Below are 57,671 nucleotides of genomic sequence, written 5' to 3' on the forward strand. Positions count from 1 at the left end.
TCAGGGTTGGCTTTGTCTGCTTTCGGGCTTTTTTAAAAAACGGTTTTATGGCTTATAACAGAAAAATGACATTAGACTGCGAATCCAATCCAAATGCGGATTGTGCATTGGAAGCGGCATTGTCAATAATAGGCGGGAAATGGAAGCTGAAGATCTATAAAGCGCTAAGGAACGGTGGCAATGTAAGGTTTTCCGCCATACACAAATCATTACACGATATATCGGAAAAAACACTGGCCGCACAGCTGCGCGAACTGGAGAACGATGGGATCGTTACCAGGACCAGCTATCCGGAGATACCACCCCGTGTGGAATATACATTGACCGCACTGGGTGCACAGCTCGAACCGGTATTCGAATCATTGAATAACTGGGGGAAAGCATATGTGGACGGCCGCTCGGCCATGGTTACAAATGAAGGATTTGAATAAGGCGTATCCGCACATCACTCATGGTAACGCTGATGTAACTGCCTGAATATCTCCTCCATCTTTTCATTATTCTTAACAGCGGCAGGATGGGCCTTAATATCCTCCTGTACATAGCGCATACGCTTATCGGTCAGCGGGTGCGTACTGATAAATTCAGGGATCTTTAGCTGATGGTCCAGCTTCTTTAATTCCTGCATCAGCTGCACCATACCTTGCTGGTCTACCTGGTTGCGACGCAGGGTTTCCAGACCGGTAATGTCGGCCTGCTCCTCATATCGACGGGAATAGGTAAGGCTGTAAATAGAGGTAGCATTAGCATATAAAGTTCCTACTATACCGCCTGCATCACTGAATACCGCCGACAAAAGGAGGCTGGTGCTCAGATCACGGCATAATTTACGAACAGAATGACGACGGGTTACATGCGCCACTTCATGGGATAACAATGCAGCCAGTTCCTCTTTCGTACGCAATTTCTTCAGTAACCCTGTATATACCATCACATACCCGCCAGGAAGCGCATAGGCATTCTCAATACTACTGGGCACTACCGTGAATACAAGAGAATCGGACGTATCCCACTTCATTTGGGCAGCAAACTTTGTCAGCAGTTCACTACCGGCTGTATCGATCTTCTCCTGCATACCATTACGGGCCGCAATGCCAATCTCTTTATCGAAGGACCTGGGCAGCTGATCAACCACCTTATCGGCACACCAGGGCAGTATAAAGAAATGGCCCGCCAGCAGAATACCGATGAGTATCAACAGCGAGATCAGGCCTACTTTATAACCGCCACGCAGTGCCAGCTCATGTAAGCCGACACCGCGTGAGAGTTTGTAATTTTTAAGGAACTCTTGTACAAAAACCGGATCATTCACTTCCAGGCTACCGGCTTCTTCTCCCGTATAAGTAATGCGGATAAAATTCCGGTCGCTTACCTGTATGGAGATCTCACTAAAGAACCATCGCAGTTGCTGGGAAGGCTCGCCTTCCGTGGTATAATCTACCAACAGACTTCCCTCGAAGACCTCCACAGTGACAGGAATGGCCTTTGCTACCTGGTGATTGTAATATTGTCCCTTGTACATATTTTTATTAGATGATGCTCAGATCAAACATATCCACGAGATCCTCGCCTGTTGCATTTCTGTATTCTTCTTCGGTCTGTGCAAGTTCTGACAGCTCAATATCTCCCACTATCTCAACATTTGACATCAGGAATTCTATTGTACGTGTCTGCACCCAGGCGAAGGCGATACCGAATGTAAAAATAAGGAGAATGAAATTTACGATCAGCAGGCCGGCAAAATTGCTGCCGGACGCTGTGGAGCGGAACGTGAAAGACTTATCGCCATGAACGAGGCGCAGGTTATCAACGTAATAACGGAAGATGTCAGCCTGCCACCAGAAGCTGTAGATACCCAAGGTGATAAGCGTCAGGAAATACCCTTTCAGGTTCATAACAAAAAAGTCACCACCATTGCCGTTATAACGGAACTCACCGCTGCCGAAACGGATATTGCTCAGCAGGTAGTTACGGATGTTGATAGCTGCCCAGGCACCATAGAAACCCAGGGTAACGATGGTCAGCAACATCTCTTTCAGGAACAGTTTCATAAATGTCTTCCTGTCGCCACGGTAACCAAAGCGGATCCCTCTCCAGGATGTTTTGGCCCAGTGGTAACGGTTTGCACCGTGGATCGCTGCTGGTACGACAAAGATCAGGAAAAGGATGTAGAACACCATTCCTACGAAAGGCAGCTTAAAGTAAGCACAGACATTCACGAGAATGAGCACTGCCACAAAAAGTCCCATAGCTTTCAGAAATCCTTTGAACATCTCTTTACCCGTGCCATTCCAGGCAAGTCGGGATCCATCCAGCTCAGTGGACGAATAGAGATATTGTAATTTCTTCGCTTTTGCCCAGGGATAATACAGGCCGAGTGTTACAGCTGTCAGTAGCCAGTTTAAAAATAGAATGCCGAAATAAGTACCTCCGTCACCGTGAAACGTCAATGCGGGGTTTTTAATTACAGTGCCCGATGGGCTGTACTGTTGCTCCATGTGTAGGGATTAAGATATAGGTGAATAATTAATAAGAACAAATATATTAAATACTTTTATATTTTTCTTAACATATGGATTACAGCAACAAAACATCTTTTCCTTTGTTTTTGAAGCAGTTATACCAAAATCTCCTAACTTCAGTGTATGAAACCATCCTTGTTAATACTCCACGGCGCCATCGGTGCATCCCGCCAGTTAAGGGCAATAGCTGCGCAGCTGTCAACACAGTATGAAGTACATCTTTTTGATTTTCCCGGTCATGGAGGGAAGGACCTGCCGGAAGGCCCCTTTTCCATTAAACTCTTCGCAGAAGCCGCACTGGAATATATAGAAGCGCATCACCTGCAGCAGCCAACCATTTTTGGTTATAGCATGGGAGGTTATGTGGCCATGTACCTGGCGAAACATCATCCGCAACTGATAGCAAGGGTCATTACCCTGGGTACCAAATTTCACTGGGACGAAGCTACCGCGGCTAAAGAGATCAAAATGCTGGACACTGAGACCATTACTACCAAAGTGCCCGATTTTGCCGCTGCTTTGGCCGATATGCATGCCCCGAACGACTGGAAGGTAGTGCTGCAACGTACAGCGGACATGCTGACTGCAATGGGAAAGGACAATCCACTGAAGCCGGACGATTATAAAGACATAAGAACCGACTCCCTTATTATGCTGGGCGACAGGGATAAAATGGTGACGCTGGAAGAAACGATCGCTACCTACAAAGCACTGCCCGAGGCAAAGATGGCTGTATTACCCGGCACGCCGCACCCGGTGGAAAAGGTAACGCCTTCGCTACTGGCGTTTTTCCTTAGTTAGAAGACTAAACTGACACTATCTCACTTTTTATAAAAAGTAAGGGCCGTCCATTAATCGTGGACGACCCTTACTTTTATAAAACTATCTTACTTTCCTATTTCAATTGTAAAAGTATCTTCCGGTGAAGCAACAACATCATTACCGGGTGTATTATCGTGAGGTACCGGATAATATTGACCGGTCAGGGTCAATCCCTTATCCGTTCTCTCCAGCATGATCTTCAGAAAACCGTGTTTATCATCGCAGTAAGCCTCCAATTCCACGTCATCAAACAATGCATTTTCATTGGTGAACCGTTTATCTTCAAGCGCAGCTACTGCATGCAATTCATCATATCCTCCGCCACCGGCAACGATAAAACATACAGGCCTGCCTTCAGGATAACTCCTTTTAAAGCGCTGATAGTTGTGTACATGCCCACTGAAAACGATATCCGGCCTGATACCTGTTTCTGCAAAAACTGACTCCAGCAGTGTGATCATGGGGATACTGGATCCATGGTTTACATCCGACGAATAAGGCGCATGATGGATACATAGTATCAATGCCTTCCCTGGCCTTTCCTGATCAGCAGCTTTCAGCTCTTCCTTCAGCCAGTTCCTTTGTTCTTCAGTGACGATGCCGAACTTGGGCACATTGCTGTGCATCCCGATAATATTGGCAAGCGGCGTATTCAGTGTCCAGTAAACATTGGGCTGCACCATACTTTTCCTTTCCGATCCACCACCGAATGCCACCGTATGAGGCGTTGTATCACAAAACACCGTCATGAAGGCATCCAGGCTGTTATAAGGTGCTACATCCGGATTCACATCGCTGTCATGATTGCCTGCTATGGCAAAGATAGGTCCGGGATAAAGTTTATATGGATCAAAGAATTGCCGCTGATACTGCGACGCCTCTCCATGATTATATACTACATCTCCAAGATGATAAAGGAACTGTGGTTGCTCATCTTTGGGCACATTGTACTGCCTGACCATCTGCCTCACTACTTTTTCCTGAAAATCGGGACTACGCAGGCTACCTGTATCGCCTACCATATGAAATGTCATTTTCCCGTTACCGATATCAGGAATGACGTGCTGAATAGGTAAACGGTAAGGATAAGCGCCACTTGGTTTCGGTAATGCCCTGAATTTATAGGAATCGTCCGGTTGGTCTTTCTTTAGCACAGGTGTTTTATATCTCATGACAATATCAATAGTACAGGGTAAAGATACGCGCAAAAACGACTACTAGGTAGTGGAATGATTGAATGCCCGCCTGGTAACAAATAGGTGCAATAATTCCCGGGATAGTTCATTAAGCTGTCTATTATCCGCTACAAATGCTTTGCCAGACACACATTGCCTTTCCTTCTGTGCATGGTACGCAAGTTGTTATTTCAGGTATTAACCCCGGACAATTCATGCAGGGATCTGATTTTTAAAACAAATATGAGCAGCATGACTGGCGTATCACCATGGGCAGCAACGTCCATCAAAGAGCTTGCAGGGAATAATGGTTCCTTATTTTCCAAAGAGATCGGACAATATAAGTTTTACGGTCATTCAGGAGAAGATTCTCTCTGGATTATCGCTGCACTTAACGGGCAGGTTAAAATCGCCTTCCGGACCGCATATGGTCCTGATGGCCCTGTCATAAATGAGGTTATCAGCGAAAACAATCGTATTATTTGCTCGTTGACCTGCCGGATCGGCCACTTTGAGGTAGAAATACAATTTCCGGAAAATGAAAAGCCTGTGTTGCACTATACGGTTCGCTTCCAGGCAACTATACCGATGGCTATCCCTTTCTGGCCGAGGGACATCATTATCATCGGGGAAGACGGCAACCGGCTGGAGCATGAAGGAGAAATTTACATCCAGCAGTCAGGACTGCGTAGTGGCTTAATATACGCCGGCATAACGAAGCCCCGGAGTGGCTCCTTTCTGTATCTGCAGAACTTTTCTGCACTTGATGATTACTTTAGCACCACCATGACCTCCCCGGGCGATACCGTTGGAGGTACCTGGCCGGAATTGGGCTTTTCGCTGCCTGCTACAAAAGATAAACTATTACCTGCCAACAGGAAGTTTACGATTGCCGATGCCTTTGTTACATTTGATGCTCTCCTCCCCGATAACCAGTTTATAATCGCCAGACAGTTCCTTGACCGGCTGACAGATCTGTATATTCACCTGCCGCGGCCGTCCTGCATTTATCACGATTATCAGGATGTACTCAATAAATCACTGAAGGATATTGAAACCACCCATGGTTGCTGGAGCTATCATGGCGGCAAATCTTATCTCAACGCTTATGTCAGTGATTACAAAAATCCACCGGAGGTAATGGTACAATTGGCTGTCTTATTACCACTGCTGGATTATTCGCTCTGGCTTGGAAAAAATCTGGACTTAATGGGGCAATTAAAGGAAGGACTTGGGGAATTTTATGATAAAGAGAAAGGATTGCTGCGCCGCTGGCTACCAGCCGCCGCCTCCATGCTGGATGGCTCAGAGCCTCATAAGCAACCTGATGTTATGGACTCCTGGTATCTTTACCATCCACTGCTCAATCTATCGAGGATGGCATTGGAAGGCGACGATGCGGCAAAAGATTTGTTCCTCAAATCACTCGAATTCTCCATAAAAGTAGCTCATCACTTCAATTACCGCTGGCCGGTCTTCTATGACGTGAAGACTTTTGAGGTGATCAAAGAAGAAACCGCTCCCGGCGAAGGTGGAGAAAAAGACGTGGCCGGTATTTATGCGCATGTTATGCTGCAAGCCTGGGAACTGACCGGTGATAAGCGCTATATGGAAGAGGCTGAAAAAGCTGCCCAAAGTCTTACAGCTTATGGATTTCAGGTAATGTATCAGGCTAACAACACTGCCTTTTCCACCGGCGCGATGCTACGCTTATATAACGTAACAAAAAATGAGCTGTATCTTGACTTGTGTTATCTCTTCCTGGCCAATCTGTTCGCGAACATCACGCTATGGCAATGCGAGTATGGCTACCTGAAACATTTCCCCCTGTTCTTTGCACTGTTCCCTTTAACTAACGCGCCTTACATAGCAGTTTATGAGGAACAGGAATGTTTTGCCGCGTTTCATAATTTTCTCAGCCATGCCCACGATACGCCATTATTACGTTCAGCGGCATTGTTGACAGCTGAGTTCATCAGGCATTTCGTTTCCCGTGCCATACACTATTGTCCGCCGGTATTGCCGAAAGAAATGCTTTCTGAAGAAGTAAGAACGGGGGAAACTGTCCCTCATCTATGGATTGCGCTGGAAGATATTCACGATGGATGGGAAAAATCAGGTGAGGTAGGACAGGAAGTCTATGGCGCCGGACTTGCCTTTGGTATAGTGCCAAGGCATTATTTTAAATCAGCGGAGGAAGACTTTATGGTGTTCGTTGACTATCCGACGGCAGACCGTAGGCTGGAAAGTCCGATGAGACTTAAGATCCTTGGTGATAAAACACTACAGTGCCGTCTTCGAATAATAAGCTTAAACGGACAAGCGCTTACAGGATTTACCGTTAGCGCAGGAGAAGATAAACGGACGGTAAAAGGCGAACTAACACGTGAAGGACATCTTGAATACACTATTCACGGAGATCAGATCATTGAAATAAACAAACAGCAATGACGACAATCACACAACGCATATATGCAGACTACCTGTCACAAAATATCAGCAATAAGTCTATACTGGTTACAGGTGGTACTACCGGTATAGGACGTGCTACCAGCCTGATGCTGGCCGCTGCAGGAGCTAATGTCCTGCTTACCGGACAGGATGAGACGCACCTCGGTGATACTCTTAGAGACGCCGGGAAAATGGGTGTAGGAGATAAGATAAAAGGAATTATTACCGACATGTCCAGCGCCGAAGGCATCGCCAGGATATTCACGGAAGTAGATAAGCATTTTGAAAAACTCGATGTATTGATCAATAATGCAGCCCTGGCGTATCAGAGTGTAACAGAGGGAAATTATGAAGAATGGGAACATATCATTAAGACCAACCTGCTGGGCTATCTGGCCTGTAGCCACCATGCTATAGAAAGAATGAAAGCGCGTAAAGCGGGGCATATAATTAATATCGGGTCTATGAGTGCCGATGTAAGGGAAAAAGGCAGTTCTGTATATGTTGCAACCAAATCAGGTATCCAGGGGTTTTCGGAAAGCCTTCGGAAGGAGGTGAATGAAGCAGGTATCAAGGTGAGCCTGATAGAACCCGGAGCTGTTGGAACTGACATGCAGCCGGTCCCGCTGGAAGAGCAAAGGGAAAAAGAAAAAAAACTAGAGATGCTACAGGCGGAAGACATCGCCTATGCAGTATTGTACTGCCTGGCTCAGCCAGCACGCTGTGACATTGTAGAATTGAAAATACGCCCCCATCTGCAGATGATCTGAGCATGAGCAAAAAGAACAGGAAACCACCCGCATAAAAATGTCCGGGTGGTTTCCTGCGCTATTTATTAATAATGCCCTCTTATCTTGCTATGGATCTGGTCATCATATAACTGTCTCAGTTGCGCATGAACAGCGGACGATAATGGCTGTAAGCTGGAAGCCGCCACATCACTGTTCACCTGGCTGATCTTCGATGCACCGGGAATAACGGTTGTTACTTCCGGATGATCTAATATCCAACGGATCGCCCATTCGGCCATACGCTCATCAGGCAGGAGCGTCCTGATGTTGTTTGCGAACTTCACTCCTTCCCGGAACTCAACACCCGAAAAAGTTTCCCCTGCATTAAAGGCCTCACCATTTGCGTTGTAATTACGGTGGTCCTTATCTCCAAAGACAGTATCTTCTTTAAACTTCCCGCTCAGCAGGCCACTGGCCAGCGGTACGCGTATGATCAGGGCCACTCCCTTTTCTTTCGCCTTCGCAAAAACCTCTTCTGCCACATGTTGTCGGAAGAGGTTAAAAATGATCTGCAATGATGCTAATCCTTCCTGTTCCAGGCAGATCAGCGCTTCTTCAGAGGTCTCCACACTGGCGCCGAAATAACGGATCAGACCTTCCTGCTGTAATTTCCGTAAATGATCAAATACCTTTCCTGAACGCATCTCTTCCGTCGGTATGCAATGCAGCTGTTCCAGGAACAACTGGGAAAGTCCCAGGTGTTGCAGTGACTCCTCTGCATGACGCTTCATTGCATCATACGTAAAATTCTGCGGCCAGCCATTACCTGCGTCTCCCCTGCGTCCCAGCTTAGTGGCAACAAAGATCTCTTTGCCGGCCGATTGCAGGAATTTACCAATAATGGTTTCACTCACGCCCATTCCGTATACATCCGCAGTATCTATAAAATTGCCGCCGGCAGCTGTATATGCCTGCAGTATTTTTATTGCTTCCTCCTCATTAACATTGCCCCAGTCAGCACTTCCCAGTTGCCAGGTGCCCAGCCCTACTTCCGCTACCTGCACGTCTTTAAATGGTCTGTAATTCATAATTTATAATGATTTGTAATTGTTGCTCCGTAAGTTAATCTATAAAGCCCTCCTGCTGTAGTTTGTTCAGAATGGCGATCACGCCGGGCGCCTGCGCTTCCTGCATGGAATAATCAGCTACCGAAAAGAAACGCACCTCTCCTATTTCAGCTGCAGGTTCAGGTATGATATCGCGGTGTAGCCAGTAACAGTCCTGTTCCATGATAACACCTTCTTTTTCACCAAAAGCAGGTGCAGTAATATGGGTGTAATATACGAGCTCCTGTTCCGTCATGTTCACATTCAGCTCTTCCGCTATTTCCCTGCATAAGGCTTGCGTCTCAGATTCTCCCGCGTCCACCTTACCTCCGGGTAAATAAAAGCATTGTTTGTTCCTGCTATAAGCCAGTAAAAGTTTCCGTTGCTGAACCGATAAAAGCCCAACTGTTTTAAGCGCCGTCATTTGCATGAATAATATTCAGGTTCCCTGCCCGTTCAGCAATTGCTTCACCACATGTTTGTAGTTCTTTCCCAGTGGCAGCTGTTTGCCATTCTTCAGGCTAATGATATTTCCCTCAATATAGCGCACAAATTTCTTATTGAGGATATAAGATTTATGAATGCGTATGAAAGTATCTGCAGGCAGCTGACTTTCAAAGCTGCTCAATGTTCTCGGGGTCAGCAGGAAACGCTGTTCGTCCCATATCTTAACATAGTTACCCAGGCTTTCCAGATAGTATATATCTTCCAGGTTCAGTAGTATCTGTTTCTTATCCGACCTAACATAGATCCGTTCAGGGGCGGCCGTTGTAACTGGTGATGGTGGTGCCGCTGCCGGCGTCGTTGCCGTAGCCTGTTGCCTTAACGTATAATCTGACAAGGCCCGGTTGGCAGCTTTCAGGAAGCGATCGAAGCGGAAAGGCTTCAGAAGATAATCGCATACATCCAGGTCAAAGCTCTCCAGCGCATGTTCTTCAAAGGCAGACGTGATGATAACAAGTGGACGTTGCTGCAATGTTCTCAGGAAGTCCAGTCCGTTCAGTTTAGGCATGCGCACATCCAGGAAGATCAGATCTATCGCCTGCCTGTTCAGGAAATCAGGTACTTCCGTAGCTCTGTAGCACTGGCCGCAGTTCTCCAGGAAGGGAACATCCTCCATATATCGCAGAATGATATCGTGCGCCAGTGGCTCGTCATCCACTATTAAACATCGCAAACTCATGAGAGGTCCAGTTGCATTTCAGCCTTAAATGTATGATTTTTTACAGCGGTTTTCAGCACATGCCGGCCAGGGTACAACAGCGCCAGCCGCTTTTGCAGGTTATCCAGCCCTATGCCTGCATGCCCGATGGCGCCGGGCTCGAAGGAGTTCTCACAGCTGAAATACAGCTGCCGCTCAGTACACTCGAGATGCAGGTGCAGGAATGCCGGACCATCTGCCGGTTCTATACCGTGCTTAAAGGCATTCTCAATAAAGACGATCAGCAACATAGGCGTCACCGCCTGGTTATCATTGCTGATATGCCGGGTGAACTGCAGGTCTAACTGCATCTTCAAACGGATCTGCTGCAACTGCATATAGTCGGTGATATACTTTATTTCCTCGCTGACAGGAACTGTCGCCTCATTTCCCTTGTAGATCACATAGCGCATCAGTTCTGACAACTGCAGAATGCTCTCCGGTGTCTGCTTCGACTGCTGCAGGCTCAATGCATACAGGTTATTCAACGTGTTAAAAAAGAAATGAGGATCCAGTTGCTGCTTTAAAAGATCAAGCTCCGCACGGGTCTTTTCCTTTTCCAGCGATACGATACGGTTGTTCTGCTTCGCCCATTGCAGGGCCAGTACAACAGGCAGGGTTAAAAATATAACCGCCAATCCGCCAAAGGCATTCTCCAGTAAAAACGGATTGCCCGAAAAGATCCCTCCCAGCAGGCCGTTAATGGGCAATAAGGCTAATAATTGCCCCAGTACCGGGTAAAGAAAAGCCATCGCTGCAAATACACTCATTACATACAATACAATGCCTCTTTGCTTCAACACCTTCGTCACCAGGAAACGGCTATTGATATAATACAACAGATAACCGCACAGATACATGAACATGAACTGGGCAACAAAACTCAGAAAGACACCCGGCCTGGTAATGATCTTATATAGATCAAACTCATAACCGATCAATAGTTGCTTCTCTGTATGATAACGAGGATCGTCCAGACTGGATACCGCCATAGCCGAAAGCATAACAGCGATCAGCAGCAGACTGACCAGCACGGCTTTGTCAAGACTGATCTTATTTACCCATCTCACATGACGGCCCCTTTGCTGATAGTAAACCAGCGCTGACAATAACAATTCCAGTGAGATGCAGCAAAGAGCGACTGTCACAACAGAAGCCACCGGACGGCCGCCCGGTTTAACAACGATACACAAAGCAGTGATCAGCGGCAAACAGACGCCATAACAAAGCAACCAGTACAAAAAATACTGCCTGCGTGTCAGCTCCTCTAACCATTTCGTTCTGTTCCAGGAGAACACAAAAGCAGGTATCGCTATCACTGCTGATATACCCATGTGAAGTAAGAACGCTTCCCAGCTTTCCGGCCGGATCTCCAGGATGCTGACCCATATCAGCATGCCTCCAAACAGCCATATATCCAGGCGCCTGACCAGTAAATCCTGTCTCTTAGTTAATTCATTCATATTACTACAACAAATAAAAGAACACTTATTCAATCACACATACAAATATTAATGACGAAAGCAATGTTTTTCATGATGTACGTCGCCTTTAACCGATATAATCAGATAACTGTCGTTTATCATCCCTTGCAGCGCTTTCCTCATCTATAGTTGATCAGGCTACAGCTGAAACTTAGTTTGCGGTCATATTCAATATATATGCACAGACTACAGATAAAACACCTGACTAAAAGTTACGGTAATAATATTAAAGCACTGGACGATATCTCATTGGATATCTCCAATGGCATGTTCGGACTACTTGGCCCCAATGGCGCCGGCAAATCTTCTTTAATGCGTACACTGGCCACCTTACAGCTCCCCGACAGCGGACAGGTATTGTTCGACGGCAAGGATATCCACCAGCATCCACAGGAACTACGCAGCCGGCTGGGATATCTTCCCCAGGATTTTGGCGTCTATCCTAAAATATCTGCGCTGGCATTACTCGACCATTTTGCTGTGCTGAAAGGGCTGATGAATAACGCGGAAAGGAAAGAACAGGTACTGGCCCTTTTACATCAAACCAACCTCTATGCGGCCAGGAAACAGGCCGTCAGCACATTCTCCGGAGGCATGCGGCAAAGATTCGGCATTGCACAGGCCTTGCTGGGCGGGCCTCAGTTGGTCATTGTAGACGAACCTACCGCCGGTCTGGACCCTCAGGAGCGGAACCGCTTCCATGACCTGCTCAGCGAGATCGGAGAGCAGGTGGTCGTATTACTCTCCACACACATTGTGGAGGATGTACATGACCTGTGTCCTGAAATGGCCGTATTGGCCCATGGGAAGGTCATTTTAAAGGGAAAGCCTTCATCTCTGACTGATGATCTGCAAGGACGGATATGGCGAAAAACAGTCGCTAAAGACGATCTTTCTCATTACCGGGCAGATTACAATATTATTTCCACCCGCAGAATAGCAGGCAGCATACAATTGCACGTGCTTGCCGATGATTGTCCCGCTCAGGGGTTCGAGCCGTTTCATCCCGGCCTGGAAGATGTTTATTTCTCTGCATTATTTGGAGCGCAATGCCGCGGAAAGGAGGGTGTTATATGTTAAGTGCCCTGTTTCGATTTGAAGTACGATACCATTTCCGGCAACTTACCTTCCAGATAGCTGCCCTGCTATTTCTGGGACTGGGAGTACTGGGCATTCACGGCAACTTTGGCAGCAATGATGTACACGCCAACGCACCTTATGTCATCACCTATATTGTCAGCATCCTTTCCCTCTTCTCTATTTTTGTAAGCACATTATTCTGTGCGAATGTCGTCTTGCGGGATACCACTCATGGCATGGATGCCCTGTTATTCACAACAGCCGTAAGGCGTTTACCATATTTTACCGTCCGGTTCGTGGGATTGGTGCTGGCGGTATTGCTTGTACTCTGCTCTTCTACCGTGGGCATGCTGTCAGGCACCTTATTGGCAGACAAATCCCATCTGGGCGCCTTCAATCCAGCTTACTTCATTCAGCCGCTGCTGGTTTTCGGAATACCCAATATCCTGTTCGTCTGTAGTATCATTTTCTGTACAGCAGTGCTCACCAGGGACGTCCGCGCTACTTACGCGGCAGGCGTGCTGTTATACATCTTTTACACCGTCAGCGCCATCCTTGGCAACTCCCCCTTCTTTGCCAGTTCAGCGCTGAAAACAACCACGCCCGGCTTATTTCCCTTATTAAGCGATCCCTTCGGATTGGCTATCTTTTTCGGAGACACCCGTTCCTGGTCGGTAACACAGCGCAATCAGCAACTCTTTTCCCTGAGTGGTATTTTATTGATGAACCGCCTAATATGGACCGCATGTTCCTGCTTACTGCTGCTGATCACCTACAGGTACTTTGTGTTCCGTTTACAAGTTCCGGTAAAGACCACCCCGCCCCGGACCAATGAGCAGACAACGCCGGCAATACCTTACAACCAACGGCAGGTATATCCCGTAGGTTTCACCTACGGCTGGAACAGCTTTCTTTCGCAATTCAGGCTGGAAGTGATCTCTGTATTCAAACACATTCCTTTCCTGCTGATGGTGGCAATGTGGATCGTTATCTTCTCCATCGAATTGAAAGACTCACTTGTAAACGGCGCCTATGGCATACACCTTTACCCGGCTACCAACATCATAGTAGAGTCACTGCTACCGGTTCGTCCTGCCATGTTACTGATCATCTTTTACACTGCCGAACTATCAGCCCGTGAACGCAGTACCAATACACAGGCATTACTGTATAGTACACCTGTTGCGAATAGCATCATCTGGGCCGCGAAATGCGGAACACTGGGACTACTAATTACAACGCTGATCACTGCCAATATTGCGATAGGACTGGTGATGCAGATCAGTAATGGTTATTGGCACATTGGCTTGCCATTGTATGCATCACTATACTATTACAGTGGATTCCCGCTATTCCTGTTTGCTATCCTTGCTCTATTCATTCAGACATTAATACCCAACAAATACCTGGGAATGCTCGTGAACTTATTGGCAGCTGCCATCATTATATTCGGCCGCCAGTTTGGAATGGAGCACTACCTGCTACGTTATGGCCAGACACCACACATGAGCAGTTCCGCTATGAATGGTTTCGGGCACTATGCCCATGCTTTCAACTGGTACATGCTGTACTGGTCGGCTTTAGCAGCCTTGTTGTCATTGCTGACCATCCATTACTGGCAAAGAAGCCGGCATATTCGCCAGAAATGGTTGCTAATAAGAATGAAGCTGGTATGGCTGGCGCCACTGGTCATTTTTCTTTCTATAGGCGCCTTTATCTATTATAAAACCAATATTGAAGGCGGATGTAAAAACAGTAAGGCGCAACTAAACTGGCAGGCACGTTATGAACACGCGTACAGGCCACTGGCGAATCTTCCTCAACCAGTCATTACTGCTGTAAAAACAAACGTAGATCTATATCCGGCAGAAGGGAAGTATACTGTAAAAGGTAGCTTCAAACTCAGGAATGTTTCTCCCGGTCCCATTTCAAAGATCTGGATAAGCATAGATCCTGAAGTCACATCCTGCAACATTTATTTACCCGGCACGGCTCAGGAAACACATGATGACGTATTTAATCAACACTTGTATGAACTTAAGAAACCCCTGCTGCCGGGCGCTGAAACTACACTACAATTTTCAATGAAAGTGATCCGTTCAGGCTTCACCCCCTTCAACAGCGAGCATACAGTAACCGGTAACGGCTCTTACATTGAACTGGAAAAATATCTGCCTTCCCTCGGTTATAACGACAGGTTTGAAATCAGTGACAAATCCACCCGGAAAGCAAATGGACTACGGGAACAAACACAGACTTTGCCTGCAGACAGCACTTATCATCTTATTGACTTTGAAACGACCGTTTCCACCACCCGGGAGCAATATATAGTAACAACAGGGGTCCTCCAAAGGTCCTGGTTATCCGATAACCGCCATTATTTTCACTATAAAACAACTGCACCTGTCAACTACATGTTTGCCATCAGCAGCGCCAGGTACGAGATCAAAAAAGAGCGCTATAAAGGCGTGGACTTCAGCATTTTCTTTCACCCCGGACAAACTGCCAATGTCCCTGTTATGATGCGGGCTATGAGAGACGCCATAGACTACTGCACACAACATTTCGGGCCTTATCCGCATAAACAACTGATACTCGCCGAAATACCACAATACAGAGGAGCTGCAACAGCTTATCCGGGCGTGGTATTCGGTGCTGAAAACATCAGCTTCCAGGGAGATTTCAGCGGCAGTAATAAGATCAATCACGCTTATGGCATCATTGCGCATGAAGTGGCTCATCAATGGTGGGCAAACAAACTCTCACCAGTGGCTCAGCCGGGAGCCGCATTGCTTACAGAAACGCTCGCACAATACACGGAAGCCATGGTATTAGAGCATGCTTTTGGCAAGCCCCTTATGCGGGAGTACCTGCGCGCCGACAATAAACTATACTTCGCCCTCAGCGACAGGGATGAACAGGAACAACCTTTATCCAAAACAAACGGGCAGGCATTTGTGCATTATCAGAAAGGCAGCCTGGCCATGTATGCGCTGAAAGAAACACTGGGAGAAGAACGGCTGAATAAAGCCCTTCACCGTCTGCTGGACAGACACACTTACCCGGGACTAAAAGCCACTGCTGATGATTTGCTGCACGAGTTATACCAGGAGGCGTCCGAACGTAAAATAAAGCACATTAAGGATTGGCTGGAACGGGTGATCGTCTACTCACTAAAAGTAGAAACAGTCTCGTGTAAACAACTGCCAAACGGGCAATACAAACTGCAGCTAAATGTAAGCATAGATAAAACAGACCGGAACAATCATCAGTCACTGCCTCCGGATGAAGAAATAGACATTGCTGTATTTGATGTACCCTCCGCGGAACTTAATGGCCAGAGTACGCCCATATACCTGGCAAAACATCATTTCTCCCAATCCACGAACAGTTTGGTATTGGTAGTAAACAACCCACCTGAAACGGTCGCTATTGATCCCTACTGTTACTTACCGGATGCGGATCAATCTGATAATCTGACAGCGATAGAATAAAACACAAAACCGGCCATTCCTATGTTTGAATATAAGAATGGCCGGTTCATATTGGTATATTATCTTATCAGGGTAAATGCTCCTTTCTGCATCAGTTCTTTATTCTCCTGCCCATAGAAGCTATAGGTAACAATGTAGACATATGCCCCGCCAGGTTGTAGCTGATCTTTGAACTTACCGTTCCAATGATCAGATACATTATTTGAAGAAAACACCTCTTGTCCCCAACGATTGAAGATCCGGATGTTGTACGCCGCAACGCCTCTTGCTTTCACAACAAACCTGTCATTCACACCGTCTCCGTTCGGTGTAAAAGCAGTAGGAATATACAGTGAATTGTTAAAAGTAACGATCACGGTTACAACATCTGTTTTACCGCAATTTTTTCCGGTAGGTGTTGTTACGGTATAAGTAGTTGTTTGCCGCGGGGTGGCTACAGGATCAGCACAATCAATACAACTTAGACCAGTAGCCGGTGTCCAGGCATAATCAATTGCATTGATAGCATGCAGCTGTACAGACTCGCCGATATTGATGGTCGTATTGCTGTTGGTAATATCTACCGGTGGAAGTATAATATTATCAAGTATAATCGTCGACTGCTGTGTGCAATTCCGCTGGTCAGTCACCGACAACTGATAGGCGCCTGCCTGCAAACCGGTAATATTAGCGCCAGATCCAACATTATCCCAGTAGTAACTATAAGGAGGAGTCCCTCCTACCACAGCAGCATTCACTTCACCATTTCTTTCCCCGCAATATTCATCCGTTTTATTGTACGTCAGTTTTAGTTCATCCGGTCCTGTCAGATCAACTGGCACATCGACGTTACAAGAGGCATTACGCACATTCACCACATAGCTGCCAGCAGACAAACCGCTGAAATCAGGGCTGGCCTGATAACTTTCTCCCTGCAATGCATATTCAAAGGGGCCTATGCCAGTATTCACCTGTATACTAATGCGCCCATCTGTATTGCCATAACAGGTAGGCGGCGTTGTAACAGCGCTTGCATCCAATGTCTTTGTGGGATCATTCTTCACCTCTGCAATACGCGACAAACGGCAACCGGCATTGTCTACCACCTGGATAGTGTACAATCCGATATCCAGGTTATCAAATACATTGTTATTTCCATTACTGGTACTGCCGATATAGTATGTATAAGGAGCAGATCCACCAGTTACAGTTATTTCAATTTTACCCTTCTCATTTAAACAGGTAATGTCAGTCACTGTGGCCGTTATGTCCAATACCTGGTTGACACTGATCGTTATATCGTCAGTTGCCGTACAAGCCCGGTTGCTCACTTCCACCTGGTAAGTACCGGCAGCAGTTACATTGATCTGTTGAGTGGCCGCACCTGTATTCCATTTGTAGCTGCTGAAACCAGTACCCGCGTCTAATACGGTTGTGCCGCCTTCGCAAATGCTCAGGTCTGGTCCCAGATTTACCGCCGGTGGATCAAGTACCACTATGCTTCGGCAGTAAGTGGTCTGTGTAGGTAATGACTCATCCATCAGTAGATTGATGGTATATGTCCCTGGCGCATTATAAGTAACATCCGGCGGGTCCTTTAAAGTGGATGAGGCGATACTGGAAGTATTACAACTGTTAAACGCAATCCTCGACAACGTATTGCTATTCGCACTGGTAACAAAAGCATACAAGTCATTTCCTTCGCGGAAGATCGGTGAAATACAGTGTGGGAAACTGAAATTACCACCTGTGCTTAATGATGTGGCAGTGAAACTACTTGTGATATCTGATGCGAAGTCCATGCGCGTCAGGTCTGAAGCATTTGTACTGACGATCAGCCCAAAGATCTTTCCACAATCACGAATGATGGCTATATCTCTGGGTTGTACAATAGTACCACCTCCATTTCCCAGGTTTACACCTATTGGAGTATTTGCTATGGAATTGCCAAAATCAAGGCGGGTGATCGTGTTCGAAGCCTCATTCGTTACAAATACGTACCAGTTCCCATTTTCCTGTATAGCAAAAATACCTGTGGGGTGATCGAGGTTGCCAGGGCTGCCCAGGTTCACTGCGGTCGGCATGTTACCTACAGAATTGCCAAAATCAAACCTTGTAATAGTGTTATTCAGGTAATTCACTGTAAGGCCATACCAGTTACTGCCCTCCTGTGTGATGTACAGATCAATCGGATGGTCCATGCCACCCATATCACCCCAGTTGGTAGCCACAGGTGCGTTGGCCAGTGAGGAGCCAAAATCTATCTTTACAATGGATGGCGATATTTCATCTGTTCCTCCTACCACTATCACATGCCAGCCATTTATATCCTGAATCACCTGTACTCCCTCTGTATGATTAGGGATAGCGCCACCCAGATTGCCCAGATTGTCTGAAACGGGCGTGTTCAGGAAGCTGTTGCCAAAGTCATATCGCACCAGCTGCCCTACGTTATTGGTTACAAAAGCGAAGTAATTATTTCCATCCTTTGCCGTTGACATAAAGGTAGGTACGTTCAGATTGCCACCGATATTCCCAAGATTGGATACCGACGGTGTATTGAAAAGACTGCCTGAACAAAAATTCCAGAAATAAGTGCTTCCCCCGGTAGATGTGTTCGTAATCCTTACGGGAGTATTCACACAAACAGTGTCTGGGATATTAAAACTTGCCACCGGAGGGGTAACAGTCATTTTTACTTCTGCAAGGCGCGATATCCGGCAGCCGGCGTTGTCTTCTACCAATATAGTATACGGTCCAACATCCAGGTTATCAAATACATTGTTACTTCCATTGCTGTTGCCATTAATGTAGTATGTATAAGGAGCAGTTCCGCCTGTCACAGTTATTTCAATTTTGCCCTTTGGACTCATACTGGTGGCATCAGTCACTATAGGCGTCATATTCAGTGCCGGGTTAATGCTGATCGTTACATCGTCAGTGGCAGTACAACCTCCATTGCTCACTTCCACCTGGTAGGTGCTGGCAGCGCTTACGTTGATCTGTCGGGTAGCCTCACCTGTGCTCCACTTGTAGCTGCTGAAACCACTACCTGCATCTAATGCGATCGTTCCGCCTACGCAAATGCGCTGGTCTGGCCCCAGATTTACCACCGGTGGATCAAGTACTACTATGCTTCGGCAGTAAGTGTTCTGTGTAGTTAATGACTCATCCATCAGCAGATTAATGGTATATGTCCCTGGCGCGTTATAAGTAACATCCGGCGGGTCTTTTAGCAGTGAAGAGGCTGTACTGGAAGTATTACAGCTGTTAAAGACAAACCTTGACAAAGTATTACTGTAAGCGTTTGTAATGAATGCATACAAATCATTGCCCTCCCGGAAGATGGGAGAGATAGAATGTGGAAAGCTAAAGTTACTTCCTGCATTCAATGCAGTAGCCGTAAAATTGCTGGTAATACCCGATGCAAAATCTATACGGGTCAGGTCTGAAGAGCCTGCGCATACCACCAGGCCGAAGATCTTTCCGCAGTCACGGATGATGGAAATATCCCTCGGCCCGTTAATAATACCGCCTCCACCGCCCAGATTCACGCCGGTAGGTGTATTAGCCAGAGAATTACCAAAGTCGAGACGCGTGATAGAATTGCTGCCCTCATTTGTTACAAACACATACCAGTTACCGTTATCCTGCGTGGCAAAAATGCCAGTCGGATTACGCAGGTTCCCCAGATTACCAAGATTCACTGCTGTAGGCTTATTACCTACCGAATTACCAAAATCAAATCGTGTAACGGTATGATTTATAATATTTACCGTAAATCCGTACCAGTTACTTCCCTCCTGTGTAATATACAGGTCATGCGGATAATCCATGCCGCCCATATTACCCCAGTTGGTAGCTGCAGGCACATTCGCCAGGGATGAACCAAAATCCACCTTTACAATAGACGGCAATATCTCATCCGTTCCTCCCACCACAATTACATGCCAGCCATTGATATCCCGGATCACCTGTACCCCTTCCGTATGGTTGGGAATAGCACCTCCCAGGTTGCCGAAGTTATCCGAGCTCGGGGCATTCAGGAAACTGTTGCCAAAATTATAGCGCACCAACTGGCCTATATTATTTGTTATAAAGGCATAATAGTTATTTCCATCCTTCGCCATAGACAGAAAAGTAGGTACCCGCAGGTCACCATCGACATTACCCAGATTGGATACAACGGGAGTGCTGAACAGGTTACCTGAACAGAAGTTCCAGAAATAAGTACTTCCACCGGTAGATGTGTTCTGAATTTTTACAGGAGTATTCACACATACGGTATCGGGAATATTAAAGCTTGCTACCTGAGCGGTCACAGGCAGACAAACAATGGTAAACAATACCATCATAGGTAAAAAACGGGATGCCATGGGTATACAGGGTTATATTTACTGATTATCTTTGAAAACCAGCCGCAAAATACTGAAAAATACTCATTTGATACTCGCAAATACCACCGGTACTGATCTTATGGCCCTGATAAACGTCACTTCGACCCTCTCTGCAGTCATCGTGAAAGACGCAGTCTGAAAAAAGCAATACTTTTACAGCGTATAAAGTATGTTATTATGCCAAAGGATTATTTTCTGGAGATGATCGAAGAATTAGGCAGGGTTTTACGAGCTGTTATAAGCGCAAAGAAAAGTGAGCCGGCAAGGGCCTTGCAGGAAATTAATACCGTATTCACCGCCACCAAATTCAGAACGAAAGACTTCTTCGACAGTCTTAGCATCAGTGAACTGGAAGCATTTATCAAAGAGAAAGATGTCCATTATTCTACACTTGATGCACTGACTGATCTCTTATTTGAAGAAGCAGATATCCGGCTGAATATAGGCGATTATACGACCGTAGAACGGCTGTTAAATAAACTTGACTTCCTCATCTCTTATATTTCAAAGAAGGAAACGGAAGCAAAAGTACTTTCGTTAAAACGTGGTCCTCAAAGAGAACGACTGCAATTCCTGCTCACAGCCCTCCATAAGTAAAGTGATTACGGCACGAATACAACAGTGCCTGCTCAAAAACCTCCATTAACTAACGTAATTCACCAATGGAACAACTGCAATTCCTGTTCACAAGCCTTCGTAAATAACGCGGTCCTCAAACACAACAACTGCAATTCCGCTCACAACCCTCCATATCAAGAGGCCGCATAATCAGCAATAGGGAGAGCGAAAGTAGCACCCGGTTTCAGATGGGAATGTCGGGCCTTCGGCTCTCCGGCCACACGACAGGTGGTGTTCAATGGATATTCATCATCCCATTCGCTTGACAACGCCCAATCGCCTTCCAGAGAGGCGCCGACCGACATCCCATACTGAAACCGGAGCTACTTAGCGTGAATAATTGACAATAACCGAAGCTAGTTAGCGTAATTAATCCAACGACGGCACCAGCTTGGCCGAAAGATCCGGATCCTTCATGTCTTTATCCAGCGGAAACATCGGCCGCTCAATCCGCTTATAAGGCAGCCGCTCAAGGTTCTGATCGACCCCACCCGGCGTCAGCGCCAGTATCCAGTCAGCCCTCATGGCATACAACTCAGGCTCCAGATAACCGATCTTCACGACTACAATATCTGACTTCCTGGGATTGAGTCCCAGTCTTGTAAAATCCCTTTCCTTATGATAAGGCTTACGCTTCTGCGTAACGATCACATGCACACTCCCTACCTTCACCACCACTTCCACTTCAGCATCCCTGTCGCCTTTTTCGATGGATGTCACAGTACCTGACAGCCGTACAGGCGGTGCATAGCGTGCATCCACAGCAGCACCGGCATAGCCATCCACATGACCACCTACACCCACTGCCATCGCTTTTTTCACCAGCTCAGGACCGGGAATGGAAGCATAGATCAGTGAAGGACCATTCTCTGACTGGAATTCCTTCCGTTTCAGGATCTCCGTCAAAGTCCAGGTCACATCGCCGGCGCCACCCGCAGTCGGGTTGTCGCCGGAATCGCTGATAAAGAATGGACGTTTGATACTGGCAATGGCCTTGTCCAGGCTACCCTGCAGATTGTCGGTAGGCGCCACGAAAGAATATCCAAAACGCGCGTCCCAGAAGCTTTTTGCCAGCTGTTCGGCAGTACGCGTTACTTTTTCTTTGTCATCGCCGGTCACCATTACGACAGCGTGGTTACGTGGTTCATCTGCCCAGGCATAACCCACCCATATAGCGGCGTCAATGATGCCTGGTTGTGCTGCAGCCGGCGCTACGGCTTTATATACTGTTTTCGCAGGTTCTATACGCGTGCTTGTCTTTTCGCCAGGGAGAAGTACAGGGATGGGGATCCAGGCTTTAAATGCAGGCTTCCCCTTACCGCTTTCTATGCGCTCCAGCAGGTTCACCACCGCCCGTTGTTTGGTTTCCATCGCATCTTCATGTGGCGCCATCCTGTAACAGGTGATCAGGTCAGTATTTTCCGCCAGCCGCCAGGAGACATTGCCATGCAGGTCCATGGAAGTGGAGATAATGGTTTTATTACCAATTACCTTACGGATACGGGTAATGAAATCCCCTTCCGGATCGTCCAGCCCGACCACACTCATAGCGCCGTGGATGTCGAAGAACAAACCATCGTAGGGCGCATTCTTCTTCAATGAATCCAGTGTCTGTTTCACCAGTGACTCATACGCTTCACGGGTCACCGCTCCTCCCGGCAAAGATTTGCCCACCAATGCAGGTACCCATACCGCCCGGTGACGCAAAGGGGAATCTACCCCAAAGAAGGGATACGCATTGAATACGTTCGCGCCATATCTTGCATGAAACGCCTCTTCTTTTGTTAATGCAGGAGAGAACGTACTCGACTCTATCCCCAGGCCGGCAATAGCAATACGGGGAAGAGGTTTTGTTTGTGCATACAGGGTAACATCCGCCAGTGAATAACACAACGCCAATAGCAAAAAGAAACGCTTCATATATAAGATTTTAGCTGATAAATCCGGAAAATAAGAACGGTCAAATTAGTCAAAAACTCCCTCATTTTGTAATGAAGGTTTGGCCTGCCCTGATGCTATTTAAGCATCCACCGGATTCATTTATCAGCCTTTACTTATAGATCTTGCCTTCCTTGTTAAACTCTCTCACAAGCCCTTCTTCCAGGTCAACGGCAGACACCGGTGAAATACTTCCATCCGGCTGCATATTCTTCAGGAAACAATACTGTGCAACGTTGATAATAGACGCACCGGAGATCTCATGCACGGCAGATACCTTTTCCAGTATCCCCTCCTTCTCCATCATATTATCCGGCAGGATCATTTTCCACAGTTGCAGACGCTCTGCCTGGTTTGGCATCGGGAATTGTATAATGGACTGGAAACGCCTTGAGAAGGCGGGGTCAATATTGTTCTTGAAGTTGGACGCCAGTATCACCAGGCCATTATAATTCTCTATACGTTGTAACAAATAGGCAATCTCCTGGTTGGCATATTTATCATGCGCATCCCTGATATTCGTACGCTTTCCAAATAAAGCATCTGCCTCATCAAAGAAGAGTATCCAGTTCTTGTGCTCTGCCTTATCAAATAAGTGGGACAGGTTTTTCTCTGTTTCCCCGATAAACTTGGATACCACCAGCGACAGGTCGATACGGAACACATCAAAGTCCTCCTGCATATTGTCAGGGTCTTCTGCAGGATCGCGTTTGCCCAACAGACAGGCAGATAAGGTCTTACCTGTTCCCGGCGGACCATAGAACAATGCCCTATACCCAGGTTTCAGACGTTTATTCGTAGCTCTTAGTTTATCTTTCAGACGTAGCCATTTCTTCAGCTCATGCAGCTGTTCCATGGTCTGTGCATTCAGCACCAGGTCCGGCCAATCCAGCGGCGTCGTGATGCTCTCTGCCGGGAAGTCATTCCCGAAACGGGGTTTCGCGTAGGAGCCTGTCAGGAACAGGTCAATGTACTCCTGCGACATCACCAGCTTTCCACTCATAGCCGGTTCTCCTTCTTCCGGCTTCTCAACCCACAATACCTGTCGTTTGGCGAAGATGTGGGTTTCACTGAGCAACTGCATCTTGGTGATACGTGCAGAAAGGTCGGTACCCGCCAGCAGGAACAGCAAAGTATCGCCGGTGGGCAGTAATCCACGGAACTGTGTTCCTTTCACACAACCTATCAGGGGAAAGTCACCCTTGTCTACCAGGTGTTCATGAATGAGATTTTCAAAGAACACCGCATTGATATGGGGGGCTAAAGCCATGATGAGCAGTAATTGTGCGTCTTTATCCAGCTCATTGTCAAGGATGAATTTTGTCAATGGTGCATCAGGCCAGGAACTGCCTGGTTGGATACTCTCGTCGGGAATCATAGGTGTGGTGCCGGTTTCAGCGCCAAAATACTGGGTTAAGCGCTTCCGCATTTCGGTCTGCAGCCATGAAAGGTATTCCTGTAAGGCTGCTGCATTCTTGGTGTTATCAATCATAATTTGATACTATTTCTACTACTTATTTTCGTCGGCTAATGCTTACTTATTTATATTCAACTCATGGCTTTTCACTGGATTTATGAATATCTCCTATCCTGCCTTCGACATGATTCCAGTTAATTGAAATGTCGATAACTTCTCCATCAGTATTCCAAACCGTACCGTAGTAACGTGTCTGATCCTTCCACGGCCCCAGATGACTATCATGATGGACAGGTGTAGCTGGTGTAGGCTTATCTCTGAATGAAAAACGCACCACAGTCCCGAACCTTTCTGTAAAAGCCCGCGACCCTTCTATTCGCGACAATACCTGCTCTACTGTCGGGACCAGCTTATTGATATTCTGGAATCCAACTGCCTGTTCTACTTCCGCAGCCTGGTCTACATGCTGGCGTCTTCCGGCGTTGCGCTTCTTCTTATCAGACCGTTCGTCGTCATCATACCCATCATCTTCTCCTCTGTCTTTTCTATGCCCACCCTTTTTACTGGTCTGTATATAGTTGTAATCCCACGTTTCACCACCATCAATGACTGTGATAGATTTGAAAACATCATCATGACCCGCTTTTACCGTCGCGGCTACCTTCTGGGCCTCTTCATATGTGATCTTATCATTCGTCAGGTAATCATTTTCCACGTTTTCAAATGCCTGCAATCCGGCCTCCAGTTTCTTCTGTTTATCTTTATCTGTCTCTTTCTTCTCATTCTCCTCTCCCGGCGCCATATCGGCCTTCACCTTCACAGATTGATTATTAGGTTTACCCTGAATAGCACCACTGACAATCCACATATCATTGCCCTGCGGCGCAAAACTGATTCCGGGTGTATTGAATTGTTTCTTAATGTTCTCTACTGCTAATGTTATTTCTGCCTTCTTCATAGGCTTATGCCCTTCCAGTTCCTTCAGCTTCTTCATCGCACCGGCGAAGTTTTTCATCTCATCAGGATTTTCCTTACCTGCGTCTTTCTCATTACTGCCGCCACCTTTTCCCGCCGCACCTGCTCCGGCTGCAACAGGTGGAGCTCCTGCGGCCGACTTATCACCAGCAGCTGCAGCTGGCGGGGCTCCCGCAGCTGGTGCCACATCTCCTGCGCCGCCATCCACAAAGGTACCCGGCTTCTCTTTCTCACCTGCGCCGCTCTTAGGGGGTACATGATCATTCACCAGGTCGGTCATGAATTTCTCACCGTCAAACTTCGCCTCGCTAAAAGTAATATCTGGTACTTTACCCGATCCCAGCACATATTCCATATCCGCTCCTATACCAAATTCTCCGGGCAGTGGATATTCAAGCGCACCAATAGGCCAGGTCCATTTTTTATCCGGTGCCGGAGACCACCACGGACTATCCAGTTCCACAAACAGATCTCCACTCAATCCCAGGAACGGCTGTGCCGCTATCTCCATATGTCCCTTGAAGAAGAACTCTCCCGGATCACGGTAACCGATCGTAGGCCTTGCATGCACATAACCTTTCACACCTGCATCAGCATTAAGACCTACTCCAATCTTCAAATCATGATCTGCTATTTCCACGCCTGCACCACCTTCTGCACGTAAACGCAAGCCGGCATAAGCAGACATGTTCAGGGAACCGGCCAATGTTATCTCCCTCGCTATATCAGGATTATTCGAATAAGTTCCTTTCACTTCTATCTGGTGGATCTTCGCGGGGCCTATTTTCGCCAGCGCACTTAATCCCATATTCGCGAATACAAACACGTTACCTAGTACCGGTACACCATAAGCCGCACGCGCCTCCATCTTGAACAATTCCTTCGTATAATCTTTCTGTTCAAACAGGATGATCTCTTTCGGCGGAGCAATCTTACCCACTACTGTTACAAACCCTTTTCCATCTACAATTACATCTACCGTGCCCGCAAACCAGTCCGTCATCTGGAAAGTAAGATTACCCATACCAGCTATACCCCTTGCGCCTTTACCCGTTGCTGCGGGTACTTCGGGAGGTAAGCTGGCTTCTTCCGGCTTCATGCCTCCCAGGGCCGTCACAGCGAAATTATCGGCCGTTTCCTTGTCTGTCATCACCAGTGTTACCGAACCACTTAACTTATCGCCCTGGTAACCTACGGTGCCTTTCACGTCCAATATACCATCTATAAACTTCGCTTCTATATTACCAGAGAATGCGCCGGCTCCCATATTCACACCAAAACTGCCCTCTCCTGACATCTTCCCCTCCAGTAACGTAATGTCCAGGTTACCCTGGGCCATTCCTTTAATATCCATATCCGCCACCACATGCGCTGTGGGCTGCATATTTGCAAATCCCAGGTCCATCGTGGCGTTCGCAAAACCACCCACTTTCACCTTGATACCATTGAGCGTAAAAGTGAAGGCGCCATTTTCAAATGTATTGGTGGACTTTGATAGCACATTCTCTACATCTATACCCGTCAGCCAACCAAGCGCTTTTCCATTCTTACGCAGCCATTGCGGAATAGCTTCCGGTGTATTGCTTTTTCCGATAGTCGCAAAACCACTCACCTGATCATTGGCTATGCGTACGGCCAGCACCGGATCAGCTGCGCTGAACATTGGCATATTCAGCGGCAGATAGGCATTCTTCAGGCTTTCCAGTACACCATCCTTCTCCCTCACTCTTATAACACCTGCCCCGGCTGTCTTACCAGCCGTGATGTTCACGTCCAAACCTTTACCTTTTGCCGCTACAATGGCTTCCCTAAGGGCGGCCGAAGGATTAAATGTTCCTGATGACACATCCACTACTTCACCCGCTGCCTGTACACCTTCGGGCGCAACGGCAGCTGGTGCTGCGGGTGCAGGTGCGCGTTGCACAACATCTGTAGCGGTACTTTCGGTTTCCGGCATCGCCTTTTTCTGCACAGCAGCACCCTGCTGCACAGTATGGGTCAGTTCATGTGCCAGCAGATGCCTGCCCGTACTGCTGGTCGTATCAAACTTACCTTCATTGAAATATATATCATTGCCATGTGTGAAAGCCTGTGCTTCCAGATCATTACTCAATGATGCAGCTTCTTTGCCCGTATGTACACGCACACCGCTAAAGTCGGCTCCCATGGAAGACTCCATAGCCTGTCGCGTTTCGGCAGGCAATGGTGATCCGGAACCTTTTGAATGCTGCAGCCGCTGCTCCAACCCCGCATTACTGCTACTCTTTGTGTCAGCAGTATTATTCTCTTTCCGTTGTACCTGGTCCTCGCCCTGATCAGCCATACTATCAAATACCGGTTTTCGCTGCAACTGCTTCTCTTCTCCCAACTCTTCCTTCCCTTCCTGTCCTTTCATCTGCAGATTCTCCGACTGGCTTAATGCAGGCGCATGAGCAGCGGTTACAGTACTTCCCGCAGTAGCTGCTGCCTTTGTCCGGTCAGCAGCTGGCTGACTCATACGCTGCACAACTTTATCCGCAACCTGGTCTGCCTGCTTTTCATACGGGTCGTCAGGCTGACCAACAGTAAGCTTCCGCTGCACGAAAAACGGCTCCTTTGCCGTTTCCTTCTCTCCGAAAAACGCACTGTTTCCCTCCTCTTTCCCAAAGAAAGATCTATCTGAGGATTGCTGCTGTTTAGCCTTACTGGCCGTACTTTTTGTATCGGTGGCTTTTATCATTGCATTGGGGTCGGACAGTTTATATCAACTATATCATTTACGGGTACCTATTGTATCATCATATATGGGTAACAGCTTATAAACATACTATCAGGGTGCTGCCGGAGCAGGGGGATCCGTCACCTTATCAGTCTTCGTCTCACTGGTCGCCAGCATATCAGCAACATATGCCCGGCGCTTTATCTCCCACTCAGCTTTTAGCGTTTCAAACGCGGCCTCAGTGATCGGCGTCCTGATGACTATTTCCGGGAATGGATGTGTCTTTATATAATCCATGAAATCAATACCATGATTCCCTTCATGGAAACCCAGCGACGTATTTCCCTTCTCTTTATCAGACTTGATAAACCCACGGCCATAGCCGGATTCACCTTTAGACGTCGCGTTAGCGCCGTAAATAGTCTCAATGATCAGGGTCTTTGAAATGGTCGCTCTTGTTACTTTATTCTGTCTGTTAAGTTCATAGGAAATCTGAGCGTCAATACTACCACTGGTAAAAGCACGATCGGCTGGAATATTTTCATCCTCCCTCGCTTTCCGGTCCGGTCTTATCTCCACTTTAAAACTGCCAATGGGGAAATAAGCTATTTTCGATTGCTCATCAGGCTTCACGCCCTCCGGCAAGGGTGTAGAGATCTCACGTTGTACCCCCGGCGTTGCATGTGCTGCCGGGACGGAAGATGCCTTTCCTTCTATTGCAGGCGCAGCTCCCTGTTGCACCACATGTGTCAGTTCATGTGCCAGCAGGTGTTTACCAGCGGAAGAATCTGTATCGTACTTACCGCTGTTGAAATACACATCATTACCATGTGTGAAGGCCTGTGCACCTATTTCATCGCTCAGCGCTGCCGCCTTCTCTCCTGTATGGATGCGTACATTGCTAAAATCGGCACCTATTGACTCGCTCATCTCGTTACGCACGTCGCGGGGAAGCAATGCGCCATCTCCCCGCTGATCCTTCAGCTGTTGCGCCAGCTGATCACTTCCTTCACGTGCGCCGCTGGAGTTGTTTTCTTTTGCCATCAAGGAAGGTGTTCCACCCTTCTTCTCTTCTTCTTTTTCTTCTTTAAGCACTTCATCTGCGGCGGGCTTTTTCTCAGGCTCTTCTTTCTTCTGCACAAGTTTCTCTTCTTCTTTTTTATCGGGTGCCGCCTTTTTCTGCAGTTGCTCCTCTTCCTTAGCCTTATCGCCTTTCTTTTGTACTATTTTTTCTTCTTCCTTTTTTTCTGGTGATGCTTTCTTTTGCAATAGCTCTTCCTCCTTACCCTTATCACCTTTTTTCTGCACAGGCGTCTCTTCTTCTTTTTTATCAGGCGCTGACTTTTTCTGCACAGGCTTTTCCTCCTCTTTCTTATCATTCATGCCTTTCTTCTGCACCTGCTTCTCTTCTTCTTTCTTTTCCGGCATGGCCTGTACAGCAGATATCTCCTTCCTTTGCACGGCAGTACCGCGTGCCGGTTGTTTATTTACCACTTTATCGGCCACGGAATCCGCTTCCTGCTCATACTGATCTCCCGGCTCACCGACAGCCAGTTTAGGTTGAAAGAAAGCGTCTTCTTTTGTTTGTATAGCGTTTGAGGTTGGGCTGAAGAAAGGCCCTTCCTTTTGATCTGTTTTTTCGGGGTTACGATGTCTCCGATAGCGACGACTATTCATTTTCATATCTATCGATTTAAATGCAGCGGAGCCACTGCTCCGCCACTGTTAAGGCGTTCTGCTATTTCTGTGGCCAATGCGTGGTAATCTTTCGCACCATTGGCAGTATTGTCAAACGAGAAGATATCCTTCGCCTGTTCCTGCGCCCTGGCCAGGGATATGTTACTGCGGATGCCGGACGCCAGTACTTTATCCGGATACATCTCCTGCAACTGTGCTCGTATCTGTTTGTGCATGCTTTTATGCTCGTCAAACTTTGTCAATACAAGACCCAGTATTTCCAGTTTCCTGTTAAGTTGTTTTTTGATCAGCTGCACATTCTTCATGAAACGCTGTACACCTTTAAATGGCAGGAATTCTGCCTGCAGGGGCATAAGTACATAGTCGCTTGCCGTAAGGGCATTGACGGTCAACATACCAACTGCCGGCGGACAGTCAATCACGACTATATCATAAGCGTCTCCCAGTTGGGTCAAGATCTGGTTCAGCAGCTGCTCACGGCCAAACATACTTACCAGTTCCAGTTCGGCGCTGGCAAGTTCCAGGTTGGCAGGTATCAATGGCAACACACCCGTATGCACGATGGCCTGCTGCGCATCTACCAGTTCACCGGTAGCCGCCTGCTTAAGCAGTTCGTAGACACTCAGGTCCATATCGTCAGAGATGCCCATGGATTGGGTGAGATTAGCCTGAGGGTCGAGATCAACAAGCAGCACTTCTTTTCCCATCCGTTGCAGGGCTGCTGCAAGATTGAGGGCAGTAGTGGTTTTGCCGGATCCACCTTTTTGTATAGCAATGGAAATAATCAACATATCATTTGGGGTAATAAAAGTGGTCAACGACCGTTAATGCACCTATTTCATCAAAATATGCCCGTGTTCATCTACTTCATATACACCACGCTTCAGCTCCTTATAATACTCGTCCAGCCACTGGTAAAAGCAGATGTGACCCGTTGGATCAGGACCTACATCATTGTACCGCGAGATCACCTGCCCGGGAGTGCCGGCCTTGCCTGGCGCCATGTCAATACAGATATGGTCATTATAACTATTCACTGCCACCGGTATCCATTGTTCATGCCACCATACCTGTTGCAGACGCGTATCCTTTGTCACCTTCTTCTGCGCCTTTTTAAAGGCACCTTCAGCATTCAACCCATTCATATCAGCAGCTGTCTTCACCGTACTTTTTTCATCATACAATGTATATTCCCCTACTGCGATCCTTTCATGCACAATATTGAAGGATGCCCTGAAGTCTTCCGGTAAGTCGATCTTCAATTTCTTCTCCAGTGCTGCTGCAGGAGCATCTGTTTTCTTTCCTTTTAAAGCACTGATCAACTGGGCCGCGTCTTTTACTTTGTGCTCTTCATACCAGTCAGCAATATTCTGCCACAAGCGCTTTACAGCCAGGTGAACAACTGAGTCTTTTTCCCGCTTTGGATCCGCTACAGGCAATTGTGATTTGCGGAGGAACAATTCCCGTAACGTTACAGGTAAACGCTCCAATTCGTCCGCTTCCTCATCAAACAAGGGCATAATGGTCATTAACCTTCCCGCTTCCTTCTCAGGATCCAGCCACTCAGGCTCCAGGTATCCTTTATTTACGATCACGACAGCATTCATACCATCAAACCCTGGCACTTCGACATTCCTGTAAATACTTCCCGGAGTGATCTCTTTTGCTGTTATCAGTTCCTGATAAAAATTATAAAAGAATGCGCCTGTTTCTTCGATCGCCTTTTTCGCACGTTTACCAATCACGTCGATATGTAACTCCACGTCATGATCAGACAGGGCAGATAAACCCAGCGAAGTAATGGTGCTTTCCGGCATCCCCTGATCGCGCATAGGATTTTTTACTGCAACATGGAAACTGGCATCGCCCTGCTCCGACTCTAAGGCTATTAAAGTGTCGGGCTTACCATACGTTTGCTCATAAGATCTGATCAATTTATCCATAGCATTTATTTTTTAAGATAATAACCGGAAAACTTCGTATCCCACCACATCCGGTGACTCACATTTCGGATAGGGTCATTGTACAACGGCGATTCACTGGCACTGGCAGCAGATACTACCGGGTCTTCAATGCCGTGATAACTGGACGCCCGGGCATTCCACTCCATATTCTTGCTCTTCTCCTGTTTATGCCCAAATAAGTTCCAGTGCTTTGAAGCCGGCATATTCTTTTTATGGCCCAGCACAATATCGGCAAAAGGCACCACTTCTCCAGACCTAGCACACCTGTAATAGGCGTCATCGGACCGCAGGAAAGATACATCGTTTTCTCTGCCTGGCCACCAGTTATATTTCTTTTCTTTTATAATGCTTATCTGCAAAACAGCAGTCATCCTGTCATCATATTTACTCACGTTTTTATATCCGTATAAATCCCTGTTCCTCCTGTTTACTTCCCTGTCATCGCTCGGGAAGATATCTTCAAAGCTATGTTTCTGGTATTTATCGCCTTCTCCGGCAGATGAAGAGTGTAAGAAAATAGTACCATCATCTTTCCAGATCTTGATCCACTTCAATGCAAGTGTCTGATCCACTTTCTTGTCCACCAGGAAATCCCTCAGGTCCCACGATTTAAACTCTACGTTAGCTCCCTTGAAGTTTTGTTTCGCTGCCTTCAACGCTGTCTCGATCGTTAGCTCCTCCTTCTTCCGTCCAGGCTTTTTCGTCGCCTGCACATATTCATAATCCCAGCTATCCCCACCGTCTATCACAGTAATGGATTTAAACACCTTATGCTGCGCTTTCACCGTTTCGGCTACCTTCTGTGCTTCTTCCTTCAGGATCTGTTTATTGTTCAGGTATGGAACTTCTTCGGTCTCTATCGCCTGTAAGCCAAGACTAAGTTGTTTTGCCTTATCTTTTTCATCACCTTTCTTATCCTTATCATCTCCCGGCTTCATATCGGCTTTCACCTCCACCGACTGTTTATTCGGCTTGTTCTTAATGCTACCTGTCACGGTCCAATGACTGGTACCCTTTGGTGCAAAATTGATACCCGGTGTATTGTGCTGTTTCTTAATAGCTTCAACAGCAGCAGTGATCTCTTCACGGGTCATCGGCTTATGTGCCTCGAGCGCCTTCACCTTCTGCATAGCAGCAGCGAAGTTCTTCAGTACATTAGGGTCTTCTTTTTCCGGCTCCTTGCCTTTACCCTTTCCACCTCCTGCTCCCGGAGCACCACCGGCGCCAGGTGCACCACCTTTACCCGGTGTACCACCAGCGGCAGGTTTACCCGGAGCAGCGGCAGGTGGAGGAGCACCTGCTGCAGGACCAGCCTGCGCTGCACCACCATCCACGAACTTGCCTTGTTTTTCTTTATCTCCCGCGCCGCTCTTCGGTGGTACGTGATCGTTCACCAGGTCAGTCATGAACTTCGCACCATCGAACTTAGCTTCGCTGAATGTCACTTCAGGTACTTTACCGGAACCTAACACGTATTCCATATCTGCGCCTATACCAAATTCTCCAGGTAATGGATATTCAAGAGCGCCTATCGGCCATGTCCATTTCTTATCCGGTGCCGGAGACCACCACGGACTATCCAGTTCTACGAACAGATCTCCGCTCAATCCGAGGAACGGCTGGGCAGCTATTTCCATATGTCCCTTGAAGAAGAATTCGCCCGGATCACGATAACCAATGGTCGGTCTTGCATCCACATATCCTTTCACGCCTGCATCTGCATTCAAGCCTACTCCCACCTTCACATCGTGGCCTGCTATCTCTATGCCCGCACCACCTTCTGCACGCAGGCGCAGACCGGCGTACGCCGACATGTTCAGAGAACCGGAGAGCGATATATTTTTCGCTATATCAGGATTGTTGGAGTAAGTACCCGCTACTTCAATGTTATAGATCTTCGCCGGGCCCACCTTCGCCAATGCGCTCAACGCCATATTGGCGAATACAAATACGTTACCTAACACCGGTATACCATAAGCCGCACGGGCTTCCAGCTTGAATAATTCTTTACTGTAATCTTTCTGCTGGAAGAGAATGATCTCTTTCGGCGGAGCGATTTTACCAACCACTGTCACAAAACCTTTACCATCCACGATCACGTTCACGCTACCGGCAAACCACTCCGTCATGTTAAACGTCAGTGTACCCATACCGGCCATACCACGCGGACCTTTACCCTGTGCTGCAGGTACTTCTGCTGGCAGCGCAGCTTCTTCTGCGGACACAGTTCCGATTTGTGCCTTTGCAAAATTGTCTGCGGTCTTTTTATCTGTCATGACCAACATCAGCGAACCACTCAAACGATCGCCGGCATATTGCACCATTCCCTTCACATCCAGTACACCTTCCTGGAACTTCGCCGCTATCTCTCCCGAGAAACCCTTGAAGCTCACTCCAAATGCACCTTCACCCGTCATCTTGTCTTCCATCAGGGTAATGGTCAGGCTGCCTTTTGCTACACCTTGTATATCCACTTCCGCAGTTGCGCTCACTGATGGTTTCATGTTCGTAAAACCAATATCCATAGTAGCGTCGGCGAAGCCACCTACCTTCACCTTTACTGCATTCAATGCGAAATTGAAAGTACCGTTCTCGAATGTATTCGTTGCTTTCGACAACACATTCTCTACATCCATGCCCGTCAGCCAGCCAAGTGCCTTGCCGTTCTTACGCAACCATTGGGGGATGGCTTCCGGTGCATTGTTTTGTCCGATAGTTGCAAATCCGCTTACCTCCCCATTTGCCAGTCTTACGGCCAGCATCGGATTAGCAGCACTAAACAATGGCATGTTCAATGGCAGATAAGCGTTCTTTACTCCTTCCATCACATTATCCTTCTGTCTTACCCTGATCACACCGGCACCAGCTACCTTACCAGCATTGATGTTGACATCCAGTCCTTTACTGCCCGCCCCTTTGATCGCTTCTATAAGGCTCCTGGATGGATTGAATCTGCCGGAAGATATATTCACCACCTCGGCCGGGGCGTTAGAAGCCGCTGCAGTTTTAGCACCCGGTGCACGCTGTATAGTATCCATAGCTCTGGATTGTACATCAGGCGTTTCCTCGTTTTTCTCTGCAGATACACTGTCTTCCTTTTTCTGTACGCCAGGCGTTTCCTCTTCTGCGCTAAGCTGAGGATCAGTTTTCTTCTGAACAGCCGCGCCCTGTTGCACCGTATGCGTCAGCTCATGCGCCAGCAGATGCCTGCCGCTACTGCTGGTCGCATCAAATTTATTATCGTTGAAATAAATGTCGTTTCCATGTGTGAACGCCTGCGCCTGCAGCTCGTTACTCAGCTCAGACGCTTCAGATCCTGTATGTATACGTACATTACTGAAGTCAGCGCCTATCGATGACTCCATCGCCGTCCTGGTATCGGAAGGCAATGGTGTACCCGAGCCCTTCGTTTGCTGTAAACGGTCCTCCAGTCCGCTATTGGCCGTATCTGTCGCATTCTCACCGTTTCCTTTCTTCTGAATATCATCCGGCGGGTCGCCCATGCTATCGAAGATAGGCTTACGTTGTAGTTTCTTCTCTTCTCCGGATATCTCTTCTTCTTTTCCCTCCTGTTCCTTCATTTGCAGTGCATCAGCTTGCGCAGCTGATGCAGGTATATGTCCCGAAGGCACTGTACTGACAGGAGCCGGCGCTACTGTTTTCGCCTGTACAGCTGCAGGTTCGCTCATGCGCTGAACTACTTTATCTGCTACCTGGTCGGCCTGTTTTTCATAGTGGTCGTCGGGCTTTCCAATACTCAGTTTCCGTTGAACGAAAAAGGGTTCTTTTGCCGTTTCCTTCTCTCCGAAAAAAGCACTATCTCCTGGGTCCTTTCCGAAGAAGGAACCGCTGGCAGGTTGCTTTGCTTTACTGCTGCTCGTGCTCTTATTATCGGTTGCTTTTATCATTTAGGTCCAAACAGTTTTTATCAACCATGGCATCCACGATAATCCCACTACACTAAAACCCCATGGCAATTGGTTTAACAACATATCATACGCCTGCTGTGTTACATACAGCTGCCACTCTTCCTCTTTCCATTCCAGCTTTCCTTCCCTTAACAGGAAGTTGCCGCGTAAACCATCGGGCGACGTATTTCCCAATGCGTTCCAGTGAGAGATCACAGCGGCTAACAATTCATTGGCTTCGGTTTTCTCTGCTTCTGTAAGTGGTATAAAACGTCTCACCGGTTCTGCGGGCTGGATACCGCATAGTATTTTGGGTAATACCAGGTCATACTCAGGAATTTCTTCTTCGCCATAAGCCAGGTAACCCAGTAACTGTACTGCCCTGTGCTTCGCAGCTTCATCTTTGAACTGCTGCCCCTCCCGGAGTCCCAATGCATCAAAACAGAAGGATAGGTAAGGATGCAGTAATATCAGTCCTGCATTATTGATGTAATAAACAGATCCGGCTGCAGGTGGTTCGGGAGACACTGTCTCTTCATCTGCAGACGAAGACACGGTCCGCTTTTCCTGGGAAGGCTCAGCATCCTTATTTACAGACGTTTTTACAAGCGTTGCTTCTTCACCTGCTCGTGTATCTCTTTGTTCTCTTTCTCCGGCTGCTGTTTCCTCTTTTTCCTTTACGGGAGATGCCTGGCTTTGCTTCACCTCCTCCCCTGTTTCTTCCCGGCGTGTCTTCTCCGCCTGATGTTCCTGCTCACGGCTGGCTCTTTTGGTTGCCTGCTGTTGCTGCTCCGGAATATCTCTTGCCTCATCATCCTGACGTCTCTGTACACGATCTTCCTCATCCCGTTTTCCCGGCTGTTGTCGCGCTTCCTGCTGTGTGACAAACACCTTCTTTTGCAAAGCAGTGATCTCAGGTACATATTGCGTCGCAAGTGTCGTTGCCGCCTGCTGCAATAAGACAGGTATTTTCACTGTTGGTGTAGCCTCTTTATGCAGCACATACAACAAACCTGGCGCGGCCTCTTCATTTGCCCTACCCAGTTGCTGTATCAGTTGCTCAAGAACAGCAGCATTGCTCACCGTATGCCCGGGCAATATTACCTCTCTGATCAGCCAGATGAAGAGATGCTCATGATAGCTTTCCCTGGCAGGTAGCGCAGGAATTAACTGCTGTGCAGGAAGCAATGCATTGACCGCTTCCCGCAGCTGCGGATGATAGATAAACGTTTCCCATTCTTCGACCAGCTGCAACACCTGCCGGTATGCATTGGCACCATATGCCATTATCCAGTTCCTGATAAAGGCAGGAGAGAACTGCAATACTAGTCTCCTGATGGCATAGGGATGCTCGCTGAACAACTGCCTGCATTGCTGCAATGCATATGTTTCAGATGATAATGCAGCCAGCACGCCTGCCTCCCACTCCTGTTGCTGCCATTTCACAGCTGAAGACGGCAGGCTGCCTTTCTCCAGGAAATGCAGCCAGCTCTCATAGTAGCCCTGCACCAGGGGTATCCTTTGCATGCCGCCTGTCATCGCTAACTGCGCCTGCATCTCCTGGTAATGCCTGCGGAGATGACTGATGATCATCTCCGGCAGTTCCTGGCGTAATGTTTCCAGCTTGCAGGAACCCAGGTCTATTTCCAGCTTATCTATTTGTAATAAAGTGTCCGGATCGGCCCAGCTGTCCAACAACGATGAAAGCATCGGCTCCAGCTCTGTTGTACAACGGGCGCTCAATGTTCCCTGCAATGCAAAGGCTTCCTCCCTGGATGGCAGTTGCACTTCCAGTAAAAGTTTTCCAATGGCATGTTGCTGTTCCATTAAGCGATCAGTCCTCTATAAGTGTTTACTGTTTTTTCATTCTCTCCTGTAACAATACCGGCGGTATCCCAAACCTCCTGCCACTGTGCCAGACCGTCCCGCTGTGCGGTGATGGATTCGGCAGCTGTCTTCACCAGTTTTCTGGCTATTGAAGGCACTTTCTCAGGAGATGCTACGATCAGCCTGTCAATATAATAAGCAGTGGCATAAGCAAGCAATCTGATCACCTGCACCTTTTGCGCTGCTTTCAGTTTGCTGAAGCCTGTCTGCAAGGTTGTCTGCAATTTCTCATACGCCACATGCAGTGTCTCAGGTGCGCCACTGGCTAACAGGAAGGCCTTTGTATCTGACCAGCGGTTGTCTTCCGCCAGGGTATCATCCTCCTTAGCCATCTTGTTGACATCAGCCCGGTATCCCAGGATGCGTTTGTTAAACACAGCGTCGGTATTCACAACGGCCTTCGCATTTGCGTTTGGATCTGCAACCGTATCTGTATCCACTCTGGGTTCTTCCTCTGACGGCAGGTATGCACTGATTGTAAGTCTGGCAGACGAGTCCTGACAACCCTGGACATCTTCAAACCCGTACTCTAATATATAAATACCCACCTGCGGATCTTCTACGCTCAATGTTGCATGTGTTTTGTCTTCTTTCCAGTTCACATCAAACTTTAAAGGATCAACAGGTTCCTCATTGTCGTTCTGTTGTAAAGTGAGGCTGAAGACGCCACCATAAGGACTGGCTTCTATGCCGATCTCATTTGTGTCAGAGATATCCCAGTCCACAGTACCCTTACCGTCGCTGGTCAGCTTCACATCACCCAGTGGACAGATAGTGATCTCCTTTGAAAGCTTACTTTCCAACGCACCGCGGGAAGCTGTTAATACTACAGTAAAGACTACACCCGATTTTCTCGGCAATTTGAATTTCACTATTTCACCGATGTCTGTTGTATCGTCGTCGCTTACCAACCCGCCTTTGTAATCCCGCAGCTCCCAATGATATTTATCTGCCCGTAGCGACTGGTTCTTCAGTGATATCTCAACACCTTCTTTATTCGGCAACTCTGTTTGCTCAGTAATGTTAAAGCGGGCCACCGGTGGTGCTTCTGTAAGTATCAGGTTGATAACCGGCTTATCGGAACAGCAGATATAAGGCAGGCAGAAATCCGCCATCACTTCGTACCCCTCCAGTTCTTTCGCCAGGCTAAGTGCAGCAGCCTTTTCCTCTTCGTTACTACTGAGCAGCAGGTTCACCAGCGTTGACTTTTCCTCTTCAGAAAGGGATGCCACACTGGTCTTTGCACATACCAATACCAACGTACCGCCTTTAGGTACGCCTCCATTGTGTTCAAGTCCCGGATGTTGCTCCGCAAAATGATGAAACAAGAGGTTCTTTGCCAGTTCTTCCTTACGGGTAGCATATTCTTTGCATACTGCATAAAGAGACCTTAAATGCGCCCGGCAGCACGTCTTATCGTCATCGTCACACATACCTTCACTGTTGCAGATTTCCCTGAGCTTCGCTTCCAGATCAACGATGGGTGGTTTGCCAAACAAAGCTACCAGCGCTTCAAACATAATACCGATATCATCCCGGTCAAACTTACGTCCACCGAAAATGCGCTCTTCAAAATCATCAGAACAGGTACGTGCACAGCGGATATCGTTCACAATCTTCTCCAGTATGATGATCAGATCACTGAATTCTGCTGCGCGTTCCTTGATCAGATCATCCATATCATCCTCGTCGCCAATGTACACCACCTTCACATCAAACGGCAGATGCAGCTCACTGCGCAGATCCGTAATACGGTCCTTCACATCTTTCAGTATTACACCAGTATGTCCTTTGATCCGGAAAAAATCATAGCCATCCATGTTACCCAGCAGGAACTTCCTGTCTTTTTCGTCCGAAATACCCGGAATGTTGAAGGTGCGGCGATTTCGGGTCGCTGCTGCATTCCAGTTTGCTGACAGTTCAGTCGGATTATTATAATAGAATGGAATGGCCCTTTCTGACAGCAGTTTATTGATACCTGCGTCCGGCGTAAAATGTACGCCAGGCAAAGGGAAATCCTCATCTTTAAAACGAGTATGTGCCACATCTGCCAGGTATTTCAGACGCTTCATCAACAAGCGGGGTTTTTCCAGTGCGTCAATGCTCAGGTCTGCAAAAGGAGGCCTGTAAAGCCCCATACGGTAATTGATGTCGCCTGTGCGGATACTGTGCAAAGCTATATATCCCCTGAAGCGGTCCTTCTTCGGCATCAGCGACAGGTAGCTGAAAAGATCTGTGGCTACAAGCTCCTGGTAAGTAGCCACCAGGTCCCTGTAATAATCATACAACCAGGGCATTTTACGCCCGTCCTCACCTTTTACAGCTGTACGAAACTCTCCTAATTTTTCTGACAGCTTGTCGAATGGATTGGCCTCTTCCAGCCCCAGCTTTTCCTTCACCAGTTCATACACTGACTTAAAGGCTGCCTCGATCAGTGGTTCTGCCGCTTCACAAACAGCATTAAAACCGTTGCTGACAGCCGCCCAGCTGGTAAAGGTCTTAAAAGAGATGAATGCGCCACCCGCACTCGGCGTATACCCCAGGCGGTTGATCATTGGGTCATTCTCTCCCGCATCTGTTGCATCATTGATAAACCAGTCATTCAGTTGTTCCTGCGTGAAATAGCTCTTTGGGATCAGTGCTGCTTCAACTTCCAGGTTCTTTTTACTTTCACTGTTCTCATAACCATACAGACAACTGTTCTCCGTCGATTCATCAGTACGCACAACAAGAACGATCAGGTAGGGCGCGGTATCTTTCTCTTCGGAATTCTCCGGGTTAGTTCCTGACAGCCGGAAGATAAGCTCATTCCGGTTCACTGTGTCGGTAGTGAGCACCTTAACAGTGGCGGTATCTTTCAACACTGGCACCTTAATATCATTTCCTTCCTTTTTGAAGATGCCCCGATAAATGATCTCCTCCTCCAATGTAAAGAGCTGGCCGTCTGAAGTCACCGCTGTTCCCGGTTTCAGTGTAACAGTACCTGCTGTCGCGTCCACCGCTACTTCAAGACCATAAAAGATACCTGATCCGTCCAGGTACGCACGCGTATCCTGGTCCTCTGCCGCAGTAAGAGTGACAATATTATTCAGGCTGCCGCTCTTCAGCTGCTGCCCCTTATTAAAAACCGGGTAAGAGGTAGAAAAATCTATTTTCATTTCTGAATAATTTATTTATTTGATATTATCCGAGCATTGCCTCGTCAAGTATGATCAATGGTTTATCATCCCCTCCTTCTTCATCATACAGGTATGCAGCCGGATATACATTTTTTAGTTCTCTTAATATTTTATTCAAAGCCTGCAAACTATCGTCATAGTCGCAGCTCTCTTCCCTGGACATGGCGCCCAGCCACTGCTTCCAGGCCTTTTCATACTGCAGCATCTGTTGGGGGCTTATCCAGACAATGTTGAGCCGTATATGCGATGGGGCTTCCCTGCGCAACGTATCCTCAAAGAACTGCCTGAAGCGGGCCAGCCGGAAACGCTGTGGCCATGCCGGCAATACCACCGTAGCCCAGAAAGAATAAGGATCGGCCAGGAATGTACGGTCACAGAAAGCCGCATTCTCCTCATCTATATCCTCCTCATCATCACAGCAAAGACACACCTCATTGCATACCGGCAGGATCGCATCTTCTGTTTTGCATACGATCGGGATCACCACCGTGCTGACATTTGCTTCCGATGCACCGTCCGTCAGCGACTTCATTTCCTTACGTACAAACGCCAGATCACTCAGCAGCTCGATCACCTCTTCAGTTGCTGGCAGCGAAGCCACTGCAATCTTTTCATCTTTCCTGTACCAGGAAATGGCCATCATGGACACCTGTTTCTCAACAAATACTTTATTATCGTCAGTGGCCGCCTGCAAGGCTTTGATATACGCACTGGCATCTGCAAATACAGATTCACTGACAATACGCAACACAAACGTAGACTTCCGTTCAGGATGCCAGTTCAGCTGCAGCTGTAACGCTTCATAAGACTGTTGCTGTCCGCGGGGACGCATCAGGATATGTTCCAGCAGATGCAGGCCTTCGGCGCTGATAACTGTCTGTACATACTCCATGGCTGCATTACGTGCGGAGATGCTTGTATAGGAAAGCGGATGTTCCGCCTGTATTCCCGCCGGGTTCACCAATGTTATACCAAAAGGACCACAGGCATCTTCGTCTCCCCGCTGATAATTGCGCAGGTCCAGCAGCAGACCAGTGGCGGTTGTCAATGCCTCTTCTGCTTCTTCCGGCGTATCGTACACATGTGCAGACTCCCAGATAGTGGTATAGTCATAGCTGATCTTATTGCCCACCATCAGCTGCTCTATATTGTTGATCTCAAAAGCATACCCTTTGCCACTCTCCACCACCGGGAACATCATCGCGTTAAAGATGCGGGTAGCACGGTCAATCTCTATATCTTCACCGCATATCACCTCAGGCGCTACGGCAATGATCTTTCCATCCATATCCTTCAGATACAGTGTGTAGGCGTTCTCACAACCGGGCATCTGCTCATAATAATAGGAAGCTTCAGACCTCGCCATCTCCAGCAGGAAAACATAGAAATACTGTTCTGCTTTCTCTGCCAACGCCGGAGAATTATAACGGGTTACCGTCTGCCACATCACCTTACCACCCTTGCCTAACAAGTGATAGTAATACAACTTGACAGGAGATGTCTCCTCATCGTCTTCTCCTCCCTCAGACGCGGATTGCCAGAGCTGCGCAAAAGCAGGCAATTTATCATAGCTCATCCACAATTTGGAGAAATCAATCTTCTCCGGGTGATCAAAATACCAATCCAGCAGAAGCGGGTCTGTGTTTCCTCCCTCTTTCGGGTTTACAAACCAGCCATAAAGCCTTTTTTTGCAGTAAATATCTGCCTGCAGTTCCATGCGTACTTCCTCTCTTTTCTCCATACCCTGGTACCAGCCTGCATGCTGTGCTACACGGTACACACTGTCATCCACCATACGGAAAGCATAGCGGCAGCCGCCGGCATAGTCTGTATAAGGGAAGAAGTTCTTATTGTCAGGATCAAGATTGTCGAGGAATGTTTGTAATCTGTCCCACGCATCCTGTTCACTCACGTCATCTTTTTCCTTATCACACCGTTTTGTCACCTGTTGAATGTCCAGCAAAACCTTACCCAGGTTGAGCGAATAATAACAACCTACCGTTTCATTATCCAGGCAATAGTTGCCCCGGAACAGCAGCAACTGCATAAATTCCAGCAGATCAGCCGTTGCTGCATCCGGATCCGGATAAGTGTGAATACTCTCCCACTCGTAGGCATTTATTTTTGTGTTGTAGATATGGAATGCAAAAGTTCCGTCAGCTTTACGGTATACACCATGCCTGCGTGCAAATTGCCGCCTTGCCTGCATAGCAGCCGTATAAGCCTCATAACTGCCTGGTGTGATCTTAGTCACAGCCAGTGGCTGTCCTTTATCATCATTCAGATAAAGATCTTCTGTTGTGGCCGTCCACGCACTATAATGCTCAACAGACAATGAACGCTGTAACAGGTCCCAGCTTTCCGTTCCGAAGGCTGCCATTGCAGCATCTGCTGTAGCATAAGCCGCCACACTCTGCCAGAGCACGAAATCATTGCGGCGCAATTGATAGTGGTACCTGCCATTTTCTCCCGCCACGACAGACGCACCTTTCTCCAGTACAGTATAACCCGGCAACTTGCGATGGTAGCGTTGCAGTAACGCAAGGACAGTCTGTTCTCTTTCTGCGGCAGAATCAAACTGCAAACAGTACCGCGCTATTCTGTAATCGCGGTCCCAAAGGCGATAGCCGATCACGGCGTTTTCACCACCGCTCTGATAGAGGTCCGTCCGCACATCTACGTCTTTCGAATACGAAGTAAACTTGCTCAATGTAAATCCGGCCCACATAACAAGCCTTTTAATGGCTTCATTACCCTCGTACTCACTATCATACAAATGCGGATGTACCGCTACCTTGTTACCCTTATCAAAGAGATATACACGGTAGCCCCCTTCTTCCTTCACCACATCGTAGTTAGTCTCTGTGCGCGCCAGTTTCTCAAGTATATATTTCAACGCGTCTTCAGCCTCTCCCAGTTCCGGTTTCTCATCCAGTCCCTCCAACGCAGTTTCAGGATACCAGCAACAGCAGGACAGCCATTCCCACCTATAACGCCAGGCGCCGGTGAGCTTTACTTCGGTCACTGCCTGACCATGGTCCTGCAGGAAGCGGAGCGTACGCTCTATCGCTGCATCCCTCGCTTCTGTAGTCGTATACTCGAACGGATGTATTGCCAGTACCTCCTTTTTATCGCTAATGATCTTAAAACTATAGGTACAGTCTTCAAGGCACGTCTTCAGATAGTACTGCCGCTGCTTGCCAAACTTCACTGTGTTGTAAAAAGCAGTACGCACCTCGTCATAACTGTGATAGAAGTGAGGTTCCTGCAACAACAGCCCCTCACCGTCACTGATCTTGAAGTAGTAATGGTACAGGGTGCTGACAGACCATCCTGCGCTTTCCTGTAAAGCAGTCACTTGCTGACGCAGCAACAGCAATACGGCATCTCTTTCTTCCGCGGTTGAATACCATTTACCTTGCTTTGCAAACGGCACTCCGTCTTTCGTAAAGGCGAAATAACCATATCCGTTTGCCGGCTGCTGATCCGCCTGTATGTCTGCTGCCGTTGCAGCCAGTAGCCAGCCCAGGAAAGCAGTTGCAGCCGCCTCACGGTTGTCCCATACAGGAATGCTCTGCAATAAGGCCGCGCCGCTCTTTTCATCTTCCCATAAGAAGCCGTAAGCGCTTACCGCTTCGCCCCTCTCTACCCACAGTGAGTCCTGACCTGCTTTTAGAAGTATTCTTTCCAGCAATTTTGTGGCAGTAGCATGGTCGTTTGTTTCAGGACTTTCCGCGAGTAATTGTCCCGCGTCATCATACACATGCACCACATACCGGCACTCATCGGCCGTATATATCGAAACGCGTTGCGGATCACTGGCATGCCGGATAACACTGCGTGTCGCCTGTGCTACCGCCACGCCGTCAGGAACAGCACGGGCTGTGGTGAGCAGGATCTCAGGTAAACCCGCCTGACATTCAAGGTCTTTAAAATGATAGATGGCCGCTGATACCGAGGTCACGGCTCCGCTTACCGTCAGCCATAAACGGCTGAACAGGTTCACATATTTATCCCGCGCCAACCGTGCGGCATCTCCTGTTGGGAAATCAGATATATGCACAGACATCACGGTATAACCCTGTGTGCCATCCTCTTCACCTGCTTCCTTACGGATCACCTGCAGATCATAGCGGCCACCACCCCTGTGTACGACAAGGTAGTTATCTACATGGGATGCCAGTTCTACAAACTGCACGAAAGCTACAGGCAGCTGCGCTTTATCTTTAAAAGGCACCATCCCCTGCCATGCAGCTTGTCCTTCACTCATCATCTGCCAGTTGTATAATTCTGACGCTTCACGCTGGTATACCAGGTAGTGCTTACGGAAGTACTCCTGCAACTCTTTCATCTTCTTCTGTGCAGCTTCCGTTGTGCCGTACGCCTCCGGATGATAAGCGATCTGCACATTGTTCCGCACAATGATGATCCTGTAATTACCCGCTGCCAGCTCCGGTTCTATTTTCCAGACACTATCATCCTGTAATATCTCCAGGCAGTCATAACCATGCGAAAAGGCGATCTCCTGCGTTTCAAAACCCTGTTTGCTTTTCAGCAGGGCCTTACCGTAATCATCAGGCAGCAGGAAATAATATCCTTCCTGTGTCTGCAGGTACACCCGATATTGCCCGTCACCGTCGAAGAATTGCACAAACCAATCCATCACCGCATCCCTCTCTTCTTCGGTCGAATACTCATAAGAATACTTTGCTGCGATCCATTCATTCGCAGTCAATGGAGATTGTATATAGAAACCAAACACGCCTTCTCCCGGACATCCGTAAGGCCTGTAATTAGCCTTCGCTGTACCCAGCTTAAGGAAGTCCCCGAAGACGGTGCTAATATTTGCTTTGCTGTGCAGACTCTCACTTACAAATAAAGGAGTGGTCTGGCCAGGAATGGCGCACTCGAATCCTGTCTGCTTCTCTACATTGACAAGATCAAAGTTATTCAGCGAGGCAGACGGAGATTGTCGTATGCCCATCAGTCCAGCCACCCTTTTTTCCAGGCCACATACCGGAAAACCAGTAGCTGGCTCCTTGTAATTAAAGGCCAGTGCGCGGTTAGCGCTGGTCTCCGGGTAAGCAGACAGGAACGCGGCCTTATCTGCAATATTGCTGGCAGGATCATTCTTCTTCCCACTCAGATTATACATCATCAGTGCATAATCTGTGAAGTCTTCAGAAAACCTTGCCAGCAGATGGTTCAGGAACCGCTCCTTCCTTTCATTGTATTGATCTGAAGTTTCATACAATGCTGTGAGCATTTCCGTATCACCTGCATCATTGTACACGAGATCGAAACTGTAGATATCCTCCTGGCGGTTATTGTTACGGCTGTAACTACCCGACAGGGTAGCCAGGAATACAACGTCCAGTGCGGCCTGCTCTGCTGCCAGCTTCGTACTGAAGAAAATAGTGCTTTCCAGCAACACATTATCTGCCGTATCTGTCAGCTGAAAATACCAGCTACCGTCATCTTCCCGTTGCTGTATAACACGTACTACATTATTGTTGGTACACTCGCTGATAATACGGCGGATCATTTCATCACGCAGGTACATAGAACTATAAACCTTGCGTGCAGTACCCGAAGCATCCGGCTCATAAGCCAGCTGCATACCGTTGTACGAAGTGCCCGTTGTATTCTGTGGCAGCTGTTTCTTATAGCGCAACAGCGAAGGCAACTGTGGGATGCCGCTGATGTCGGCCGGGAAGTAAGTATGTTCACCTCCTTCCGGTGCAGGGCGTAGGGAGAATAACTTTCTGATGCTGGATAACTGCGCAAAATAATCCGCCAGTAACCTATCGAAGAACAACAGGTAAGCCTGCAGCTGCAATGCCTGCGCCTTTCTGGCGGCAGTGGCATCGCCCGGTACTTCGTTCTTACCGATCATGTACACCTTCGGGAATTCATACTGCACGGAAGTATATTGCGCAAGGTCCAGCTGACGGCCTTTAGGCACAACAGTGTCCAGCGCTTCCCTTTGTTTAGGGAATTTATTATAGTCGGAAATACCTTTCTTATATCGTTGGTTCACAACTTCCGCATTCGCATTAAACGGCAGTTTGTTGCGGAAGAAGATCACATTAGATGTTTCGGGAGACAATACAGGACGATGGTCCTTCTTCAGGTGCAGGCACCATTCCTCCCCTTCCTGTTTGATGGGATTACCGGCTGCATCCGTCATGGCATAACCATCCTCGTCAGCACTGGTCATCAGCAGACGGGTTACACCTGCTACACCAGGCACCTTCATGATAATACGGTAGAGATCCGAAGCACGCAGCTCCGTCATCATTTCCAGGCTTTCCAGTTCCTGTACATCGATGAAACCATTCTGTTGCAAAGGTTCACCTTTCGTAAAATCGTAAGGACGTCCTTCGAAGATCTCTTCCATGCTTCTGCCCTTATCCAGCAGCTGTTGCAGGCTGTAAAAGACAGGCGCTGGCGACAGGAAATCCTGGATGCTGCTGTAAATATTCAACAGCACTTCGTCGGGGTCATAATTCGCTGCCAGTTCAATATGCAGGCAAAGACTGATAGGTTCTTTCTCCAGCACCACAATATCAGGAAAGTCTTCACAGAGGTTACGATGTGCATGCAGACGTGTGTCGATCTCCGACAATACCGTATCCATAGGGAACACGTCATTGCCGCAGGCATCCTTCTCATAGGCTGCAGCATACACATCATCGGGCTCAATGTATACACGATACAGCCCTCTCAGGGGTATGGATGAAAGACCTTCCGACAACCGGGTATTGTCAAGGTTACCGTTATCGCAGTCATAGCTCAGGGAGTACGCCTCTTCTGTTTCCGTTTCATTGATCGGCAACAGCCAGGCATTACGTACACCCTTGATATCGATGAGCATGCGGCGGATGTCTGCAATGGTCAGGGGATTATTTCCCAGGATCTGTGCAGCTGTATAGAAGTTATCTTCCCCGCCTCCCGCAGGCGCGGCAACAAGGTCTTTGAATGAAAGTTTGGTACGATAGTCCAGGTCCGTCAGCACGTAACACAGGGCCTCCAGCATAGTGATGCCCGGATCGTGCAGGTTGTGGTCTGTCCATATCTTGCCTGAAAGATCCGCAACATGCTGAATGCCCAGTTTGCGCAGCGTGGCAAAGTCCAGGTATTCCGGGAAGCCGCTGTCTTTATCTGTAGTTATATATTTGAGATCAGGCATTTTAAGATAGTGCTTAGTATAATGTATCGGTGATCAGGTCCCTGCTTATTTATTTTCCAGGGCATCCAGGCGTTTCTGCAGTGCAGCGATCGTTTCCTGCTGTTCCTGTATGGCTTTGGTCAGTACAGCCACCATATTGGCATATGCCAGCGTCTGCGTACCATCGCCATCTGTATTTACCAGCTCCGGGAAGAACTCTTCCACCTGGTGAGGCAGGAAACCAATCTGTGTTTCCGTTGAAGGACAATTCGCCTTCTGGTTGAAAGTGAAACTAACAGGGTTCAGTTTCTTCACCTTGTCGATCACCGTACCCAGTTTCACAGGATTGCTCACCTTACGTACATCAGTATCCAGATACAGGCCAAAGGCACGCGCCTTGCCCTTTACATTCAGATCAAAGCCTGTTGGTGTCAGACCTCCAATGATGGTTTTACCTTCTTTGGAGATCGTAACGAGATCATCACCCTGGTTTATTTCCAGTTCATTACCATTACCATACTCACCACCTTTCTTAAACACAAAGCCTTTGGAAGCATCTGTGAGGAATACACCCCAGTCGTTGTCGGCACCCAACAGCATGTAATTGCGCTTTTCATTGTTAGGGCGGTTGTTGATGATACTGAAACCAGGGTTGGTATTATCGAGACACATCAGGAAAGCACCCGCGCTGTTAGCTTTGGTGATTTCCACATTGGTAACGGGTGTTTCTGTGCCGATACCTACACGGCCATCCTGTTTGATGGATACCAGTGTTTCTGATGCCGGCTGCGCAATATTCTTCAGATAGTTTTTGCCTTCTTCCAGTCCCTTGCGGAAATAGAACCCTTCGCCTGCATTGGTAGTGAAAGTAGCAGCAGTACCATCCAGTGTAGCATTCAGGTAGCGTTGGTCGGATCCCTCTCTGTGGATCCATACCGCCTGGGGCACCACCGCCCGTACCGGGTTCAGTAAAAGGCGGGCGGAAGCGATGTTACTGATGTCAACTGCCGCCTCAGGGGTATCAGTACCAACGCCCACAGCAGCACCGGTATCAGGTGTTGTGATAAACACCGGCTTTACAGCCGGAGCATCCTTAGGTACATTTACTTCGCCATCAGCAGGTACTGGCGGCACTGTGGTAGTGAAGAGGAACCCTTCGGTATTGGTAGTAAAGACAGCTTTATCATCGGCCAGTTTTTCGGACAATGACTTTATGCTGTCGCCAACGGTATGCTGGATCACAAATTCAGGCGTCTGTGCATTATCAGGACTGAAGAGAAAATCTCCTTTCAGTTCATCTGCATGAATATGCACACGTGCTTTAGGATCTTCCGTGCCCATACCTATCTTGCCAAACACTTTGGCATACATGATAATGGGTACTTTATCTTCATTGCGGATAATCTCCCAATCTTCATCGGAAGCATCGATATCCAGCATTTTCCAGTTGGTACAATCTATTTCAGGGTTATCGGTGGAGCAATGCCCTTTTTTATCAGCTTTTGTATTATCGCCGGTATTTCCGTCACAGCCACATGGCTTATCGCCTGCGGGTGTACAGGTATACAATGCATTGTTGTAGATCACTACATCGCCTTCGTAATAGCAGATCCCAGCCGCCCATTTGCCGAAAAAAGCATCATCCCTTCTTACCAGCGTAGAGTCTATCAGGTTAAAGAAATCCTGCGAGGTGGGTATAGCGCCGGTCTTAAATTGTGCTTTCAGCGCTGCTCTGGTTGTTATAGACATGGGGGTATCTTTTAGTTTTTTATGAATGATTTATTTGATCCTGAACACAGCTTGCTGACTGCCGCCGCTGCAGGTATCGTTAGTAATGATTGTATAAGTTTGTTCGCCGCCTATCAGTACCGACCATGGCGTATCGGCTGTAACAGCTTTTACCGCCGGCCCATCAACGCCTCCGCTTTTTACGAACATCGTGAAGTCGGTGACATAGTCCACGTATTCACGGTTTTCGATGAACTGTAATACGGACGACATCATGAGTGTACCTCCAAATACGATGTTCTGCGAACCACTGTTGATCCATGGCGACAGATATGCCTGTACTTCGCTGATCAGTTTCTTCTGATAGAAAGTCGCGTCTCTGCCAGCCCTCAGGCGAATGTTACCCTTAAAGCTGATAGGCTGATATACCGGGTTGATCACCTGCACCTTTGCAAATACCGAGGTACGTGTACGCAGATATTCGCTAACCCTTTCCAGGATGATACGGCTCACTTTAGGACTGAAGCGCTCATCTGCAGGATAATTCTCTATCTGCGGGATCACGGCCAGTGTCACCCATCCGGGCGATTGTAGCTGGGTGATGTTACCCTGTTCATCCCGGCACATCTTGCTATGCGGAATACATTTGATCTTGGAGATCTCGGGAATGCATCCAGTATGATGCGCTCATAGTCGAAAACATTGATGGCCCTTCCCTTGTGGCGTAAGCGTTCGCTTACACGCGTATAGAACTCATCAGCCGTTTCTTCCTTCCTGCCACCGAAAGACGGATAGGGCTGGGTGATCTTCGTGATCATCGCATCAGGCACGACCAGACCGCTGATGGTTTGTGCGGGCAAAGCAGTGTTCACACGTGCAGGATCATTCTCCTGACTCCGGAACACCGCTACTGCAGCTTGTGCCATCACCGCAACACCTTCACATACAGCTGCGGAATACTGATGTGTGCTCATACGTAACCAGTGAAGGCCAGATGGCAATACCGTATGAGTAGTATCTGCATCCCACGGCAGTGCAATGGTTACAATGCCCGACACCAGCATCTCTCTGGTGGTATCACTGATGATCTGTGTATTTTTCTCCAGGGCCTTCCATTCATTACCTGACATATAATGCCATTGAATATCGGCCCTGCGGATATCCGGGTTCGCAGTAAACTCTGCCAGCTGGAACAACAACGCTACATTGGTACCTGGCACTGCCTGTTCCAGTCCTATATACAGCGTACCTTCATCTTCATACACAGGCATGAAACTGGTGGCAGCACCTGAAGACAAGGTTTTATAATTGCCGGCTTCGTAAGGATACTGATGCAACAGCGTAATATCAGCACCGGTAGCAGTGGCATCATACTCCAGTGAGAAGCCTTTGATAGTGGGTGTATACGGCGGCAGCGGTATGGCGGTTAGCGCGCCTTCATCATTACCTACGAATGTGTTCATGCCTTCTGCAAGGCTCTTAGTGGCGCCCGCCCAGGCATCTGCACTGCCCGCGGCTGCTCTCAGTTCTCCAAATGCAGTATCTGCTGAGTCCTTTGTAATGCCGTCTGCCTGCGTCTTAGCCTCCCCTGTCTGTGTAGTTGTAACATTAGCAGTGGCCAACAAACCGCCCGCCCTTGACTGAAGGTCTGTCAGTTTCATATTGCTCACCCTCAGCATCTGCGTGCCGAGAATGCCGGGATATTCATCATGCTTAAAACTATTATCGAGCTTGAAGCGCAGGAATCCATACAGTGCCGCATTACTATAAGGAAGCAAAGGAGCAGACTGTGTCAGCAGCGGTATCTTTTCCGTTTCCGGAATATCGATATCTCTTTGCCGCTGCAAAACGTTGCCACTCTGCGCGAACAACTGTATGCCAGTGCCACCGGCAACACCTTCCCAGACACCGTTATTCAGGCGCTCCAGGGTGGTCGTGAAGTAAGTATTATTAATGCCCAGGTTATAGGCAGCGTAATGTGTTGCAAAATTAGCAGGCAATCCCTCCCACTCCATGTGCAGCTTCAGATCCGTCAACCGTTTCCTGAACACTTCATCACTACCTATGTAAAAGTTACTGCCTACTTTAGGTATACTGGTGAAAGGAAGGAATTTACCATTAGGATCAAGCGGTCCCTCATCATTACCGACCAGGAGGTTCTTCACATTGGTGACATGTACATTGACAGTGGTATTCTGAATAACCAGCTTGCTCAATATATCATACCAGGGCTCCTCTCTCTCTGCCAGGTAATAATGCAGACTGTGATTAAAGAGAATGCGCAGCAGCGGATCGCTTACCGGATAAGTCGCTTTCACTACATCAGGCGCGGGAGCGACCAACGCAGGTGCATCAGCAGCCAGTACAAAGTTCAGGGTAAGCTTGCTGTTATCCACCAGTGTTGTAGTGACTCCTGGCGCAGCATACCATCCCTCTTCGGTGGTACAATCCACCTGCAGCAGTTTCCTGCGTGCAATATCTTTTGCGTCCTGCAATTGCTGCGGACCAATATTCGTATAGGTGGCAAAATCACGATCGCCGATACCATCTTCCAGCCATATCTCAGTGATGCCGGCATTCTTCATTTTGGCGCGGAGACCAGCCAGACTGCCTTTATCGATACCCTTCTTCTGGAAAGCTTTCAAAATATCTTCATTCAGCAGATAGAAAGGTTTCTCCAGTAAGGCGGCTAGTTGTCCGGCCTTATCTTCCAATGATGACAGCTCGATGATGACAGTTACATTACGCGTACCTTCTTTCAGTAACAGCACCGGTGAAGCGATTAACAATCCGGTGGCAGCAAAAGGAAAATGTGTAACACCCGCCTGCGGATTATTCTTGCTTACATACTCAGCTGCACCCAGTAAAGGCCAGCTATTGTAAACCGGGTTACGGAAGCCTTCTCCCAATCCGTCGGCACTGGCCGCAACAGGGGCCACATATACATTTGCCTTATCATCTTTAAAAAGCGTACGCAGTTGGTTCACCTTCGCTTTATTCAGGACCACATCTTCTTCGGTATAGAAGCTGACATCTTTACCTGTAGCGTCTTTACCTGCCTTCAGTGCAGTGTCTTTCTTCAGCAGATAGTCAGGTAGCTGTTTAGCCAGTTCTGCCACCAGGTGTACGTGATCAGGTGCAAGCGGCTTCTTTTTCAACCGCAGTACCTCTTCATAAAAGAAGTTCAGGTGCTGACGGCCGATGGTGTTCATCTGCGTTTTCACCTGCGCGAAGAGTTCCAGGAAAGCATACAACAACCCCACATGTGGCTGATGTTTCTGCTGTCCTTTCAGTACCGCATCAAAATCTTTTACGGCAAAATCCTGTACCTGCAGGATGCCTTTATAGAAGATGACAAACAGCTCGTCCAGCTGTGTCAGAACTTTCTCTCTTTTACGGCGGGGATAGCTGGTCAGTCTTACGAGATAAGCATCTTTAGCGATCAGCTTATCCATCGTCAGATTCCAGCCACTGTTCTGCCGCAGGATAGCGATATTGTTCACCGCTTCTTCCGGCAGTGGATTTTCTGCATCCACCATTGTATTGGCGACAGCGATAAGGCGGTATAAAGCCTTACTGAAATCCGACTGTACCAGTGCACCCAGCATTCCACTGAGCCCTGTAGCGCCGTCCAGCTGTGTATGCCAGCTGTTTAGCTGCATGACCATGTCCAGTATCCGGAAGAACATGGACCAGAACTGGTCTGCCGGCAATTGCTGCGACAGGTCTGTCCTTGCCTTCTGATAAGCCGCATCAAAACCGGCCGTATCAAACTGCTGGATGGCGGCATACTGGAAAGGCGGATTACTGCGGAAGAAATCCTGCCAGTCCCCGCGCGGCGTCAGTGGTGTATCAGCCCTACGGAATGGCTGGTCGGTGTCATCATAGTAAAGTACATACCTGGCATAGCGGTACAGGAATCCCAGCAACTGGGCTGTACTACGTTCGTCTATCTGCACTTTATCAGTCGACAGCGCTTCCATTTTACGCTGCAACTGGCTTACACCATCGCGTACCAGGTTATTCGATATGTTTTCTGAAGCATTCATTATCTTATTGCTATGGCTGCATTTATTCCTTCTGAACGGCCTTCCTGTATATAGAAGTCATATACATAGTTGTACCGGGAATTAGTGGCCCTGATGGTATAATCAATATTGATGCGTAAATATCCCTGTATGGCGTCCCAGGAGTCAGCCTGAGAGACAGTGATCTTATCCGCCTTTATTCTTGCTTCGTAGTATAGGATGGCATTTGTTACCAGGTCTGTAATGAAGCCTATCAGTGTATTGCTCATTGATTCAAACTGGTAATCTGCCAGGTTACAACCAAACTGGGGAAGCATCACCCGCTCACCCAGGCTGGTAGACAAAAGAATATGAAGGCTTTGTTCTATATCCTCCCGCCCTACGGCCATTAAGGCGTAACAGTCTTTGTCGTCATTGTCTTTGCGGAAGGTGGGTGGAAAAGACCAGCCGCAGCCCAGAAAATCTTTTGCGTCGAGCATATACAAATCTTTTAAGTAGTTAACCTCCTATCATCACCGTCGGACATCCTAATACGATGGAGCCGCCATGGGCTGTCGTATCGCCCATACGGGCGGCAGGCTTGCCTCCTATCATCACCGTAGCGGAGCCTTTTACGATGACGTCCGGCGGACCGGTACACACCAGCATGTCGCCCACCGTTGCTGCAGGCATGCCACCTATCAGTACCGTAGGTACGCCCGGACCGGAAACAGGACCGCCTACATGTGGCACTACTCCTGTCACCATGGGACAAACATGCATATCTGATATTCTTGCTGCCGGGGGCATTGTTTGTATCTGTTTAATCTTTTAGTTAATCTTCACCATTCCACCTGTCAGTTCCAGCATGGCTGAAGAGGCAACCTTTGCTTTGGCCTGCCCGTTCAGTTCGAGCGTGGTGCTTGCCTTACCGGAAATGGTGGCGCCTTCTATCTTGATGTCTGTAGCTGCCTTCAGCGTGAAAGCAGCGCCAGCTTCCATCTTGATATCTTTAGGACTCTTGATGGTAATACCGGCTTGTTCCATCTTGATCATGTTACCATGCTGATCCTGGATAGTGATGGCTTTGTCTTTCTCACTCAGCTCAATGAAATTGCCTGCAGGCGTTTCCATCTTCATCACTTTATTCTCATCGTCATACATGGTTTTCATCTTACTGCGGGTTACAAGCCCCTTGATATGATTTGCATCCTGTGCCTGTACAGGGGCCGGTTTATTGCTGCTGTGCAGCATTCCCAGTACCACAGCAAAACGGGGATCACCATTGACAAAACCTACGATCACTTCATCGCCTATTTCAGGACGGAAGAAGTAGCCCCTTTCCTTGCCTGCATCCAGCGATGCTACACGGGCCCAGGTACCCTTATCGTTGTTGTCTGTCAGCGGCATCTTCACCAGTATGCGGTCTTCCCCGTCAGGATCGCTTTCCAGCTGTACCACCACACCTATCTGCAAACCATGCACGGCGGGCAGCATACCTGCGGCAGGTGTTTCGATCAGTTCAGGTTTATGATGGAACCATTCAGGAGAGATACCGAACTGCAAATGGGTCTGCCAGATGCCATCCACGTATTCATGACGTACGCCACTCACGTATACCTGGCCGTTAAAGCGGTTGCCCAGTCCTTTCAGCTCAATGGTATCGCCTGGTTTTGTGTCTGGCGAACCTTTTATTTTGGCACGCCCGCGGATCTTGGACATCCTGCTTTTCAGGAGCACAGATTCGGTCCAGGCTTTCAGTTCAGGCTCGCTTACCAGGCCGCTGTGCCGCAGTTCCAGTTTGGCAGGCGATACTGCTTTTGCCAGCGTGCTGCCGGAAAGATTGCCCGCCTCCTTGAAAGACACGCTTGCTGTGGAGTTCTCCTTTACCGCCTGGTCCTTATAACTCCAGGAACTGGCGCTGACTTCCTGCCATTGGGTACGGGCGTCTATTTCGGCATCGAACTCCTCGATGGTAGCGCCATACACCAGCGTAATAGAAGGAGCTTTCAAAGCAGGTTTCACCATGTTCACCTTACCGTCCTGCACAAGCAGGATGCAGCTGTTCATTTCTGCACGGCTCAGGGCAAAGTCCCAGTCCGTACAATAGAACTGAACCAACTCCTTATGTGTTACGGAAGTAGGTTCCAGTGAACCAGCCTTGCCGCCGAGCACCTGCTTCAGGGCATCGCTGTCGGTAGTGTCGCTGAAATATTTATTCTTCCTGCCCAGTGTGAGTGATACGGCTTCATCCCTGCAATCGAGATACAGGGTGCCATTACCGCTTTCAGTGGCTTTAATACCATGTTTTACGATAACGCCTTTGAAAACGCTGACCGGTTGCCCGTCACGTCCTACCTGTATCTCTATCTTGTTGCCAGGAATGAATTCAGCCGCCTCACTCAGGGCAAATTTTTCCTGTGATGTATCACCGTCCAGGTACTGGAGCCGCGCGTACGGGATCTGGTTCGCTTCCTTCACGACAGACACTGAACGCAGGTCAAAGGAAGGATCGTTCACCCTGTTGCCGTTGATCAGCACGTCGATCTTGGTGTAATCGTACATGTCCGGTGTGGGAATGATCCGTTCGTCTTCAACTATCTTTTCTTCGTTTGCCATGTTCAGGAAGTTTTTTGGGTGCCGGAGTTTTTCACCGGCGGGAATGCCAGTTCATCATCCGTACGCAGTCTCCGTACGCTGACGAGTTCATTGTAATAAGCTACCTGCATGTACAGGGCAGGGTCTCCGTAGCTTTTGTAGCAGAGCAGCGGCAATGTATCGCCGTCAGCCACCCTGACACTACGGAAAAGGTCCGGTGAGTGTTTATCCTCTTTTGCGACCCGTTTTTTGGGCTCAACATACTGGGTGAACGAAGCACTCACCTTCGCCCTTAAAGGCTCTCCATCGGGCTTAAAAAGCACATAATTGATATCCAGGGTAGCAAGGATGCAGTCAAAGGTGAACATCCCCCACTGGATCTTCAGGATGGCGGGCTTATGTGCCTCGCCCTGCATCCTGTACACGACATTCAGCAGTTGTTCCACCTGGTCCCTCACTTCCGTACCATTCAGGATGTTGCCTTCAATGGTACCGGTGTTGTCAAGGGTGAAATCCAGTTTGAGCTGTTCGGGTGCGGTGAACTTGTATTCCGGAGCGCTCCCCTGGTTACCGCCGGTGGGTTTATCCTTAGACTCTACTTTGTAGGACTGGGCATAACTTTCCGGGTTAATAGGGATGGTGAAATCAGCGCCGGCTGATTTGTCCTGTTTCGGAGTGAGGAAGGGCCGGATGACGATCTTCTCTACATTCGCCGTTTCTTTTTTCGTTGCCATCAGCGTTCTCTTTGATCTTTCAGGATTTGCAGCACTTTTTCCACACAGGCGCGGATAATGGCATCAGGAGATCCCTCCTGCTGTTCATTGCTGCTGCCTGTGTTACCTTTGTTACCGGCAGCTTCATCGACAGCTACCTTGATGACCATTTCTCTTATCTCTACTGGCATGGGGCCTGGTTTTAAATAGCTACTATTCCACGTTGAAATAGTTATAATTCAGTTCAAATGTTTCAATGACCACCTCGCCTTTGTCCGCATTGAAGTCAGCCACCTTCCAGTTCTTGGGCCACGCACGGTGCACTTTCCACGTCATGAGTGGTTCATGCCGGTCGTTAAGCAGCTTTACAACGAGATCAATGGGCGCAAAGCTGAAGTTCCTGAACGCATCCAGACACCACTTCGAGATGGTGGAGTCTGCCGGTTTGAAGATGCCACGGCGCAGTACGAGATCCGTACACTTATTGCGCATCGGGATAACATGCTCAAAGCGGTTCTCTCCTCCCTCCCGCAGCGTATCTGTCTGCATTTGAAAGTTGAGTCCTGATACTGACTGGAAAAAGATATCGTTGCCCGATGGCGGGGTCTCGCTCTTTGGGTCGAACAGGAACTCTACTTTAAAATGAAACCCTACAGGAGGATAATTAGCGTCTGCTGCCATTATTATTTATTTTCGATCACCAGACCTTCATGCACCAGCTCCACGCTTT

Annotated in this window: 36 protein-coding genes (1 of these 36 running past the window's edge); 7 read left to right on the plus strand and 29 right to left on the minus strand. The window is 48.1% G+C overall.

Going from position 1 to position 57,671, the window contains the following annotated elements:
• Positions 1–47 precede the first annotated feature (47 nt).
• On the plus strand, positions 48–431 hold the full coding sequence (locus L3C95_RS18730; protein ID WP_236389824.1) for a winged helix-turn-helix transcriptional regulator: 384 nt from the start codon (positions 48–50) through the stop codon (positions 429–431).
• 14 nt (positions 432–445) lie between these two features.
• On the opposite strand, the gene L3C95_RS18735 is transcribed toward L3C95_RS18730, so the two are convergent.
• The gene (locus L3C95_RS18735) at positions 446–1,522 is read right to left on the minus strand and encodes a M48 family metallopeptidase (protein ID WP_236389829.1); all 1,077 of its coding nucleotides are present in this window, start codon (positions 1,520–1,522) and stop codon (positions 446–448) included.
• 7 nt (positions 1,523–1,529) lie between these two features.
• Positions 1,530–2,498, minus strand: a complete 969-nt coding sequence (locus L3C95_RS18740) for a YjgN family protein (protein WP_236389836.1) — start codon at positions 2,496–2,498, stop codon at positions 1,530–1,532.
• Positions 2,499–2,645: 147 nt separating this feature from the next.
• Between L3C95_RS18740 and L3C95_RS18745 the strand changes: the two genes are divergently transcribed.
• Positions 2,646–3,323, plus strand: a complete 678-nt coding sequence (locus L3C95_RS18745) for an alpha/beta fold hydrolase (protein WP_236389837.1) — start codon at positions 2,646–2,648, stop codon at positions 3,321–3,323.
• 86 nt (positions 3,324–3,409) lie between these two features.
• Here L3C95_RS18745 and L3C95_RS18750 read toward each other — a convergent pair whose 3' ends face one another.
• Positions 3,410–4,516 (minus strand): metallophosphoesterase family protein, encoded by a 1,107-nt coding sequence (locus L3C95_RS18750; RefSeq protein ID WP_236389843.1) that lies wholly within the window; start codon positions 4,514–4,516, stop codon positions 3,410–3,412.
• A 255-nt stretch (positions 4,517–4,771) separates the two neighbouring features.
• Between L3C95_RS18750 and L3C95_RS18755 the strand changes: the two genes are divergently transcribed.
• Positions 4,772–6,970 carry a hypothetical protein gene (locus L3C95_RS18755; protein WP_236389846.1) on the plus strand — a complete coding sequence of 733 codons (2,199 nt, stop codon included), beginning with the start codon at positions 4,772–4,774 and terminating at the stop codon, positions 6,968–6,970.
• The gene (locus L3C95_RS18760) at positions 6,967–7,740 is read left to right on the plus strand and encodes an SDR family oxidoreductase (protein WP_236389854.1); all 774 of its coding nucleotides are present in this window, start codon (positions 6,967–6,969) and stop codon (positions 7,738–7,740) included. Before L3C95_RS18755 ends, L3C95_RS18760 begins: the two co-directional genes overlap by 4 nt.
• 65 nt (positions 7,741–7,805) lie before the next feature.
• On the opposite strand, the gene L3C95_RS18765 is transcribed toward L3C95_RS18760, so the two are convergent.
• Genes L3C95_RS18765 through L3C95_RS18780 form a run of 4 tightly spaced genes read right to left on the minus strand, consistent with a single transcriptional unit; the run spans position 7,806 to position 11,471 of the window.
• Complete coding sequence (locus tag L3C95_RS18765) at positions 7,806–8,789, minus strand: aldo/keto reductase (RefSeq protein WP_236389855.1); 984 nt, start codon at positions 8,787–8,789, stop codon at positions 7,806–7,808.
• Positions 8,790–8,823: 34 nt separating this feature from the next.
• The gene (locus L3C95_RS18770) at positions 8,824–9,231 is read right to left on the minus strand and encodes an NUDIX hydrolase (RefSeq protein ID WP_236389857.1); all 408 of its coding nucleotides are present in this window, start codon (positions 9,229–9,231) and stop codon (positions 8,824–8,826) included.
• Between the two features lie 15 nt (positions 9,232–9,246).
• Positions 9,247–9,990 carry a LytR/AlgR family response regulator transcription factor gene (locus L3C95_RS18775; protein ID WP_236389858.1) on the minus strand — a complete coding sequence of 248 codons (744 nt, stop codon included), beginning with the start codon at positions 9,988–9,990 and terminating at the stop codon, positions 9,247–9,249.
• Positions 9,987–11,471: a sensor histidine kinase gene (locus tag L3C95_RS18780; RefSeq protein WP_236389864.1), complete on the minus strand. Its 1,485-nt coding sequence runs from the start codon at positions 11,469–11,471 to the stop codon at positions 9,987–9,989. Before L3C95_RS18780 ends, L3C95_RS18775 begins: the two co-directional genes overlap by 4 nt.
• Positions 11,472–11,669: 198 nt before the next feature.
• On the opposite strand from L3C95_RS18780, the gene L3C95_RS18785 reads away from it, so the two are divergent.
• Together L3C95_RS18785 and L3C95_RS18790 are read left to right on the plus strand one after the other, a co-directional pair.
• Positions 11,670–12,572, plus strand: a complete 903-nt coding sequence (locus L3C95_RS18785; RefSeq protein WP_236389867.1) for an ABC transporter ATP-binding protein — start codon at positions 11,670–11,672, stop codon at positions 12,570–12,572.
• Positions 12,566–16,066 (plus strand): M1 family aminopeptidase, encoded by a 3,501-nt coding sequence (locus L3C95_RS18790; RefSeq protein ID WP_236389871.1) that lies wholly within the window; start codon positions 12,566–12,568, stop codon positions 16,064–16,066. Before L3C95_RS18785 ends, L3C95_RS18790 begins: the two co-directional genes overlap by 7 nt.
• Positions 16,067–16,125: 59 nt before the next feature.
• On the opposite strand, the gene L3C95_RS18795 is transcribed toward L3C95_RS18790, so the two are convergent.
• Positions 16,126–20,421, minus strand: coding sequence for a gliding motility-associated C-terminal domain-containing protein (locus L3C95_RS18795; RefSeq protein WP_236389894.1), 4,296 nt, complete (start codon positions 20,419–20,421; stop codon positions 16,126–16,128).
• Between the two features lie 198 nt (positions 20,422–20,619).
• Between L3C95_RS18795 and L3C95_RS18800 the strand changes: the two genes are divergently transcribed.
• A complete protein-coding gene (locus L3C95_RS18800; protein ID WP_236389897.1) occupies positions 20,620–21,039 on the plus strand; it encodes a hypothetical protein in 420 nt (139 codons plus the stop codon).
• A gap of 155 nt (positions 21,040–21,194) precedes the next feature.
• On the opposite strand, the gene L3C95_RS18805 is transcribed toward L3C95_RS18800, so the two are convergent.
• From L3C95_RS18805 to L3C95_RS18905, 21 genes are all read right to left on the minus strand, one after another.
• Positions 21,195–21,365, minus strand: a complete 171-nt coding sequence (locus L3C95_RS18805) for a hypothetical protein (RefSeq protein ID WP_236389900.1) — start codon at positions 21,363–21,365, stop codon at positions 21,195–21,197.
• 64 nt (positions 21,366–21,429) lie between these two features.
• Entirely contained in the window at positions 21,430–22,980 is a 1,551-nt protein-coding gene (locus L3C95_RS18810; RefSeq protein ID WP_236389904.1) for a M81 family metallopeptidase, read from the minus strand.
• Between the two features lie 130 nt (positions 22,981–23,110).
• Positions 23,111–24,490, minus strand: a complete 1,380-nt coding sequence (locus L3C95_RS18815) for an ATP-binding protein (RefSeq protein ID WP_236389910.1) — start codon at positions 24,488–24,490, stop codon at positions 23,111–23,113.
• Positions 24,491–24,551: 61 nt separating this feature from the next.
• Positions 24,552–28,109 carry a DUF4157 domain-containing protein gene (locus L3C95_RS18820; protein ID WP_236389913.1) on the minus strand — a complete coding sequence of 1,186 codons (3,558 nt, stop codon included), beginning with the start codon at positions 28,107–28,109 and terminating at the stop codon, positions 24,552–24,554.
• A gap of 90 nt (positions 28,110–28,199) precedes the next feature.
• Entirely contained in the window at positions 28,200–29,771 is a 1,572-nt protein-coding gene (locus L3C95_RS18825) for a DUF4157 domain-containing protein (RefSeq protein ID WP_236389927.1), read from the minus strand.
• A 2-nt stretch (positions 29,772–29,773) separates the two neighbouring features.
• Complete coding sequence (locus L3C95_RS18830) at positions 29,774–30,577, minus strand: ParA family protein (protein WP_236389929.1); 804 nt, start codon at positions 30,575–30,577, stop codon at positions 29,774–29,776.
• A gap of 42 nt (positions 30,578–30,619) precedes the next feature.
• A complete protein-coding gene (locus L3C95_RS18835) occupies positions 30,620–31,729 on the minus strand; it encodes an SMI1/KNR4 family protein (RefSeq protein ID WP_236389939.1) in 1,110 nt (369 codons plus the stop codon).
• A 5-nt stretch (positions 31,730–31,734) separates the two neighbouring features.
• Positions 31,735–35,658 carry a DUF4157 domain-containing protein gene (locus tag L3C95_RS18840; protein WP_236389941.1) on the minus strand — a complete coding sequence of 1,308 codons (3,924 nt, stop codon included), beginning with the start codon at positions 35,656–35,658 and terminating at the stop codon, positions 31,735–31,737.
• On the minus strand, positions 35,659–37,485 hold the full coding sequence (locus L3C95_RS18845) for a contractile injection system tape measure protein (protein WP_236389942.1): 1,827 nt from the start codon (positions 37,483–37,485) through the stop codon (positions 35,659–35,661).
• Positions 37,485–40,703, minus strand: coding sequence for a hypothetical protein (locus L3C95_RS18850; protein ID WP_236389951.1), 3,219 nt, complete (start codon positions 40,701–40,703; stop codon positions 37,485–37,487). Before L3C95_RS18850 ends, L3C95_RS18845 begins: the two co-directional genes overlap by 1 nt.
• A 25-nt stretch (positions 40,704–40,728) precedes the next feature.
• Positions 40,729–47,916: a hypothetical protein gene (locus L3C95_RS18855; RefSeq protein ID WP_236389955.1), complete on the minus strand. Its 7,188-nt coding sequence runs from the start codon at positions 47,914–47,916 to the stop codon at positions 40,729–40,731.
• 45 nt (positions 47,917–47,961) lie between these two features.
• Positions 47,962–49,644, minus strand: a complete 1,683-nt coding sequence (locus L3C95_RS18860) for a tail fiber domain-containing protein (protein WP_236389958.1) — start codon at positions 49,642–49,644, stop codon at positions 47,962–47,964.
• Positions 49,645–49,674: 30 nt separating this feature from the next.
• Positions 49,675–50,250, minus strand: a complete 576-nt coding sequence (locus tag L3C95_RS18865; protein WP_236389961.1) for a hypothetical protein — start codon at positions 50,248–50,250, stop codon at positions 49,675–49,677.
• Entirely contained in the window at positions 50,196–53,672 is a 3,477-nt protein-coding gene (locus L3C95_RS18870) for a hypothetical protein (protein ID WP_236389963.1), read from the minus strand. The genes L3C95_RS18865 and L3C95_RS18870 overlap by 55 nt, the downstream gene beginning before the upstream one ends.
• Positions 53,672–54,130 carry a GPW/gp25 family protein gene (locus tag L3C95_RS18875; protein WP_236389964.1) on the minus strand — a complete coding sequence of 153 codons (459 nt, stop codon included), beginning with the start codon at positions 54,128–54,130 and terminating at the stop codon, positions 53,672–53,674. The genes L3C95_RS18870 and L3C95_RS18875 overlap by 1 nt, the downstream gene beginning before the upstream one ends.
• 19 nt (positions 54,131–54,149) lie before the next feature.
• A complete protein-coding gene (locus L3C95_RS18880) occupies positions 54,150–54,440 on the minus strand; it encodes a PAAR domain-containing protein (protein WP_149696842.1) in 291 nt (96 codons plus the stop codon).
• Positions 54,441–54,461: 21 nt separating this feature from the next.
• A complete protein-coding gene (gene vgrG / locus L3C95_RS18885; protein ID WP_236389967.1) occupies positions 54,462–56,249 on the minus strand; it encodes a type VI secretion system tip protein VgrG in 1,788 nt (595 codons plus the stop codon).
• 2 nt (positions 56,250–56,251) lie between these two features.
• Positions 56,252–56,962 carry a CIS tube protein gene (locus tag L3C95_RS18890; RefSeq protein WP_236389969.1) on the minus strand — a complete coding sequence of 237 codons (711 nt, stop codon included), beginning with the start codon at positions 56,960–56,962 and terminating at the stop codon, positions 56,252–56,254.
• Positions 56,962–57,132, minus strand: coding sequence for a DUF5908 family protein (locus tag L3C95_RS18895; protein ID WP_236389971.1), 171 nt, complete (start codon positions 57,130–57,132; stop codon positions 56,962–56,964). The genes L3C95_RS18890 and L3C95_RS18895 overlap by 1 nt, the downstream gene beginning before the upstream one ends.
• A gap of 22 nt (positions 57,133–57,154) precedes the next feature.
• A complete protein-coding gene (locus L3C95_RS18900) occupies positions 57,155–57,622 on the minus strand; it encodes a phage tail protein (protein WP_236389972.1) in 468 nt (155 codons plus the stop codon).
• A gap of 2 nt (positions 57,623–57,624) precedes the next feature.
• On the minus strand, positions 57,625–57,671 hold the 3' end of the coding sequence (locus tag L3C95_RS18905) for a phage tail protein (protein WP_089831925.1). 397 nt of this gene lie beyond the right edge of the window; only the last 47 of its 444 coding nucleotides appear in the window; its start codon lies beyond the right edge, outside the window; the stop codon is at positions 57,625–57,627.

It is taken from the genome of Chitinophaga filiformis, from assembly GCF_021646545.1.
In the GTDB taxonomy this organism is placed as follows: Bacteria; Bacteroidota; Bacteroidia; order Chitinophagales; family Chitinophagaceae; genus Chitinophaga; species Chitinophaga filiformis_A.

Excerpts from the sequence above, each read along its gene's own strand:
- L3C95_RS18815 (WP_236389910.1), bottom strand. The coding sequence starts at position 24,490 with ATGATTGATAACACCAAGAATGCAGCAGCCTTACAGGAATACCTTTCA.
- L3C95_RS18765 (WP_236389855.1), bottom strand. The coding sequence starts at position 8,789 with ATGAATTACAGACCATTTAAAGACGTGCAGGTAGCGGAAGTAGGGCTG.
- L3C95_RS18770 (WP_236389857.1), bottom strand. The coding sequence starts at position 9,231 with ATGACGGCGCTTAAAACAGTTGGGCTTTTATCGGTTCAGCAACGGAAA.
- L3C95_RS18880 (WP_149696842.1), bottom strand. The coding sequence starts at position 54,440 with ATGCCCCCGGCAGCAAGAATATCAGATATGCATGTTTGTCCCATGGTG.
- L3C95_RS18800 (WP_236389897.1), top strand. The coding sequence starts at position 20,620 with ATGCCAAAGGATTATTTTCTGGAGATGATCGAAGAATTAGGCAGGGTT.
- L3C95_RS18865 (WP_236389961.1), bottom strand. The coding sequence starts at position 50,250 with ATGTGCCGGGATGAACAGGGTAACATCACCCAGCTACAATCGCCCGGA.
- L3C95_RS18740 (WP_236389836.1), bottom strand. The coding sequence starts at position 2,498 with ATGGAGCAACAGTACAGCCCATCGGGCACTGTAATTAAAAACCCCGCA.
- L3C95_RS18805 (WP_236389900.1), bottom strand. The coding sequence starts at position 21,365 with ATGTCGGTCGGCGCCTCTCTGGAAGGCGATTGGGCGTTGTCAAGCGAA.
- L3C95_RS18895 (WP_236389971.1), bottom strand. The coding sequence starts at position 57,132 with ATGCCAGTAGAGATAAGAGAAATGGTCATCAAGGTAGCTGTCGATGAA.
- L3C95_RS18855 (WP_236389955.1), bottom strand. The coding sequence starts at position 47,916 with ATGCCTGATCTCAAATATATAACTACAGATAAAGACAGCGGCTTCCCG.
- L3C95_RS18790 (WP_236389871.1), top strand. The coding sequence starts at position 12,566 with ATGTTAAGTGCCCTGTTTCGATTTGAAGTACGATACCATTTCCGGCAA.
- L3C95_RS18830 (WP_236389929.1), bottom strand. The coding sequence starts at position 30,577 with ATGTTGATTATTTCCATTGCTATACAAAAAGGTGGATCCGGCAAAACC.
- L3C95_RS18775 (WP_236389858.1), bottom strand. The coding sequence starts at position 9,990 with ATGAGTTTGCGATGTTTAATAGTGGATGACGAGCCACTGGCGCACGAT.
- L3C95_RS18730 (WP_236389824.1), top strand. The coding sequence starts at position 48 with ATGGCTTATAACAGAAAAATGACATTAGACTGCGAATCCAATCCAAAT.
- L3C95_RS18845 (WP_236389942.1), bottom strand. The coding sequence starts at position 37,485 with ATGGAACAGCAACATGCCATTGGAAAACTTTTACTGGAAGTGCAACTG.
- L3C95_RS18810 (WP_236389904.1), bottom strand. The coding sequence starts at position 22,980 with ATGAAGCGTTTCTTTTTGCTATTGGCGTTGTGTTATTCACTGGCGGAT.
- L3C95_RS18755 (WP_236389846.1), top strand. The coding sequence starts at position 4,772 with ATGACTGGCGTATCACCATGGGCAGCAACGTCCATCAAAGAGCTTGCA.
- L3C95_RS18780 (WP_236389864.1), bottom strand. The coding sequence starts at position 11,471 with ATGAATGAATTAACTAAGAGACAGGATTTACTGGTCAGGCGCCTGGAT.
- L3C95_RS18850 (WP_236389951.1), bottom strand. The coding sequence starts at position 40,703 with ATGAAAATAGATTTTTCTACCTCTTACCCGGTTTTTAATAAGGGGCAG.
- L3C95_RS18840 (WP_236389941.1), bottom strand. The coding sequence starts at position 35,658 with ATGATAAAAGCAACCGATAATAAGAGCACGAGCAGCAGTAAAGCAAAG.
- L3C95_RS18825 (WP_236389927.1), bottom strand. The coding sequence starts at position 29,771 with ATGAAAATGAATAGTCGTCGCTATCGGAGACATCGTAACCCCGAAAAA.
- L3C95_RS18760 (WP_236389854.1), top strand. The coding sequence starts at position 6,967 with ATGACGACAATCACACAACGCATATATGCAGACTACCTGTCACAAAAT.
- L3C95_RS18735 (WP_236389829.1), bottom strand. The coding sequence starts at position 1,522 with ATGTACAAGGGACAATATTACAATCACCAGGTAGCAAAGGCCATTCCT.
- L3C95_RS18795 (WP_236389894.1), bottom strand. The coding sequence starts at position 20,421 with ATGGCATCCCGTTTTTTACCTATGATGGTATTGTTTACCATTGTTTGT.
- vgrG (WP_236389967.1), bottom strand. The coding sequence starts at position 56,249 with ATGGCAAACGAAGAAAAGATAGTTGAAGACGAACGGATCATTCCCACA.
- L3C95_RS18870 (WP_236389963.1), bottom strand. The coding sequence starts at position 53,672 with ATGAATGCTTCAGAAAACATATCGAATAACCTGGTACGCGATGGTGTA.
- L3C95_RS18785 (WP_236389867.1), top strand. The coding sequence starts at position 11,670 with ATGCACAGACTACAGATAAAACACCTGACTAAAAGTTACGGTAATAAT.
- L3C95_RS18745 (WP_236389837.1), top strand. The coding sequence starts at position 2,646 with ATGAAACCATCCTTGTTAATACTCCACGGCGCCATCGGTGCATCCCGC.
- L3C95_RS18835 (WP_236389939.1), bottom strand. The coding sequence starts at position 31,729 with ATGGATAAATTGATCAGATCTTATGAGCAAACGTATGGTAAGCCCGAC.
- L3C95_RS18900 (WP_236389972.1), bottom strand. The coding sequence starts at position 57,622 with ATGGCAGCAGACGCTAATTATCCTCCTGTAGGGTTTCATTTTAAAGTA.
- L3C95_RS18890 (WP_236389969.1), bottom strand. The coding sequence starts at position 56,962 with ATGGCAACGAAAAAAGAAACGGCGAATGTAGAGAAGATCGTCATCCGG.
- L3C95_RS18875 (WP_236389964.1), bottom strand. The coding sequence starts at position 54,130 with ATGCTCGACGCAAAAGATTTTCTGGGCTGCGGCTGGTCTTTTCCACCC.
- L3C95_RS18820 (WP_236389913.1), bottom strand. The coding sequence starts at position 28,109 with ATGATAAAAGCCACCGATACAAAAAGTACGGCCAGTAAGGCTAAACAG.
- L3C95_RS18860 (WP_236389958.1), bottom strand. The coding sequence starts at position 49,644 with ATGTCTATAACAACCAGAGCAGCGCTGAAAGCACAATTTAAGACCGGC.
- L3C95_RS18750 (WP_236389843.1), bottom strand. The coding sequence starts at position 4,516 with ATGAGATATAAAACACCTGTGCTAAAGAAAGACCAACCGGACGATTCC.